The sequence below is a fragment of the Streptosporangium sp. NPDC050855 genome, from assembly GCF_044456585.1.
Taxonomy (GTDB): Bacteria; Actinomycetota; Actinomycetes; order Streptosporangiales; family Streptosporangiaceae; genus Streptosporangium; species Streptosporangium longisporum.
Genome location: NZ_JBITFY010000023.1, coordinates 55,090 through 110,471, shown reverse-complemented (window position 1 = coordinate 110,471; position 55,382 = coordinate 55,090). Strand labels below are relative to the sequence as shown.

Sequence of the window (55,382 nt, the reverse complement as noted above, 5' to 3'; positions counted from 1 at the left end):
GCCCGACGTGGTCGGCCACGACCGGCACGCCGCCCCCGGCGCGCACCTCGTCCGGATCGGCGCCTCCAGCAGGCTCGGCACGGCGCTGGGCGACCGCATCGAGGTGACCGCCCCGCACCACCAGGCGATCAGGCGGCTGGGCACCGGGCTGCTCGCCGTGGCCTGGGCCGACGACCAGATCGTGGAGGGCGTCGAGCTCCAGGGTCACCGCTTCTGCGTGGGCGTGCAGTGGCCGTCCGGGCGCACCGGGGACGACCGGCTCGTCGAGGCGCTGCTGTGGGCCGCCCGTCCCTGACCGCGCGCGGATCAGGCGGGTAGGGTGCCTCCATGCCCTTGCACCCGCAGGCCGAGGCCTACCTGAACGCCTTCCGGACCGACCTCGGGGTCCCCCTGTCGACGCTCACCCCCGAGACGATCGCGCAGCTGCGGACGATGGACGCCCTCGCCGAGCAGCGCGGCCCGATCGTCCCCCTCCCGCGGGTCAGGGACGACGTGGCCGCGGGCGTCCCGGTCCGGATCTACCGGCCCGAGGAGGGGGACCGCCCCCTTCCCGCGCTCGTCTACCTGCACGGCGGAGGCTGGGTCTTCGGGAGCGTCGACCGCAACGACGCCCTGGGCCGCGACCTCGCGGCGCGCACCGGCGCGGTGGTGGTCTCGGCCGACTACCGGCTCGCTCCCGACCACCCCTTCCCGGCCGCGGCCGACGACGCCTGGAGCGTCGTACAGGACGTGTTCGAGCGCCCGGACGCCTACGGGGCCGACCCCGCCCGCGTCGCGGTCTGCGGCGACAGCGCCGGGGGCAACCTCGCGGCCGTGGCCGCCTGGCGGGCCAGGGACGCCGGGCTCCGGCTGGTCCACCAGGTGCTCGTCTACCCGATCGCCGACGTGGCGATGGACACCCCGAGCTACCGTGACTACGCCACCGGCTTCGGCCTCGGCGCCGACGAGATGGCCTGGTTCATCGCCCAGTACGGTGGGGACCCGGCCGATCCCCGGCTCGCGCCGGTCCGGCTGCCCGACAAGGGCGGGCTGGCCCCGGCGACGGTGATCACGGCCGAGTGCGACCCGCTCCGCGACGAGGGGGAGACCTACGCCGCCCGGCTCGCCGAGGCCGGGGTGCCGGTCGAGACCAGGAGGTACGAGGGCGCCGTCCACGGCTTCTTCGGCCTGCCCGGCTTCTTCGACCAGGCCGCCGAGGCGCGCGAGTACGCAGCGGCCCGGCTGAAGGAGGCGTTCCGGTGAGGGAGTACGAGAAGCTCAGCTGCGACTGGGCGGCCCCCGGCGTGCTCAGGGTCGTGATCAGCGAGCCGCGCAGGCTCAACGCGGTGGACATGACCGGTCACCGCGAGCTGGCCGAGATCTGGCGCGAGGCCGACCGCGACGACGAGGTGCGCGCGGTGCTCGTCCGCGGCGAGGGCGAGGCGTTCTCCGCGGGCGGTGACCTGTCCATGATCGAGGAGATGACGCGCGACCACGCCGTCCGCATGCGCGTCTTCACCGAGGCCCGCGACATCGTCTACAACGTGATCAACTGCTCCAAGCCCGTCGTCTCGGCCATCCAGGGCCCTGCGGTGGGGGCCGGGCTGGCCGTCGCCCTGCTGGCGGACATCTCGGTCGCGGGCCGCACCGCGCGCATCATCGACGGCCACACCCGGCTGGGGGTCGCGGCCGGGGACCACGCCGCCATCGTCTGGCCGCTGCTGTGCGGCCTGGCCAAGGCCAAGTACCACCTATTGCTCTGCGAGCCGGTGACCGGGGAGCAGGCCGAGGCGATGGGCCTGGTCAGCCTCTGCGTCGACGACGACCTGGTGCACGAGCGGGCCCTGGAGATCGCGGTCCGGCTGGCCGAGGGCTCCGCCGAGGCGATCCGGCTGACCAAGTACTCCCTCAACAACTGGCTCCGCCTGGCCGGTCCCTCCTTCGACGCCTCGCTGGCCATGGAGTTCCTCGGCTTCACCGGGCCGGACGTGGCCGAGGGCGTGCGCGCCCTGCGCGAGAAGCGCCCGCCGTCCTTCGGCTGAGCCGGGAGCACGCGCCCCGGGTCACGTGCCCGGGGTCGCGCGGAGCCGGGTCATGTGCGGGGCCGGGTCGTTGTGCCCGGGTCGTTGTGCGGGACCGGGCCACGCGGGACCCGGTCAGGTGCGGGACCGGGGCACGCGGGACCCGGTCAGGTGCTGGAGCGGGTCAGGTGCCGGGACGGAACCGCCCGTGCAGGGCGGTCAGCCCGGGTTCGAAGACGCCCTTGACGATGACGCGGTTCATCTTCGCCACGTCGTCGGCGGCGAAGGTGGCCGACCACTCCACGAACGCCCGGCCGCTGTCGGTGACCGGCGACACCCGGTAGACCGCGCGGTAGTCGCTGACCGGCAGCGGCCCCTCCAGGATCTCGTACGTCGCCGAACGGGAGTCGTCGTCGAGGGTGAGCAGGCGCTCCCTGAAGACCCCGCCGAGCCCTTCCAGCCTGCGCACCGTGCCGGGCCGGGAGCCGTCGCCCTCCTCGACCTCGCAGCGGTCGATCCCCGGCAGCCACTCGGCCACGTTGCCGAAATCCCTCAGGTAACCCCACACCTCGTCGGCGGAGGCGTCGACCACCGTGCTGGCGTACGCGGACATGGGCCACTCCTTCGTGCTCGCCCGGATACCGACCGTGGTCATGCCCGCCCGCTCCGCCCGGCAACCGGTCAGAAGCTCCGGGGAAGCCCGAGCACCTGGGTGGCCAGGTGGTTGAGCAGCAGTTCCTCGGTCACCGGGGCGACCCTGCCGATGCGGGCGTCGGCCAGCAGCCGGGCCACCGGGTACTCCAGCGAGTAGGCCATGCCCCCGTGCGTCTGGAAGGCGTGGTCGGCCGCCTCCCACGCGGCCTGGGAGGCGGTCAGCTTGGCGATGTTGGCCTCGGTGCCGCAGGGCAGCTCGCGGTCGAACAGCCAGGCGGCCTTGTAGAGCATCAGCCTGGCCAGCTCGATCTTCGCCTTGACCTGGGCGAGCGGGAAGGCGATGGCCTGGTTGGCGCCGATCGGGCGGCCGAAGACCTCGCGCTCCTTCGCGTACCGCACGGCGACCCGCAGCGCCACCTCGGCGCCGCCGAGCGCGGACGCGGCCAGCAGGACGCGCTCGGGGTTGAGGATGTCCCACAGCACCCGCGCGCCCTGGTCGACCTCGCCCACCACGTTGCGCTCGGGCACCCGCAGCTCGTCGATGAAGACCATGTTGGACGGGGTGGTGTTGGCCCCCATCTTGGGGATCGGCCGGAAGGAAAGCCGCCCGGCGGCGACAGCCTCGGGGACGTTCACCAGCAGGACGGTCAGGCCGTTGCTGCGCGGCCTGGCCTCTGCGGCCGGGACGGTCCGGGTGACCAGCAGCATCCAGGTGGCGCGCTGCACGCCGGTGATCCAGATCTTCTGGCCGGTGACGACGAACTCGGCGCCGTCGCGGCGGGCGAAGGTGGAGATGCCCAGGGCGTTGGACCCGGCGTCCGGCTCGGTGAGCGCGAAGCAGGTCTCCAGCTCGCCGGTGGCCAGGGAGGGCAGCAGCTCGTCGCGCTGCCACGCGCTGCCGTGCCTGGTCAGGGTGAGCGCGCCGAACCCGGGGGTGAGCACGTAGGTGAAGGCCGACCCTCCGGCCGAGCCGGAGGCGGAGAGGGTCTCGGTGGCCACGGCCAGCTCCAGCAGGCCCTGGCCGCCGCCGCCGTACTCCTCGGGGACGGCCAGGCCGAGCCAGCCGCCCGTGGCCAGGTCCCGCCACACCTCCTCCGGCCAGCGCTTCTCGTTCTCGCAGCGCTGCCAGTAGTCGAGGTCGTAGCGGGCGCAGATGTCGCCCACGCCGCGCTGGACCGCGAGGGCGCTCTCCGGAAGGGTGAAGTCCACGGTGATCAACTCCGTTCTCGTCGGGGCGCAATGATAGAACCAGGTTCGGTTCCCTTCCGGGGGCGCGCCTCCCGTTCCGCCCGGTCTCCCGGGTCACGCGCCCTTCCGGCCGCCCCCTTCACGGCCCGGCCGGCCGCGAGGCCGCGAGCCTTCCCGTTCCCGGGTCCCCTCACCGTCACGCGCCGTCGCGGCCCCGCGGCGTCCCCGGTCCGCGCCGTCGCGGCCCCGTGATCCCGCGGGGCCGCGGTTCACCGGGTCAGGCCGGTGAGCCCGCGGCCGAGGCCGCCAGCCGGGGCCGGCGCGCGTGGTAGACGAAGGCCGGGGGCACGTTGCGCCAGACCGTCCGGCCCGGCACGACCTCCTCGAACGTCTCCGTCAGCCGCCTGCGGAAACGCCGCGCCGGGGGCAGGCGCTTGGCGAAGCTGTAGGCGAAGGTGGTGAAGGCCGTGTGCGGCGTCATGACCGCGGTGACCGCGTCCAGCAGCAGGGTCTGCGTCTCCTCGGAGAACGCGGCCCACGGCAGCCCGCTCACCACCACGTCGGCGCCGGGCAGGCCGCGCTCCCGCAGCAGCTGCGGCAGCCGTGCCGCGTCGTCGACCACGACCTCCACCCCCGGGTTCCTGGAGGCCAGGAAGTCGGCCATCCGCGGGTTGATCTCGATGGCCAGGTGGTGGCCCCGCCCTCCCAGCCGGCGCTGGATCTCCGCGGTGAACGCCCCCGTACCGGGGCCGAGCTCGACGATCACGGGATCGCCCCGATGCGGGACCGGTGAGGTCACCGTCTCGGCGAGCCGCCGCGAGCTCGGTGCGACCGCCCCGACCGTGCCCGGTGAGCGGATCCACTGCCTCAGGAAGAGCGCGGTGTCATTGGTCATGGTGTGAAGGCTAAGGGGTCGGGCGGGAGATCTGGCGCGTCATTGACGGTTGTTTCGGTCGTACCCGGAGGATCGCCCCCTTTCCGGAGGATCGGCTCCTTCCGCTTCCCACCTCCCGTTCCGCTCCCCGCCCCCGGCCCGGCGCCCGCCTCCGTCGTCGGCGGGGCCCTGCGTCCCCGTCCGTTCCGGGGACGAAGCGGGGGTGGCCGTAGGGCCGTGCGGGCCCCGCACGGGTAGGGTCGGCATCAGGCGCGGGGGAGGGAGACAGCCGGTGAATCCGGAGGCATCGGGAGCCGAAGATCGTATCTGGACGGTTCCCAACGCGTTGAGCCTGGCCAGGCTCCTGGGCGTGCCCGTCTTCCTCTGGCTGGTGCTCGGCCCGAAGGCCGACGGCTGGGCCGTCGCGCTGCTGATGCTGGCGGGCTTCTCCGACTGGCTGGACGGGAAGATCGCCCGCGCCTGGAACCAGACCAGCAGGCTCGGGCGGCTGCTCGACCCGCTGGCCGACCGGCTCTACATCCTGGCCACCCTGTTCGGCCTCGCCATGCGCGAGATCATTCCCTGGTGGCTGGCCCTGGCCATCCCGCTGCGTGACGTGATGCTGCTCGGCATCCCGCTCATCCTGCGCCGTCTCGGGTACGGCCCGGCGTTGCCCGTGCACTTCCTCGGCAAGGCCGCGACCGCCAACCTCCTCTACGCCTTTCCCCTGCTCTTCCTCGCCTACCACGACCTCTGGTACGCCACGTTCGCCGGGATCGTCGGCTGGTCCCTGGCCATCTGGGGCACCGGCCTGTACTGGTGGTCGGGCGTGCTGTATTGGGTACAGGTGCGTCAGCTGGCACGCGAGGCCAAACGCCTTAAGAGGTGATCTGTGAAGGCCGTCGTCATGGCGGGCGGGGAGGGGACACGGCTCCGGCCGATGACCGCGAACCAGCCGAAACCCCTATTGCCCGTGATCAATCGGCCGATCATGGAGCACGTGCTGCGCCTGCTGAAGCGGCACGGCTTCACCGAGACCGTGGTCACCGTGCAGTTCCTGGCCGCCCTGGTCCGCAACTACTTCGGTGACGGCGACGAGCTCGGCATGAGCCTGTACTACGCCACCGAGGACACGCCGCTGGGCACCGCGGGCAGCGTCAAGAACGCCGCCGACCGGCTCCGCGACGACCGCTTCCTGGTCATCTCCGGTGACGCGCTCACCGACATCGACCTGACCGACATGATCCGTTTCCACCGCGAGAACGGCGCGATGGTCACGATCGGGCTCAAGCGCGTCCCCAACCCGCTGGAGTTCGGCATCGTCATCGTCGACGACCAGGGCCGGGTGGAGCGCTTCCTGGAGAAGCCCACCTGGGGCCAGGTCTTCTCCGACACCGCCAACACCGGCATCTACGTGATGGAGCCCGAGGTCCTCGACGAGATCGCGGCCGGGGAGCCGGTGGACTGGTCGGGTGACGTGTTCCCCCGGCTGCTGGAGCGCGGGGCCCCGCTCTACGGCTACGTGGCCGAGGGCTACTGGGAGGACGTCGGCACCCACGAGAGCTACCTCAAGGCCCAGGCCGACGTCCTGTCGGGACGGGTCAGGGTCGACATCGACGCCTTCGAGGTCTCGCCCGGCGTCTGGGTCGCCGAGGGCGCCTCGGTGGACGCCGACGCCGTCCTGAAGGGCCCGCTCTACATCGGTGACTACGCCAAGGTCGAGGCCGGGGCCGAACTGCGCGAGTACACCGTGCTGGGCAGCAACGCGGTGGTGCGGGAGGGGGCGTTCCTGCACCGCGCGGTCGTCCACGACAACGTCTACGTCGGGCCCAGCGCCCACCTGCGCGGCTGTGTGATCGGCAAGAACACCGACCTGATGACCGCGGCCCGGGTCGAGGAGGGCGCCGTCGTCGGCGACGAGTGCATCATCGAGGCCGAGGCGTACATCTCCTCCGGGGTCAAGATCTACCCGTTCAAGACCATCGAGGCCGGGGCGGTGATCAACAACAGCGTCATCTGGGAGCCCCGCGCCCAGCGCAACCTGTTCGGCCCGCGCGGGGTCTCCGGGCTGGTCAACGTGGAGATCACCCCCGAGCTGTGCGTACGGCTGGCCAGCGCCTACGCCACCACGCTGAAGAAGGGCGCCTCGGTCATCACCTCCCGCGACTCCTCCCGCGCCGCGCGGGCGCTGAAGCGGGCGGTGATCAGCGCCCTGAACGCCAGCGCGATCAACGTGCTCGACCTGGAGGCGGCCCCGCTGCCGGTGGCCCGCTTCCACACCGCCAGGGAGAAGGCGGTGGGCGGCATCGCGCTGCGCACCACCCCGGGCGACCCGCAGAGCGTCGACATCGTCTTCATGGACGAGAACGGCGCGGACCTGTCCCCGCCGGCCCAGCGCAAGCTGGACCGGGTCTTCTCCCGCCAGGAGTTCCGCCGCGCCTTCCCCGGCGAGATCGCCGAGCTGAGCTTCCCGGCCAGGTCGGTGGAGGACTACACGCACGAGCTGCTGCGCCTGGTGGACATCAGCGGGGTCCGCGACGCCGACATGAAGGTCGTGGTCGACTGCGCGGGCGGGACGTCCTCGCTGGTGCTGCCCAGCCTTCTCGGCCGGGTCGGGGTGGACGTGCTGACCGTCAACAACCGGCTGGACGACGCCTCGCCCACCGAGACCCTCGCCGAGCGCCGCCGCGACCTGCAGCGCCTGTCGGAGCTGGTCAGCTCCTCCAGGGCGGCCTTCGGGGTGCGCTTCGACCCGGTGGGGGAGCGGGTGGCGCTGGTGGACGAGATGGGCCAGCTGATCAGCGAGGAGCGGGCCCTGCTGGTGGTGCTCGACCTGGTCGCGGCCGAGCGGCGCGGCGGCCGGGTGGCGCTGCCGGTCACCACCACCCGGGTGGCCGAGCAGGTCTGCAGGTTCCACGGGGTCCAGGCCGAGTGGACCGCCACCGCGATCGACGCGCTCACCGCAGCCGCCAGGGGCCCTGAGATGATCTTCGCCGCGGACGGGCGCGGGGGCTTCATCGTCCCGGAGTTCGGGCCCACCGTGGACGGCCTGGCGGTCTTTCTGCGCCTGCTGGGGCTGGTGGCCAGGACCCGGCTCTCGCTCAGCCAGATCGACGCCAGGATCCCCGAGGCCAGGCTGCTGCGCCGTACCGTGCCGACCCCGTGGGCGGCCAAGGGCGCGGTGATGCGCTCGGTCATCGAGGCCGCCGAGCACCACCTGATCGACACCACCGACGGGGTACGGGTGGTCGCCGAGGACGGCGGCTGGGCCCTGGTGCTGCCCGACCCCACCGAGGCGGTCACCCACCTGTGGGCCGAGGGCTTCGACGTCGACTCCGCCCAGGTCATGATCGAACGCTGGGCGCGGGTGGTCGAGGAGGCCGCCGGAGGCTGACGGAGGCTGACGGAGGCTGACGGAGGCTGACGGCCCCGGAGGGTTCCCGGCGGGGCCTCCAAAGAACCGGACATCCAACAACAGACAGTGCTTTGATCCCGTTGTCGGGCGTTGTGGACCGAGCGAATGCGACAAACACAGCGCGGCACCATGGACCGGGGACGTACCCCGCTGTAACTTTGTCACCGACCGTACCCGCGGTTCAGCGTCAGCCTTGACCTTCGCGTCTCATCACTGTATGTTGCGGCATTCGCAGTCTGAGAAATCCCTTGAGAAGCGAAGAAGCGAGGCGCGCGCATCACTGAGCACCGTTGCCGCGTCTTCGCGGTAGGAGGCCGAGCCGATCGATGCCGAGCGTCTACTGCACGCAGTGCGGTCATGCCAATCCTGAGGATGCCCGTTTCTGTTCACGATGCGGGTCGCCGCTTACCAGGTCCGACACACCCGGGGACAGCACGTCGACGATCTCCCTCTCCGGGATCGAGGCCTACGAGGCGGAGACCGGGGAGACGCTTCTCGCCGAACGGCAGGCCGTGGAGCAGTTGCCTCCGGGCAGCGCGTTGCTGGTGGCGATGCGCGGCCCGAACGCCGGCAGCCGCTTCCTGCTCGACAGCGATCTCACCACCGTGGGCCGTCACCCCGAGAGCGACATCTTCCTCGACGACATCACGGTCTCGCGCCGCCACGTGGAGTTCTACCGGCGCGGCGGCGGGGTCTTCACCGTCCGCGACGTCGGAAGCCTGAACGGCACCTACGTGAACCGCGAGCGCATCGAGGAGGTCCCGCTCTACGGCGGGGACGAGGTGCAGATCGGCAAGTTCCGCCTGGTCTTCCTCACCCGCGGCGCCGCTGGAGGATGATGAGCTCGCAGGCCGCTCGTGCGCACATGAGCATCGGGGAGGTGCTCGCCCTCCTTCAGGGCGAGTTCCCCGATGTCAGCATCTCCAAGATTCGCTTCCTGGAGGGCGAGGGGCTGATCGAACCGGAGCGCAGTCCCTCCGGGTACCGGAAGTTCACCTACGCCGACGTCGAGCGGCTGCGCTACATCCTCAGCGAGCAGCGGGACCGCTACCTGCCGCTGCGCGTGATCAAGGACCGGCTGGAGGCCGCCGACCGCGAGGAGCGCCCCGTGGCCCGCCCGCGGGCCGTCCCGGACGAGGGGCCCGGTGAGATCCGTCTCACCCGCGACGAGCTGCTGAGCGCCGCCGAGCTCGACGAGGAGACCCTGGCCGAGCTGGAGGACTACGGGCTGCTGGCCGCCGTGGCCCGCTACTACGACGCCGAGGCGCTCGCCGTGGCCCGCAGCGTCGGGGCCCTGGCCGCCTTCGGCCTGCGCGCCCGCCACCTGAGGGCCGTCAGGGCCGCCGCGGAACGCGAGGCCGGGCTGGTGGAGCAGGCCGTGGCGCCGCTGCTGCGCCGCCGGGGGCCGGGCGCGATCGACCAGGCCGACGAGACCGCCAGGGAGATCTCCGGCCTGTTGCTGGAATTGCACGCCTCGCTCCTGCGTTCGGGCGTTCGTGGGGCCCTGGGCCGGTGAGAACCTGCCCAGGCACTCGTACCCCACGAGTGTTACGTTGAACAAACCGGTCGGAATCCAGCGAAGCGGAGCAGCCCGTGTTGCAGATGGAGGTCGTGGGCGTTCGAGTCGAGATGCCCTCCAACCAGCCGATCGTCTTGTTGAAGGAGGCGCAGGGAGAGCGTTACCTGCCCATCTGGATCGGCATGACCGAGGCCACGGCGATCGCCATGGCCCAGGCCGAGGAACCACCGCCTCGGCCGCTCACCCATGACCTGTTCCGGGACGTGCTCGACGGACTCGGCGTCCGGCTGAACACGGTCAACATCGTCGCCCTGCGCGACGGGATCTTCTTCGCCGATCTCGTCTTCTCCAACGGGGTGGAGGTGAGCGCGCGTCCCTCCGACTCGATCGCCTTGGCACTGCGCACCGGCGCACGTATCTTCGCGAGTGAGGAGGTGGTCCGGGAGGCAGGGGTGATCATTCCCGACGACCAGGAGGACGAGGTGGAGAAGTTCAGGGAGTTCCTTGACACGATCACGCCCGAGGACTTCGGCCGCGCGGGGTAGGAATTTCGGTGCATTTACGCTTCACGACGCGCCGGGTGGGGTCGTTGACTGGACTTGGCCCCAGTCCTACGGTGCAAGTGAAACCCACGGCCGTGCGTAAACCCCCAGATCAGGCCGTGGGATGAGAGAAAGCCGGAGGTCCGCGTGGCGGTCAGCAGCGGCGAGGGTAGAAACGCCGATCAGGATGACCCGGAACGGCGCCAGTCGGCACGTCAGCGCGCGGGTGAAGAGGGTCTGCTGTTCGACGGGGAACCGGTGAACACGCCCGCCGACCTCGGCTACCGGGGCCCGACGGCCTGTTCCGCGGCCGGGATCACCTACCGGCAACTCGACTACTGGGCGCGTACCGGCCTGGTCGAGCCCACCGTGCGGGCCGCGCACGGCTCGGGCTCCCAGCGGCTGTACGGCTTCCGCGACATCCTGGTCCTCAAGGTCGTCAAGCGCCTGCTCGACACCGGCGTCTCCCTCCAGCAGATCCGCATCGCCGTACAGCACCTGCGCGACCGGGGCGTCAACGACCTCGCCCAGATCACCCTGATGAGCGACGGGGTCAGCGTCTACGAGTGCACCTCGCCCGACGAGGTCATCGACCTGCTCCAGGGCGGTCAGGGAGTCTTCGGCATAGCGCTCGGACGGGTCTGGCAGGAGGTGGAGGGCTCCCTCGCGGATCTTCCCGGCGAACGCGCGGAGTCGGGCGGAGGCCCTTTAGGCGATCATCACGCCGATGAGCTCGCCCGGCGTCGCAGAGCACGGCGAACAGGGTAAACTCGGACTCGCCACTGACCCTGTGCGGGAGAGTCCCCGGCACGACCGGGGCGCCGAAGGAGCAACCTCCCCGGAATCTCTCAGGCACCCTGTACCGCACGGACGAGGCAACTCTGGAAAGCAGGCACACCGGCCAGGTGTGCCTCACCGACGGTGCAAGCCTCCCGTCACGGGCAGGTGAAGCTCTCAGGTCGCGGCACCGGCCGCGATGACAGAGGGGGAGACTCCGGTCGCACGCCCGCGCCCGGCGCCGGTCTCCACCCCGTCTGGGAGGCTTTCCATGACCGATCTGTCCCCGCTCGGCGAGCTCGCCGCCCCACCGTTCGCGACCCGCCACATCGGGCCCGACGACGCCGAGCAGACCCGCATGCTGGAGGCGGTCGGCTTCGCCTCCGTCGCCGACCTGGTCGCGGTGGCCGTGCCCGAGGCGATCCGCTCGGCCGAGCGGCTGAACCTGCCCCCGGCCGCCTCCGAGGCCGAGGCCCTGGCCGAGCTGCGCGTCCTGGCCGGGCGCAACACCGTGATGACCTCGATGATCGGCCTGGGCTACCACGACACGATCACGCCGGCCGTCATCCGCCGCAACCTGCTGGAGAACCCGGGCTGGTACACCGCGTACACGCCCTACCAGCCGGAGATCTCCCAGGGCCGGCTGGAGGCCCTGCTCAACTTCCAGACCGTGGTCTCGGACCTGACCGGCCTGGACGTCGCCGGCGCCTCCCTGCTGGACGAGGCCACCGCGGCCGCCGAGGCGATGACCCTGGCCCGGCGCGCGGGCCGCAGCCCGTCGAAGGTGTTCGTGGTGGACGCCGACGCCCTTCCGCAGACCAAGGCGGTGCTGCGCACCCGCGCCGAGCCGCTCGGCATCGAGCTGGTCGAGAGCGACCTGGCCGGCGAGCTGCCCGACTGCTTCGGCGTGCTCGTGCAGTACCCCGGCGCCAGCGGCCGGATCCGCGACTTCCGCGGCGTGTCCGAGGCCGCCCACGCCCGCGGCGCCCAGGTGGTCGCCGCCGCCGACCTGCTCGCCCTCACCCTGCTGGCCGCCCCCGGCGAGCTCGGCGCCGACATCGCGATCGGCTCCACCCAGCGCTTCGGCGTCCCGCTGGGCTTCGGCGGCCCCCACGCGGCCTACATGGCGGTCCGCGACGGCCTCCAGCGCCAGCTTCCCGGCCGCCTGGTCGGCGTCTCCCAGGACGCGGACGGCCGCCCGGCGTACCGCCTCGCGCTGCAGACCCGCGAGCAGCACATCCGCCGGGAGAAGGCCACCAGCAACATCTGCACCGCCCAGGTCCTGCTCGCGGTGATCGCCGGCATGTACGCCGTCTACCACGGCCCCGAGGGCCTGCGCAGGATCGGCCGCCGCACCCACCGCCACGCCGTGGTCCTCGCCGAGGGCCTGCGCCAGGGCGGCGTCGAGGTCGTGCACGACACCTTCTTCGACACCGTGCTCGCCCGAGTGCCCGGCCGGGCCGCCGCGATCGTCGCCACCGCCCGCGACAACGGGGTGAACCTGCGCCTGGTCGACGACGACCACGTGGGGATCACCTGCGACGAGCGGACCGAGCTGCTGCACCTGGAGCAGGTCCTGGCCGCCTTCGAGGTCGCCGGCGTCGTCCCGGCCGACCTGGACGCCGCCGCCCACGACGCGCTGCCCGACGCGCTGGCGCGGACCGGCGACTACCTGACCCACCCGGTCTTCCACGCCCACCGCTCCGAGACGGCCATGCTGCGCTACCTGCGCAGGCTCCAGGACAAGGACGTCGCGCTCGACCGGTCGATGATCCCGCTGGGCTCCTGCACCATGAAGCTCAACGCGACCACCGAGATGGAGCCGATCACCTGGCCCGAGTTCGCGGGCCTGCACCCCTACGCCCCCGAGGACCAGGCCCGGGGCTACCTGGAGCTGATCGCGGAGCTGGAGCGCTGGCTGGCCGAGGTCACCGGCTACGACGCCGTGTCGCTCCAGCCGAACGCCGGCTCCCAGGGCGAGTTCGCCGGCCTGCTGGCCATCCGCGCCTACCACGCCTCGCGCGGCGAGTCCGAGCGCGACGTCTGCCTGATCCCCTCCTCCGCGCACGGCACCAACGCCGCCAGCGCCGTCATGGCGGGCATGCGGGTGGCCGTGGTGGCCTGCGACGACGAGGGGAACGTGGACCTCGGCGACCTGGTCGCGAAGATCGACAAGCACCGTGACCGGCTCGCCGCGATCATGGTGACCTACCCGTCCACGCACGGCGTGTACGAGGAGACGATCGTCCGGGTCTGCGAGCTGGTGCACGAGGCCGGCGGCCAGGTCTACGTCGACGGCGCCAACCTCAACGCGCTGGTCGGCCTGGCCAGGCCGGGCGAGTTCGGCGCGGACGTCTCCCACCTGAACCTGCACAAGACCTTCTGCATCCCGCACGGCGGCGGCGGCCCCGGGGTCGGGCCGGTCGCGGTCCGCGCCCACCTGGCCGACCACCTGCCCGGCCACCCGCTGCGCGAGGGCACCACCGTCGGCCCGGTCTCGGCCGCCCCGTACGGCTCGGCCGGCATCCTGCCGATCTCCTGGGCCTACATCCGGATGATGGGCGCCGACGGCCTCAAGGCGGCCACCGAGCAGGCCATCCTGTCGGCCAACTACCTGGCCCGCAGGCTCGGCCCCCACTACCCGGTCCTCTACACCGGCCGCGGCGGCCTGGTGGCCCACGAGTGCATCGTGGACCTGCGCCAGATCACTAAGGAGACCGGCGTGACCGTCGACGACGTGGCCAAGCGCCTGGTCGACTACGGTTTCCACGCGCCGACCATGTCCTTCCCGGTGGCCGGGACGCTGATGATCGAGCCGACCGAGAGCGAGGACCTGGCCGAGCTCGACCGGTTCTGCGAGGCGATGATCGCCATCCGCGGCGAGATCGCCAAGGTCGCCTCGGGCGACTACGACAGGACCGACAACCCGCTGCGCAACGCCCCGCACACGGCCGACAGCCTGACCGCCGACGAGTGGGAGCACGGCTACACCCGCACCGAGGCGGCCTACCCGCTGCCGTCGCTGCGCGAGGGCAAGTACTGGTCGCCGGTCCGGCGCATCGACCAGGCCTACGGCGACCGCAACCTGGTCTGCTCCTGCCCGCCGTTGGAGTCCTACGAGGACTGATCCGCCCGCGCGGTCCCGGGACGGTCCCCGGAGGATGCGGCGGCCTCTCGGGCGCTCCGCCGCAAGGCGCCCGGTGAGCGGTCCGGGCCCCGCGCGGAGTCGGTCCGGATCGCGCGAACCCCGTGCAGGCCGCAGATCCACGCGGAATGTGCCGGGACGGACGGCGCCCCGAGTCGTTAGGCTCGGGGCGTCTCCGTATCCGGGAAGGACCCTGCATGCCTGAGGTGGACACCCGTCCCTTGGACACCGCGCGAAGACTGGCCGAGTCCGGCGACCTCGACGCCGCCGCCACGATCTTCGCGGAGCTGGCCGCCGACCCCGACGAGCCCGACCGCGCCCAGGCGGCGGTGGGCCTCGCGGTCGTGCTCGAGGAGCGCGGGGACGTGCCCGGCTCCCGCGCGGCCGCGCGCACCGCGCTGGCGACCGGGCACCCGGAGTTCGCCGCCCAGGCCGCCTGCCTGCTCGCCGGGAGCTTCGAACGGGAGGGCCTGACCGCCCAGGCCCGCGCCGCCTGGCAGGCCGCCCTGGGCGTCGGCCACCCCGACTACGTCCCCCCGGCGCACATGGGCCTTGCCAGGCTCGCCACCGACGCCGAGGAGGCGGAGCGCTCGCTGCGCCAGGCCCTGGCCACCGCCGACCCGGAGATCGCCTCCCACGCGGCCCAGGAGCTGGCCGAGGGGTTCCTGGAGGAGGGCGAGCCGGGCGAGGCCGCACGGGTGCTCATGGAGGCCCTCTCGGTGCCCGAGGTGATCGAGGCGGCACGGCTGAGGGTGATGCTCGGCATCGCCCACCTGGAGCTGGCGTGCGCCGAGTTCTCGGCCGCGGTCGAGGAGGGCGGCGACGACGGCGACGGTGGCGACGGTGGCGACACGGAGACCGGCGCGCTGGCCATCGAGCTGCTGGCCCGCACGCTCCCGTTGCGGGGACGGGACGAGGACGCCGAGCGGGTCTGGCGCTACGGCCTCGACAGCGCCGACGCCGATCTGGCCGGGAAGGTCAGGCTCCGGCTCGACCGGGACCTGTGAGGCGGGCCGGCGCCGATCGGCAGCGGCCGGCGCCGGTCGGCGGGGCGGGCCGGGGTGTCAGTCGCGTCCCCGCCAGCCGTTCACGGCGTGGGCGAAGTTGATCGCGACGATGCCGGCCCAGGCCAGCAGCAGCCCGGCGGTGCCCGCCTCGGCCGCCGCGACGACGGTCAGCGGGACGCCGATGCCCATCGACCCCAGCGCGATCGCGACCGACGGGTTCCTGCCCGGACGCCGCGCCTTCGACGCCTCGGCGGCGTACACCTCCGCGTGCACCCGCTGGGCGATGGTCGCGTCGAGGCGCGACACGAACGACTCGATCAGCGCAGCCTCGTACTCCGGGCCGAGATCCCGGCGAGCCTCGACGGTGGCGCGCATGTCCTGGCGGATATCGTGATGATTCTGCACGCTCCGATTGTCGCCCCCGCCCGCCCGCCTGACATCAGTCGTTAGGACGAGATCCGTGCCCGTCTCCCGGCCCCCATCCCCCGACGGTGTCCCTCCCGGGTCCCACGACGACGTCCCCGGGGCCACGTCCTCCCGGACGGTCTCCATGGAGATCACGACCCCGCACGGGCCGGCCCGGGTGGAGATCGACGAGGTGGCCGACCCGCGTTTCCTGCTCGTGCTGACCCACGGCTCGGCCGGGGGAGTGGACGCCCCCGACCTGCTGGCCGTACGGGACGCCGCGACGGCGATCGGCGCGACGGTCGCCCGGGTCCTGCAGCCGTTCCGGATGCGGGGGGCTCGCGCGCCCGGCTCGGCCGCCAGGCAGGACGAGGCGTGGCGGGCACTGGTGGCGGAGCTGCGCGGGCGCTACCCGGGGCTGGCGCTGGCGCAGGGCGGCCGGAGCAACGGGGCCAGGGTCGCCTGCCGTACGGCGGGGGCGGTCGGGGCCCGCGCGGTGGTGGCGCTGGCGTTCCCCCTGCACCCGCCGAAGAAGCCGGAGCGCTCCCGCGCCGCGGAACTGCGCGAGGCCGGGGTCGACGTGCTGGTGGTGAACGGGGACCGCGACCCGTTCGGCGTGCCCGAGGCGGCGGACGCCGCCCGCCTGGTGGTACTGCCGGGCGAGGGGCACGACCTCACGAAGGATCCCGCGGGCGTGGGAGAGCTGGTCGCCGGGTGGCTCGACGCGACGATGGGGTGACGGCGGGGTGACGGCGGGGTCCGGGGCGGGGTGACCCGTCCCTGTGACCGGATCCGGCCGTCACGTCCCCCGGGGAAGGGCCTGCCGGGGCGGGCGCGGTGCGAACCGGCTCCCTCCGGCGGCCCGGCGGGGTGACCCGATGGTCAGCCGACGCCCACCAGGGGCCGGTGCGGCTCGATGACGGCACCGTCGGGCAGGAGCTCGCCGGTGTCGTCGAACAGCACCACACCGTTGCAGAGCAGGCTCCAGCCCTGCTCGGGGTGGGCCGCCAGGGTGCGGGCGGCTTCGCGGTCCAGCGCGTCGGCGGACGGACAGGACGGCTCGTGCGGGCACATCGGCGTGCCTCCGGATCTCTCGTGTCGGCTCACCCGGGTCACATCGGGCATGGAGTGGGCATCGGACATCCGGCGGCACCGTCACCGATGGGACTCCGTTCCCACGTGTGACGGGGGACGAGCATCTGAATGTTGACATATGACCATACAGGCGCTCGTAACAGAACGAGGCCCGTACATCAAGCAGATCAAGTGTGCGATCGATCGCACCTTGGCGACATAGCCCGTTAGGACTGTTTGTGAACCGGAGGGGGCCAGTCCGTCAGGGCCGTATCACGTGATGTGACCTATAACACAGCATGCCTGATATAAGGACATTCGACCAAGGGTGACACGCCGAGCGGAGAGTAAACGATCGGTGACGGATTCCTGACACGCCGGGGAGCCCGCCGGTGGCCCGTCGTCCGGCCTCTCCCCGCGGGTCCGGGCCCGCACCGGTGCGGCCGGTGCTCCTCGTCCCGGGGCCGGATCGGCGTGGTTCGGTCCGGGCCCGCGCCGGACAGGGGGCGGCCGGGGCGGCCGGGGCGGCCGGGGCGGTCGGGAGAGGTGGCCGGGTCACGCTCATCCCCGGGCGCTCAGGCCGGCCAGCAGAGCCTCCAGCCCGTGCTCGAAGTCGGCGTCCGCGCCGGGGCTGCCGCCGCCCCGGGACGGGGGGCGCCACGGCTCGTCGTCATCGTCGGCGGGCTCGGCCCAGCCCGACTGCTGCACCTCCACCGCCACCGCCCCGAACACGTAGGCCCGCAGCGCGCGTACCGCCGCCGGGGCGTCGGCGAGACCGGCGTCGGCCAGCTGGTCGGTCTGCTCCCTGATCGCGATCGCGGCCCGGCCCCTGGGAGGCTTGGTCAGGGCCAGCGCCAGCACCCCGGGGTGCTCCCTGAGCGCGGCGCGGCTCGCCCGGCACCAGGCCCTCGCGCTCTCCTGCCAGCTCGCCGAGGGCTCGACGTGGACGGTGGTGACGTGCTCGGCCAGGGCGTCCATCAGGGCGTCCTTGCCGCGCGGCAGGTGGTGGTAGATGGCCATGGCCTCCACCTGGAGCGCGTCGCCCAGCCGCCGCATCGTCAGCCGCCGCAGCCCCTGTCCGTCGGCGATGTGCAGGGCGGCGTCGATGATGCGCTCCCGGGAGAGCGGTACGGGTGGTCGCTTGGCAGGCATGTGATCATCCTGCCACCTTCACCTTACTGCGTAAAGGACCGCGCGCCGGAGAGTCCCGCCTTCCGTCCGCGCCGGTCGGGAGGGCGGGCCGGGACGACGGGCCGAGACGACGGGCCGGGACGGTGGACCGGGACGGTGGACCGGCGCGGGACGGCGTAGGCTACGAACGGTGATCTGCCGGAGAAGGGCCCGGCGGCCGGTGAGAGAGGGTGGACGATGGCGTTTTTCCGACCGCGCGTGAGCCGGGAGGCGGAGGTTCGTCACCACGCCGACCAGGAGGTCGGGAAGGGCTTCCCCGAGCTTCTGGAGAGGGCGCGCGCCGCCGAGGCCGAACTGCGCAGGGTGCAGGCCGCCGCGGCCCCGGTCGAGGTGGTGCGGGCGGCCGGTCTGGCCTTCGACAGGGCGCTGACCGAGGCCCTGCGCGCGGCCGAGGCCAACCAGCGCGCGACGTTCGGGGTCAGGTCCTACGACGACCGGATCCGCCGCCGCAGGGCCAGGGCCACCCCCGAGGGGGCCGGGTGGACCGACGAGGTCAACCGGCTGCGCACCATGCGCGAGCAGAACCGGCTGACCGGCATTCCCCGGGTCCCGCGCCCGGTCCAGGCCTCGGCCCGCTGACCCCTTCCCCTTTCCCCGCCGTCCGGACGGCGGGACCGGGTCGTCCGATCCCTCGCCGCCCGTCACGCGCTCCGCGCCGGCGGGCGGCTTCTTCGTGCCCGGACCGCTCGGCGTCTCCTCCGGGCTTCGGGTGTCTCCCGCACCGGGCACGGGGGGGTGTGATCCGGCTCATGGCGCGGACCCTTGACATCGACGTCGATCCGGTCGATTTTAGGTAAGCCTTTCCTAACGACGGTACGACGAACCCGTGACCGCTCACCCCGGCGTCACGCCGGAAGAAGCGGGCCGCGGGCCTCACCGTGCCGCCGTGCCCTTTCGCCATGGCGTGCCCGGGGTTCCTCTCCCGGGTACGCGTCCCCCGCTCCCCGGCCCGGCCGTCCGGGAGCCCGTCGCCGGAGGTACCCGATGACCAACCCCTTCGAGGACGAGGACGCGTCCTACCTGGTGCTGGTGAACGCCGAGGGGCAGCACTCGCTGTGGCCCGCGTTCGCCGACGTCCCCGCGGGCTGGGAGGTCGCCCACGCCGAGGACTCCCGCGCCGGATGCCTGTCCTACGTCGAGAGCTCCTGGGCCGACATGCGCCCCCGGAGCCTCGTCGCCCGGATGGAGGGCTAGAGCCTCTTCCGGGACCAGGACCCAAACCGCCGAGGGGTCCCGACGATCTCGAGGGCCGGGGTCCCCGGGGGCACGGGAATCGCCGCAAGGAGGCCCCGTGCACGACGAAGGGCGCCGTCGCGGACCGTGAGGTCTCGCGGCGGCGCCCTTCGCGACGGGTCAGGCGACCCGCTGGCCGGTCAGCTCGCCCAGTCGAGCAGCGGGCGGGTGTTGCTGGGGTGACGGAGCTTGGACAGCGACTCCTTCTCCAGCTGGCGGATGCGTTCGCGCGTCAGGCCGAGGTGCTTGCCGATCTCGTCGAGGGTGTGGGGCTTGCCGTCGACGAGGCCGAAGCGCAGGGCCATGATCTTGGCCTCCCTGGGGGAGAGGTTGCCGAGCACCCCGCGGAGCTGCTCGCCAAGGAGCTGGCGGTCGACGACCTCCGACGCCTCGGGCGAGTCGACGTCCTCGATCAGGTCGCCGATGGTGGTCTCGCCGTCGTCGCCGATGGTGGCGTTGAGGCTGATCGGCTGGCGGCTGGTGCGCAGCAGCTCCTCGATCTGGTCGGGGGTCTTGTCCAGCTCGACGCCCAGCTCCTCCGGCGTGGGCTCGCGGCCCAGCCGCTGGTGCATGTCGCGCTCGACGCGCGAGAGCTTGGAGAGCATCTCCAGCACGTGCACCGGCAGCCTGATGGTGCGGGCCGAGTCGGCGAAACCGCGCTGGATGGCCTGGCGGATCCACCACATGGCATAGGTGGAGAACTTGTACCCCTTGGTGTAGTCGAACTTCTCCACCGCGCGGATCAGGCCCAGGTTGCCCTCCTGGACCACGTCGAGCAGGGCCATGCCCCGGTCGGTGTACTTCTTGGCGACCGAGACGACCAGGCGGAGGTTGGCCTCCAGCATGTGGTTCTTGGCCCGGCGGCCGTCCTCGGCGATCCACTCCAGGTCGTCGCGGGCGGAGGCGTACAGGCCGGGCTCGGCCTCCAGCTTGGCCTCGGCGTACAGGCCGGCCTCGATCCGCTTGGCCAGCTCGACCTCCTGGGCGGCGGTGAGCAGGGTGCGGCGGCCGATCGACTTCAGGTAGGTGTGCACCGAGTCGCCCATGACCGAGGACTGGTCGTCCAGGTCCAGCGCCGGCTCCGCCTCGAGCTCCTCGACGGCCTGCACGGCTTCCACGGCCTCCAGCTCGGCGGCCTCGGGCACGTTCAGCTCGTCCAGGTCGGCAGGGACGCCGTCGACGGCCTCCACGGCCTCGACTGCCTTGTCCGTACCCGCGGCGGCCTTGCCGGCCGCCTTGGTCGCGGTCCTGCTCTTGGCGGGAGACGCGGCCGGCTCGGTCGTGGCCTTCCTGGCGGGGGCGGCCTTGGCCTTGCGCTCGGCGGTCTTGCGAGGGGTCTTGGCCTTACGGCCGGAGGTCGAGGAGAGCGCGGGCTCGTTCTCGGCGGCCAGGCTGACGCCCGCCTCGGTGAGGCCGCGCAGGATCGACCTGCCCTCGGCGGGGCTGATACCGGCCTCGGCGAAGGCGTGGCGCAGCTCCGCGAGTGAGAGATGGCCCTGGACTCGCCCTCGGTCGAGGAACTGTTCGAGGGTCGACGGGGCCTCAGATGAGGTCGCCACGGCGGTTGGGGGCATGAGGACACCTCCTCCATCACGGAGTCGTCTGAATGAAACGGTCTGCTCGGTCGTGGGGTGGGGCGGTCTGGGGGCCGCTCAGCGCACCAGTATCAATAACCCCAGCGAGAAACTTTCTGTTCCCGGCTCGACCGGGAAAATGCGGGGAGCGGACCACCTTTTTCCATGACCGGCCGGGGGTCCGCCCGTGACCGGCCGCCGCGCAGGCCCGCGTCCGGCGAGGTCTCCGGCGTGCGGGCCCGGGGCGGGGACGTGCGGGGGAGAACGGACGCGGAAGCCTATTCGGCGACCTCGAGCGGGCCCTCGACGATCGGCATCGGGAAGGGCTCGGCCTCCTCCATCCGGTCCTCGGTCCAGTAGCCGACGATCTTCTCGGGGTCGGGGTTGATCTCCCTGGAGACCACGTGGTCCTCCGCGGGCGGGACCGGCGCGGTGGGCGAGGGCTCCTGGGAGGGGCGGGGGTCGCCGGACGGGAGGGGGCCGTGCGGGGCGACCGGCGTCGGTTCGCTCGAGGGCGTGCTCGCCGGTTCGGCCGTCCGGCCGATCCCGCCCGACGCGGCGGCCGCCGTGACGGAGATGCCGCCGGCGAGGACCAGGCCCACGACTCCGGCCGAGACCCATGTCCTGTGCGTGACGTTCATCGGCTGGTCCTTCCTGCTTCGGCTGTCCCTTGGACGTGTGACCCTACCCCCACGGTTCCCGATCATGACCATGACGGAGGGCCTCCAGATCGGGCTTGCCGTTGGCCAGAAGCGGTATACCGGGCACGACGACCAGCTCGGCGGGGGCGGCGTAGGCGGGCAGCCGCTCCTTGACGAAGGCGCGGATCTCGGCCAGGGAGGGAGGGTCCGCAGCGACCACGACGGCCGTCACCCGCTGCCCCCACTCGGGGTCGGGGCGGCCGACCACCACGGCCTCGGCGACCGCGGGGTGGGCGGCCACCGCCTCGGCCACCACCGCGGCGACCACCTTCTCGCCCCCGGTGTTGATCACGTCGTCGGCCCGTCCCAGCACGCGCAGCCGCCCGCCCTCCACGACCCCCAGGTCCGAGGTGAGGAACAGGTCGCCGTCGCGGGCGGCCTCGGTCAGGTCGGGACGGAGGCGGTAGCCGGAGAACAGCACGGGCCCGCCCAGCCGGATCCGGCCGTCGCCGCCGACGCGCAGATCCACCCCGTCCAGGGGCTCGCCGTCGTAGACGCACCCGCCGCAGGTCTCGCTCATGCCGTACGTGGTGACCACCCGGGCCCCTGCCGCGCGGGCCTCGGCGAGCAGGTCCGGCGGTGCGGCGGCCCCGCCGAGCAGGACGGTCGCGAACCTCGACAGGTCCGGCGGGCCGGACGGGCCCGCGCCGAGCAGCCGGCGCAGCTGGGTGGGCACCAGCGAGACGTGGTCGGCCCCGGAGTCGAGCACCGCCTCGGCGGAGAAGCCCTCGTGCACGATCGGCTCGCTCCCGGCCAGCAGCGACCTGACCAGGACCTGGAGGCCGGACACGTGGGAGGGCGGCAGGCAGCACAGCCACCGCTCGCCGGGCCGGGCGCCCAGGCGGCGCAGCGAGGCCGACGCGGAGGCGCGCAGGGCCGCGGCGGAGAGCTGCACGCCCTTGGGGGCGCCGGTCGAGCCGCTGGTGGCGATGACCACCGCCACCCCGGCGGGGACGCCGATCCCGTCCGCCCGGCGTACCCCGTCGAGGTGGGTGGGGCGCAGCGCCTCCAGTGCCGCCCGCAGCGCGGGGGCCGGAAGGGTGGGCGGCAGGGGCAGGACGGCGGGGCCGTCGCCGTCCAGGGCCGCGCGGACGGCCCGCAGCAGCTCCGGTCCGGGCGCCGAGACCACGGCGTGCAGCTCCCGTGGCACGGAAAGCCACTCCTCGTGCACAGGAACGGTCATCACGGTCGTAAGGTTAGTGCCGGAAGCCGGACGACGGCCGGGGACGGTCCCGGCGCAGCGGAGAGGGTGAAGCGATCGTGGGCACGGAGCGGGTCGGGCCGGGCGCGGACGAGCGGGCGGGGACGCCCCTCGGGGAGAGCGTCACGGTCGACTGGAAGAGGTCCGGCGAGTACGAGGACATCGTCTACGAGACCGCCGAGGGCATCGCCAAGATCACGATCAACCGTCCGGAGCGGCACAACGCGTTCCGCCCGACGACGCTCTTCGAGCTCAAGGACGCCTTCAACGTCGCCCAGGAGGACGCCGAGGTCGGTGTGATCATCTTCACCGGCGCGGGCGAGCGGGCCTTCTGCTCCGGCGGCGACCAGAAGATCCGCGGCGATGACGGCTACGTCGACAAGTCCACCCCGCACGTCGGCCGCCTCAACGTGCTCGACCTGCAGGTGCAGATCCGCCGCTGTCCCAAGCCGATCATCGCGATGATCGCCGGCTACGCCATCGGCGGCGGCCACGTGCTGCACGTCTGCTGCGACCTGTCCATCGCCGCCGACAACGCGGTCTTCGGCCAGACCGGCCCCAAGGTCGGCTCCTTCGACGGCGGCTACGGCTCCTGGCTGCTGGCCGAGACGGTCGGCCTCAAGCGGGCCCGCGAGATCTGGTACCTGTGCCGCCAGTACGACGCGAAGACCGCCCTGGACTGGGGCCTGGTCAACGCCGTCGTGCCGCTGGCCGAGCTGGAGGCCGAGACGGTCAGATGGGCCCGCGAGCTGCTGGAGAAGTCGCCGCTGGCGCTGCGCATGCTCAAGGGCGCGCTGAACGCGGTGACCGACGGTGCCGCCGGGATGCAGCAGTTCGCCGGGGACGCCACCCTGCTCTACTACATGAGCGAGGAGGCGCAGGAGGGCCGCGACGCGTTCAAGGAGAAGCGCGCCCCCGACTTCGGCAGGTTCCCGCGCCGTCCGTAGCGGTCACGGGCATCCGGGAGGGCGCGCTCCTGCGGCGCGCCGTCCCGGGTGGACGAGACCGGCCCGGCGCGCCCTTCGGATGCGACTCGCCCCGGACGGGGGTTAAGGAGGCGGTGCGGTGAATCCCGCGACCGCGCTCGCGGCCGTGCTGGTCGACGAGCTGGCCCGCTGCGGTCTCACCGACGTGGTGCTCGCCCCCGGATCGCGCTCGACGCCGCTGGCCCTGGCCGTGCACGCCGACAGCCGCATCCGGCTGCACGTGCGGGTGGACGAGCGCTCGGCGTCCTTCCTGGCGGTCGGCCTGGCCCGCCGCGGTGGCCGCCCGGTCGCCCTGATCTGCACCTCCGGCACGGCCGCCGCCAACTTCCACCCGGCCGTCGTCGAGGCGCACGAGTCGGGGGTGCCGCTGCTGGTGCTCACCGCCGACCGCCCGCCCGAGCTTCGCGACACCGGTGCCAGCCAGACCGTCGACCAGGTCAAGATGTACGGCACGGCCGTGCGCTGGTTCAGCGAGATCGGCGTGCCCGAGGAACGCCCCGGCCAGGTCGCCTACTGGCGGTCGCTGGCCTGCCGGGCCTACCAGCGCGCGCTGGGCCCCTACGACCCCGGCCCGGTCCACCTCAACGTGGCCTTCCGCGAGCCGCTGATCCCCGACGGCGACGAGTCCTGGTGCGAGTCCCTGGAGGGCGACGCCCAGGGCCCGTGGGTCCGCGCCCGGGTGGCCTCGCCGCCGGTGGCGCTGCACCTGCCGCCGACCCGGCGGGGCGTGCTGGTCGTCGGCGACGGCGCGACCGGGACGCGCCGGTACGTGGCGGCCGCGGGCATGGCCGGGTGGCCGGTCCTGTCGGAGCCCAGCGGCGGCGCCCGCTACGGCGACCACGCCGTGTCGGCCTACCACTTCCTGCTCGGCACGCCGGAGTTCGCCGACGCCCACCGCCCGGACGTGGTGGTGACCCTGGGCCGCCCGAGCCTGTCGCGGCCCCTGCTGAACTGGCTCAAGCACGCCGGCGAGCACATCGTGGTCGCCGCCGACCTGACCCGCTGGCCCGACCCGACCCGCTCGGCCACCCAGGTCGCCCAGGTGGTGGAGATCCCGGTCGCCGCGGGCGACGACGCCTGGCTGCACTCCTGGCGGCGCGCCGAGTCGGCCGCCAGGGGCGCGATCGACGAGGTGATGGACGCCTCCGGGCTGAGCGAGCCGCGCCTGGCCCGGGACCTGGCCGAGACGCTGCCCAACGGGTCGCTGCTGTTCTCCGGCTCGTCCATGCCGATCCGCGACCTGGACCAGGCGATGCGGCCCCGCAGGGGGCTGCGGATCATGGCGAACCGGGGGGCGGCGGGGATCGACGGTGTGGTGTCGTCCGCGATGGGCGCCGCGCTGGCCCACACCGGGCCCTCCTACGCCCTGATGGGCGACCTGACCTTCCTGCACGACCAGAACGGCCTGCTGCTGGGCCCCCGCGAGCCGCGCCCCGACCTGTGCCTGGTGGTGGTGAACAACGACGGCGGCGGGATCTTCTCGCTGCTGCCCCAGGTCGCGCTGCGCGAACCCTTCGAGCGGCTCTTCGGCACCGCGCACGGGGTGGACCTGGGCCACGTGGCCGCGGCCACCGGCACGCCGTACACGTTCGTGGACGAGCCCGGGCGGCTGGAGCGGGCGTTGCGCGGGGAGGGGCCGCGGCTGGTCGAGGTGCGGACCGACCGGGAGTCCAACGCGATGCTGCACGTCGCGATGCGCGACGCGGCCCAGGCGGCCGTCCGCGCCACCCTGTCCTGAACGTCCTGACTGTCCTGAACGTCCTGAACGTCCCCGCCGGGTCCGGTACGGGACGGCGAGGACGCGGGGGACGCGGGGACGCGGGGGGCGGGGTCACCGCTCAGGTGACGTCGCGGCGGAGCGTCAGGGCGCGGGCGGCGAGCACGAGCACCGCGACGTAGCCGGCGAACAGCAGCCCGCCCGCCCAGACGGGCAGGAGCTCGGCGCCCTGCAGGGGCATGCCGCTCAGCGCGCGGGCCGCCCCGGTCGGCAGCCACCTGCCCAGGGCGGGAAGGAGGCTGATGAGCACGTAGTCGGCGTACATGAACCACATCAGCGCCACCGCCACCGCCGCGACCTGGTTGCGGATCAGCGCGCCCAGCGCCACCCCGAACGTCCCGTACAGGGTGACGGCCAGCATCGAGCCGAGCAGGATCGCGGGCGCCCGGGAAGACCACACCTGCTGGTCGGCCGCCCCGAGCATGAGCAGGCCCGCTCCCAGCGTGACCAGCGCGGACAGGGCGCCGATCAGCAGCCCGACGATCCCGTACACGACCAGCTTGGCGCCCACCACCCGGCCGCGCCGGGGGCTGACCAGGAACTGCCAGGTGATCGTACGGTGGCGGTTCTCCCCGGCCATGCCGAGGACGCCGAGCAGCAGGGCGAAGACGTAGGCCTGCTGGGCCATGCTGTACACGGACTCGGCCCGACGGCCGGCCGGCGCGCCCTCCGCCCCGGGCAGGGCCACCATCAGCGCCGCCCAGGCCACGCACATCACGGGCGCGAGGGCGGCCAGGATCCAGGTGACGCGGCTCGCGCGCACCTTGAGCAGCTCGGCGCGGATCAGGCGGTTCATCGCGTCACCTCCAGGTAGAGCTCCTCCAGGTCGGTCCGGGAGGTGAGCGGGCCCTGCCAGGCGAGCCGGCCGTTCCCGATGATGATCGCCTGATCGGCGATCTGCCCGATCTCGGCGAGGACGTGGGTGGAGACCAGGACCGTGCGGCCCCGGTGGACGCAGGCCTGCAGGAAGCCCCGCAGCCAGCGCATGCCGGCCGGGTCCAGGCCGTTCGCGGGCTCGTCGAGGATGAGGATCTCCGGATCGCCGAGCATGGCGGAGGCCAGGGCGAGCCGCTGGCGCATGCCCAGCGAGAACCCCTTGGTCCTGCGGTCGGCCGCGTCGGTGAGGTCGACCTGCTCCAGCACGTGCGCCACGCGCCCGGCCTCCAGGCCCGCGGCGATCCGGAGCGCCTCCAGGTGGGTGCGGGCGCTGAGCCCGGGATGGAAGGCCGTCGCCTCCAGGACGGCCCCGACCGTCGAGACGGGGCGCTCCAGGTCGCGGTAGGCCATGCCGCCGATCACGGCGGTGCCGTCGGTGGGGGTGACCAGGCCGAGGATCATGCGGAGAGTGGTGGTCTTGCCCGCTCCGTTGGGGCCGAGGAAGGCCGTGAGCGTTCCCCGCTCCACCGTGAACGACAGGTCGTCCACGGCGCGGACCGCGCCGAACGACTTGCCGAGCTGGGTGACACTGATCGCTGACATACCTCGACGATGGCCCTCAGGAGGGTGGGAGCACACGGTCCCGGGGGTGGACCGCGCGATGTCCACCCGGGGGAGGCGGCCGGGGGGCCCGGGGTGGAGACGATCTCCACCCCGGGGCCGATGGCCGCCCGGGGGAGGCCGCGGGTAGCTTGTCGTTCGTGACCCTTCTCCGTCGCCCCGCGGTGCGCCGGTTCCTTGTCGTCCTGCTGGGGGCGTACCTGCTGTACGGCCCGGTCATGGTCGCGGTCCAGGTCGGCCTGCCGTGGGCACCGCCGGTCCTCGTGCTCGGCGCGGTCGCCACCGGCTGTTTCCTGTGGGCGCTCCGGGACGACGACCCGCGGCGCGCCGCCCTGCTGCTGGCGGTCCCGCTCGCCGCGGGCCTCGCCCTGAACGCGATCGAGCACTACACCGGCCTGGGACTGCTCTACCCCCTGCTGTTCGCCGCACCGGTCAGGGCCCGCACGGGACCCGCGGTGCTGCTGGTGGTCGTCGCGGTCGCCGGTACGGCCGCCCTGGGCCTGCTGTCGGGCCTGCAGGGCTGGGAGGTGATGGGCAACGTCTTCGGGATGGCCTACGCGGCCGTCATCATGTTCCTCGTACGGCACATGAGGGTGATCCGCAGGCAGGGCGCGGCGCTGGCCGAGGCGCGGGCGGGGGAGGCGGTGCTGGCCGACCGGGCACGGCTGGCCAGGGAGGTCCACGACATCCTGGCGCACTCGCAGTCGGCGCAGATCGTCCACCTGGAAGGGGCTCGGCTGCTGCTGGAGCGGGGCGAGGACCCCGCCGCGGCCCTCGACCGCGTCAACCGGGCCGTGCGGCTGGCCCGGGCCGGGCTGGAGGAGACCCGCCGGGCGCTCGACGCGCTGCGCGGGCAGGAACTGCCGCTGGCCGAGCGGCTGGAACGGCTGGCCGTGGAGTTCCGGTCGGCGACCGGGGCGCCCTGCGCGGTCTCGGTCACCGGCGACCTCGGCTCGCTGACGGCCGGGGCCCGGCTGGCGGTGGCCAGGACCGCCCAGGAGGCGCTGACGAACGTGCGCAGGCACGCGCCGGGCGCCGCGGTCTCGGTGGCGCTGCGCCGTACCGGCGACTGGTGCGAGCTGCGGGTGTGCGACACGGGAGGTGCGCCGGACCGGCCGGTGCCCTCGGAGGGAGGGTACGGGCTGGTGGGGATGCGTGAGCGGGCCGAGCTGATCGGCGGGTCGCTGGCCGCCCGGCCGGGCGCGGAGGGCTTCGAGGTCCTCCTGCGGGTTCCGGCGTGAGCCGCCCGTGGCGCGGTGCCGCCGTGGGGGCGGGCACCGCGCCGCGGACGGTCCACGCCGGCGGGCCCGGCCTCCTCGGAGCCCCTGGAGCCCCTGGAGCCCCTGGAGTTCACGGAATGCACGGGGCCTTCGACGGGTCCGGTGTTCTTGTCGCCCTCGGGGCGCCCGGTGTCCCGCAAGGGCCGGAAACCTTCGGAGAGCGCCGTGCCTCCCGGCCGTTCACCGGTCCGTGCGGGGGCCCGGGGGCGTTCGACGTGGCGGGGGTGCCGGGGTGAGCGTGCGGGTGCTGGTGGCCGACGACCAGACGGTGGTGCGCGAGGGGCTGGTGCTGCTGCTCGGGCTGCTGCCGGGCATCGAGGTCGCCGGGGCGGCCGCGGACGGGCGCGAGGCGGTCCTGCTGGCCGGGTCCCTCAGGCCCGACGTGGTCCTGATGGACCTGCGCATGCCCCGCATGGACGGGGTGGAGGCGACCCGCAGGATCAGGGCGGAGCATCCCGAGATCCACGTGGTGGTCCTGACCACCTACTCCGACGACGAGTCGGTCTTCGCCGCCCTGGCCGCCGGGGCGCGCGGGTACCTGACCAAGGACGCCGACGCCGAGGCGCTGGCTTCGGCGATCACCACCGTGATGCGGGGGGACGCCCAGTTCGACCCGGCCATCCAGCGCCGGCTGGCCGAGGCGGTGGCCGGGAACCGCCGGGCACCGGACCTGCCCGACGGGCTCACCCGCCGCGAGGCGGAGGTGCTGCGGCTGATAGCGGAGGGCCGCTCGAACGCGGAGATCGCCGGGACGCTGTTCATCTCCGAGGCGACCGTCAAGACGCACATCAACAACCTCTTCGCCAAGGCGGGCCTGCGCGACCGGGCCCAGGCGGTGACGTACGCCTTCCGGCACGGCCTGGTACCCGACTGAGCCTCGGGCGCCCGGAGCGTGAGGGCCCCGGAGGCGGCGTCCGGTCACCGGACCCGGGCGGAAGAGCGGAAGAGCGGAAGAGCGGAAGAGCGGAAGAGCGGAAGAACCGTCAGGTCCGGGGATGTGGGGGACGCCGCCGTGGGGCAAGGGTGATTCGGGTACGGACCTGCGTCGCAGGTACCCGTCGAAGGGAAGTGCCATGCGACCTGACGTCAACCTGACCACCCACGAGACCGTGGCCGGTTTCGGCACCTACGCCGAGGCCCAGCGTGCCGTGGACCAGCTGTCGGACCAGAAGTTCCCGGTCGAGCACACGATGATCGTCGGGGTCGGTCTCCGGCTCGTCGAGCAGGTGCTCGGGCGGCTGACCTACCTGCGCGCGGCCGTGATGGGCGCGGGGACCGGCGCCTGGTTCGGCCTGCTGATCGGCCTGTTCTTTGCGATCTTCGCTCCCGGGCCCTTCCCCTTCGTCCTGGCCCTGTGGGGGCTGGTGTGGGGCGCCGTGGCCGGGGCGATCTTCGGGTTGATCAGCCACGCGTTCACCGGCGGCAAGCGGGACTTCCTCTCCTCCAGCGCGATCATCGCCGACCGCTACGAGGTGCTGGTCGCCGCCCCCCAGGCGGCCGAGGCCCGCAGGCTGCTCAACGTGGGCACCTCCGAGCAGATGCCCCGGCAGCAGATCTGATCGGCCGGGCCCGCTCATCGGGTGGCCTGGTTCGCTCATCCGATGGGGTCGGTTCGATCGATCGGGTCACTCGTCAGATCGGCCAGGTCCGCTCCTCGGATCATCCGGACCCGCTCCTCGGACCGGTCGGGCCTGTTCAGTGCAGGCTCCGGCCGTTCTCCTGCACGGCGAGCCTGGCCAGCTCGACCCGTGAGCGGATGCCCAGCTTGCGGAAGACCTGCCGCAGGTGGAAGGCGACCGTGTGCTCGCTGATGAACATCTGCTCGGCGGCGTGCCGGTTCGTCAGCCCCTGCGCGACCAGGGCGCAGACGGCCCGCTCGGTGCCGGTCAGGCTGGCCCATCCCGACACGGGACGGTCGGTCCTGGTCCAGTGGCGGCGCCGCTCGCCCAGCAGGCGCAACCTGCCCCGCACCCGTGCGGCGTCGCGGGTGGCCTCCACGGCCCCGTAACAGGCCAGGGCGGTCCGCAGGCTCTCCACGACCGGCTCCCGGTGGCAGCCTCCCGCGTCGAGCAGCACACCGAGATCCTCGGCGGCCGAACCCCTGGCCCACGGATCGGCGTACCCGGCGACGGCACGGCCCAGGGCCTCGGGGTCGCCCTCGCGCAGGCCCCGCGCGTGACCGGCCGCCACCGACGGTCCCGGCAGTCCGGGGTTGCGCCAGGCCAGCCCCTCGGCCGCCTCGACCACGGCGTCGGCCCTGTCCGGCTCGCCCGCCGCCACCGCCACCCGTACCAGCCACGCCGCCGTGGCGGGCTCGCAGGTCAGTGCCGCGGGGTGCCGGGGCAGCGCCGCGTAGACACCGCCGAGCGCCGCCATCGCGTCCACCGGCCCGGTACGGGCCTCGCCGATCCGCCCGGCCGCCAGCTCCGCACGAAGCCGCTCGTACGACGGCAGGCCCCACGACCATCGGGCCGGTCTCCTCGCCATGTACCCGACGGCTCCCGGCAGGTCGCCCGCGCGCAGTGCCCCGACGCCGAGCACCGACAGGGCCGAGCAGGCCAGGCCGGGCGCGTCCGGGCCCCGCGCGGCGGCCAGTGCGGTCCCGGCGTGCTCGACCACGCGGTCGAACGTGCCCGCGGCCAGGGCGAGACGCGCGCGGAGCACCCCGATCCCGGCGGCCGGGTCGGGCTCGCTCCCGGCCTCGGACCCGGCCTCGGCGGCGGCGTCCTCCGTCACCGCCTCGGCCTCGTCGAGCAGCCACAGGTCGATCAGCATGGAGGCCAGGACGGCCCGCGGCCACCGGTGCCGTCCGCGGCCGGGCCGGTCCACGGCCTCGCGGGCCAGTTCCAGCCCGCGCGAGAGCAGGCCCTCGTCCCAGGCGAGCAGGGCCGGGCCGGGAGCGATGCCGCCGGCGTCGCGGGGCGGGCGGGCCGGTCGCGTCCGGCAGGCGTGCCCGGCCCGTTCCCGAAGTGCCCGTCGCACCGGCTCCGGCATGCCTTCGGCGACCGACCGCCACAGCACCTCCTGACCGAACGCGAGCCCGCCGGGGGTGGTGACGAGCACGCCGGAGGCCAGGGCCTCCTCCAGGGCGGGGAGCACCGCCCCGGGTGTCTCGCCGAACAGCCCGGCGACGCGCTCCGGCGAGAACGAGCGTCCGAGCACCGCCGCCGCCTCCAGCAGGTGGCGGGTCCCGCCGCCCAGCTCGTCCAGCCGCCGCCGGACGGCGACGTGCAGACGCCGGGGAAGCGCGATCCCGGTCGGCGCGGTCTCCACCGGGACGTCGACCGGTGCGGTCCCGGTGATCGCGGACCGGACGGGTGCGGTCCCGGCCGGTACGGGCTCCGCCAGGGTGCCGCCCGAGGGGGTGGCCGAGGCCGGCGGGGGCCCGGCCGGCCGGGCGAGGCCGCCCTCCACCCGTACGGCGCCCTCCTCGCGCAGCCCGGTGAGGAGCTCCGACAGCAGCAGCGGGTCACCGCCGGCCTGGGCGGCCAGGGCCGCCAGGCCCGGTGCGGGCGGTGCGCCCAGCAGGTCGGCGCAGACCCCGGCCACCGCCTCCCGGTCGAGGGGGCCGAGGGTGATCCGTACGGCCCCGTCCGTCTCCAGCAGGTCGAACAGCCGTCCGGGGGCGTCACGCGGCGGCGCGCCACGGCAGGCCAGCAGCCAGGCCACCGGCCGGTCGGCCAGCCTCGCGGGCAGCGTGCGCAGCACCATGAGCGTGGCCGGGTCGGCCCACTGGAGGTCGTCCAGGACCACCAGCAGCGGCCCCGAGCGGAGCCTGTCCTCCAGCGAGGCCCGTACCCGGCCGTCCGGCCACAGCAGCCGGCCGGATCCGTCGCAGAGGGCGTTCCCGGCCTCGATCGCCGGTAGCGCGGACAGCAACGGGCCCAGGGGGGTCAGCCGTCCCAGCTCGTCGGCCCGCCCGGTGACGACCGCCATGCCCAGCGCGGACGCGGCACCGGTGGCCTCGTCGAGCAGCAGCGTCCTGCCCGACCCCGGCCTGCCCTGGACGAGCAGCACGTTCCCCGTGCGGGAGGCGACGCCGCCCAGCAGGGTGAGCACCGCCGCCCACTCAGCTCCCCGGCCGCGCATCGTCTCGCCCCGCGCCCGCTCCCGGCCCCCGGGTCACGGTCGTGGGCCGGGCCCTCTCAACGGTGGTCACCCGTAGGGCATCCCCGCGGGACGAATCACCACGCGCCGGTGATCCCGGTTGTCCCGGTGGTTTGGCCGAGATTTGACCATGAAACGACATCGGGTCCGGGCCGTGGGAAGTCGGGTCGCAGGAGCCGGGCCGCAGGGGGGCCGGGCTGAGGGGAAGCCGGCCGTGGGGAGTCGGGCCGCAGGGGGCCGGGGGCGGGCAAGCCGGCCGCGGGAAGCCGGGCCGCCGGGGGAGCCGGGCCGTTCTCAGCGCTCGATGAGCGTGACCTCGAGGAAGTAGTGCGAGGCGCGGTAGACGTGGGAGCCGTGCTCGACGGCCCTGCCCTGGTCGTCGTAGGTGGTGCGGACCATGGTGAGCAGCGGCGCGCCACGCCGCTCGTCGAGCAGCCGCGCCTCGGCCGCGGTGGCGGCCCGGGCCCCCATCCGCTGGTTCGCCACGCGCATCCGTACCCCGGCGGAGCGGAGCAGCTCGTACAGCCCCCGCTGCCGGAGGCTCTCGGCGCTCAGCGAGGCGAGCGGCATGGGCAGCCAGTTGTGCAGCAGGGCCAGCGGCTCCCCGGCGGCGTAGCGGATCCGCTCCAGGTGCGTCACCTCGGTCCCGGGCGCCACGCCGAGGACCCCGGCGATCTCCTCGTCCACCGGGACGGACCGCAGCAGCAGCACCTTGGTCGCGGGCTCCTGGCCGGCCCTGCGCAGGTCGTCGTAGAGGCTGGTCAGCTCGACCGACCGCTTGACCTGGCCGTGCACGACCTGGGTGCCCACGCCTCGTTTGCGGACCAGCTGGCCCTTGTCGACGAGGTAGCGGATCGCCTGGCGGACGGTCGGCCGTGACACTCCCAGCCGGTCGGCGAGCAGGATCTCGTTGTCGAGACGGGACCCGGGCGGCAGGTCGCCCCGGCGGATGGCCTCGGAGATCTGCTCGGCCACCTGGTAGTAGAGGGGAACCGGGCTGGACCGGTCAAGCTCGATGGCGAGCCGCGCCGTCATTCGCCCTCCTGGTTGCCGCACCTCGCCGTCAGGGTAGCGGACATCAGAATGTCCTGACAAAAACCGGTCGCGACCCGTCTGGTCGTGTCTCCGCTGTCTCCGGTGTCTTCGGTGTCTCCGGTGTCTCCGCGGGCTCCCTCCTCCTGCAAGATGGGACGGGCATCCCACCCGCGCCCGCACCGCTCGTACCGCCCGCACCCGACCCCGGCCCCGCCCCACCCGCACCGCTCACCCGCACCCCACCCCGTCCACCCCGTCCACCCCGTCCACCCCGTCCACCCCGTCCACCCCGTCCACCCCGTCCACCCCGTCCACCCCGTCCACCCCGGACGCCCCGTCCGCCCCGGACGACCCCCGATCCGCCCCCGTACGACCGGCGCCGGTTCGCGCCACTGGAGGAAGCCCATGGACCCGAATGTTTCGGCCGATCTCGCCGCCGTCGCGGTGGAGGCCGCCCGCACCGCCGGAGACCGGCTGCGCGAGGTGTTCCGATCGCGTCCCGCCGTCGAGACCAAGAGCGATTTCCACGACCCGGTGACCGAGCACGACCACGCCTCGGAGCACATCATCAGGGAGATCATCGAAAGGCGCGTGCCGGGCAGCACGGTCATCGGCGAGGAGGGCGGCAGCGAGGGCTCGGGCGAGATCCGCTGGTACGTCGACCCGATCGACGGGACCGCGAACTTCGCCGTGGGACTGCCGTTCTTCTGCGTGTCGATCGCCGCCGCCGTCGGCGACGAGGTGGTCGCCGGGGTGATCTACGACCCGGCGCGCGACGACGAGTTCCGCGCCGACCTCACCGGGGCCTGGTGCAACGGGGTGCCGCTGCGCAGCGCCGGTGCCGTACGCGACCGCGAGGCGGTGCTGCTGACCAGCTACCCCTTCCCCGCCGAGGTGACCGACGGCGGGGAAGAGACGCTGCGGCGCTTCGGGCGGATGCTGACGTCCTTCGCCTCCACCCGCCGCCCCGGCAGCACCGCGCTCAAGCTGGCGCATGTCGCGGCGGGGTGGGCGGACGTCGCCTACGGCAGTAGGGTCAGTCCGTGGGACATGGCGGCGGGCTCGCTGCTGATCCGTCAGGCGGGAGGCGTCTTCATCCCGCTGAAGGGGTCGGTCTTCGAACCCGGTGGCTACCTCGCCCACGTCGGAGGGTTCGACCTGGCGGGATCGGTCATGAGCGAGCTGGTCCTCGACGGGCGCCCGGCCTGAGCAGGGACGGGCGGGTGGGCGGCGGGCCGCCGCACGACCTGTCCCGGAGTTCCGACCGCATTACCAATTGATCCTGTAGGAAATAAGGGTAAGGTGGTCGTGTCGCCGTACGAAGGAGCCGACATGAGCCTGGAGCCGGAGGCCGAGAGCCCGCTGGCCACCGCCGTCGAGGCCGCGCGCTGGATCCGGTCGGCGGCCGTGGACGACGAGCGGGGGCGGCACTGGCGGGCCAACCCCGATCCGCACGGCCGGGCCGCCATGCCCGACCACCCGCTCTCGCTGTACTCGGGGGCCGCCGGGATCGTGTTGTTCTTCCTGGAGCTCGCCGCCGCCACCGGTGACGACGGCTACCTCGGCGACGTCCGGGCCGGTGCCCGCTACCTCATGGCCACCTGGCGCGAGCAGGCCGACCTCTCCCTCCACCACGGCCTGGCCGGGGTGATGTTCGTCCTGTCCGAGGCCGGGTGGGCCACCGGCGAGCGGGAGTTCGAGGTCGAGGCCGCCGCGGTCGCCGACCACATCGTGCGCGGCGCCCGTACCGTCGACGGCGGCCTGGGCTGGACCGGTGACCCCGCCCAGCGGGGCGACGGCGGGACCATCCTCGGGCTGCTGCACGCCGCGGGCATCCTGGGGGTGCCCGCCTACCAGGAGGCCGCGGTCGAGGCCGGGGACCGCATCGCCGCGCTGGTGGTCCCCGGGCACCGGTTCGGCGAGGAGGCCTGCGCCGACCTGCCGATGGACGCGGTCACCCCGGGCTTCCTGTCCGGCACGGCCGGCACCGCCTTCGTGCTCGCCCGCCTGTACGGGGTCACCGGCGAGAGCCGCTTCCTGGACGCCGCACGCAGGGGGGCCGACTTCGTCCGGGCGGTCAGCACCGTGACCGAGCGGTGCGCCCTGGTGCCGCACCACATCCCGCAGGGACGCGACCTGCACTACCTGGGCTTCTGCTCCGGCTCGGCCGGGGTCGCCCGGATGTTCTACGAGCTGCACCGCGTCTCGGACGACGCCGGGGACCTCGACTGGGCCGAGCGGCTGGCCAGGGGGATCGTCCGCAGCGGCGCCCCGCCCGTGCAGAGCGGCGGCTACTGGAACTCGGCCTGCCAGTGCTGCGGCACCGCCGGGCTGGTGGAGCTGTTCGTCGGCCTCTGGGCGGCGACCGGCGAGCAGCGGCACCTGGACTACGCCAGGACCCTGGGCCGGGACCTGGTCACCCGGGCCACCCGCCACGACGGCCGGGGCTCGCGCTGGTACCAGGCCTACCGCCGATTACGGCCCGGAGAGGTGACCGCCGACACCGGGTACATGGTCGGCGCGGCGGGCATCGGATCGGCACTCCTGCACCTGGACGCCACCGCGCGCCCGCGGGAGGCGCGGCGCCTGATCCTGCCGCCGGACAACCCGTTCCCGGCCATCCCGCTGCCGAGCTCGACGCTCCGCCGGACCTGAGGACCGGTCGCCGGGATGATCGGAGGACGGCCCTCGGGCCGGGACGTCGCGCCTTACAGACTTCGGACGATATGCCCTTTGCCTGTCAAGGGGTGACAAAGCTCGTGATGATGATTGGTGATTCCCCGTGAGTGCTGCCCAGAGCCTGCCTAGTCTCGGTCCCGTGACAATCCAGGATTTCCTTCCCGACCCCGACCGCTCCGTCGTCGCGATCGAGCCCGCCCAGCCGGCCGCGGGCCACTGGGCCGGTGCCCCGAGCGCGGTGTGGAGCGACGGGATGATCTACCTCGCCTACCGGCTCCGCCGCCCCGTCGGCGAGGGACGCGGCTACGCGGTCGCCATCGCCCGTTCCGCCGACGGTGAGCACTTCGAGACCCTGCTCACCATCGGCAGGGAGGAGATGGACACCGAGTCGCTGGAGCGGCCGACCATGGTCCGCACCCCCGAGGGCCGGTGGCGGCTCTACCTCAGCTGCGCGACCTACGGCACCAAGCACTGGCGGGTCGAGGTGCTGGAGGCCGACGAGCCGTCGGGCTTCCGTGCCTCGCAGCGGCAGGTCGTGCTGCCGGGCGACCCCAAGACCGGCGTCAAGGACCCGGTGATCGTGCTCAGGGACGGCGTGTGGCACCTGTGGGCCTCCTGCCACCCGCTGGACGCGGCCGAGGAGGCCGACCAGATGGTGTCCGACTACGCCACCAGCGCCGACGGCATCGAGTGGACCTGGCAGGGCACCGCGCTCAGCGGCCGGCCCGGCACCTGGGACGCCCGGGGCGCGCGGGTGGCGGCGGTCCGCTTCGTGGGCGACCAGGTGGTGGCCTTCTACGACGGCAGGGCCACGGCCGCGGAGAACTACGAGGAGAAGACCGGCGTCGCGATCGGTACCGACCCCGCCGAGCTGACCCCGGTCGGCACCGAGCCCGTGGCGGTCTCGCCGCACGCCGGGGGTGGCCTGCGCTACCTCGACATCGTGGACCTGCCCGGCGGGGGGCGCCGGCTGTACTACGAGTACACCCGTGCGGACGGGGCCCACGACCTCCGCACCGAGCTGCGCTGACGACGGCCCCGGGTGCGCCGTCGCACCCGGGGTCCCTCCCGGCCGTCGCACAGGTGCCGTCCCCGCTCGCTTCCGCCGGTTCCCGTGCTCAGGGCCGGGGCCACCGTGCTCAGGGCCGAGGGGCGGGGGCTCCCGTGCTCAGGGCTGGGGGCGGCCGTTGCGGGCCTGGCGCTGGCCGTTGGGACGGGTGCCCACCAGGCCTCCCGAGCGCTCGCGCGGGCGCAGCCAGTCGCTGAAGTCCTCCCCGGTCACCCGCTGCAGCAGCGCCACGTCCTCGGTGAAGTAGGGGATCAGCTTCTCGCGCTGGTCCCAGGTCAGCGGCTGGCGGGGGCGGGCCTGATCCTGCAGCCTGCGCTCCAGCGGGTCGGTCAGGGCCACGTTCACCCGGTCCGGCAGGAATCGTCCCATCGCCGCACCCACCCGCAGTGCCCGGGACAACATCCGGTGCCCCCGGGTCGGCTCGGGGTGGGCGGTCACGTTCTCCCGGGGCACCTCGGTCACCACGCCGCTCTCCACCCCGAGGAAGCGGAAGATCCGGTCCAGGGTGTCGACCGGGCGGTCGACCAGGTCGCGGTAGCGGTAGACGAGCACCTGCTCGCGCGGGAAGAGCGTGTAGAGGTGTTCGAGCTGCTCGCCGTATCTGCCGAGCCGGAGGTAGTGCCAGAACGGCGCCCAGCCGGCCCTGACCCGCCGCTCCTCCTCGGCGCAGGCCCTCAGCACGTCGCCGACGGGCTCCAGCCCGGCCGACCACAGGTGCGTCCAGTTGGAGTGCGCGCGCTCCACCGGGTCGCGCAGCACCACGATGAGCCTGGCGTCGGGGATGGTCTCCCTGATCCGCCGCTGCGCCGCCCGGTCGTAGAGGTAGAAGGGGGTGGACTCGCCGGTGAGCGTTCCCGGCGGCGCCTCGCTGAACAGCGCCTCGTAGTCCTCGCGCCGCCAGACGTGCTCGCGGTAGGTCTGGGCGTCCCCGGGCCCGCCCTTGGTCGGCGGCGGGCCGTCGCTGAGGAAGAACTTGGGCTCCTTCACCGGGGACATGAACAGTCGCGGGTGCCGGGCGAGAGCCGAGTGCAGCGCGGTGGTCCCGGCCTTGGGGGCACCGATGGTCAGGAAGTTCGGCAGCGGCATCGTTATTACCCTTAATCCCTACTGTAATTATTGGTAAATATAGTCCCTTCTCGGACGAAGGCAAGTGTCCGACCGCGAGGTCGTGACGTTCCCGGACGGAATTCCCGGAAACCCGGGCTTCAGTCGTCGGTTCCCTCCCGGGAGGGCGGGGACCGGTGACGCGATTCCGCCCGGTGGCCCCGGGAGCCTTCCGGATGCTTCTCGATCGTGCATGGGTTCCGCACTTCTGTGACCAGGAAGAGTACCGAGACCGTGTTAACGGGGGGTTGCCGGAGCGTTCCCGTTCGCCGTTCCGCTGCCGCGATGCCGTGTACGCGTGCCGCCCGGCCGTGTCGTGTGCGCCGAGCCGTGATGCCGAGCCGTGACGCCGTGTCGTGTGCCGCTGTGCCACGGCGTCGAGTCGTGACGCCGAGTCGTGCCGTGTGCCGCTCTGCCCTGACGCCGTGCCGTGGTGTCGCCCGGATCCCGGTCCGGTCCCGTCCCGCCTGGAGAGGATGTACCCCGCCTCCCCGTCGCACGAACGTCCCGGGCCCTCCGGCGCGAGGCCGGGGGGGGGGGGGGGGGGGGGGGGGGCGGGGGGGGGGGGGGGGGGGGGGCGGCGGCCCCCCCCCCCCCCCCCCCCCGCCGGACGCTCGCGAACGCGCCCCGGCCCCGGTGGACACGGCACATTCCTCCCCTCGCGTCACGTCGTGATGTCACGACAAATCATTGACACGTAGGTAATGCATTGGTTACAAACCAGGGACGGGGAGATCCGGCGAGGCGACGCGCGGAGGTACCGAATGAAGTGGACGACAGTCCCGATCCTGGCGGCGGTTCTGGGCCTCTCCGTCCTGACCGGCTGCTCGGCCGGGCAGGCCGGCGGGGAGCCCTCGGTGGAGCAGCCTTCCGGTGCTCCCGCCCCCGCGGCCGGTGACGGCACCTTCGCCGTGGTCACCCACGCGGGCACGGGCGACGCCTTCTGGGACGTGGTCAAGAACGGCGCCGAGGCGGCGGGCAGGCGCTACGGCGTCACCGTGACCTACCAGGGCGACGGCGACCCCGGGCGCCAGTCCCAGCTCATCGACCAGGCCGTCAGCCAGAAGGTGAACGGGCTCGTGGTCTCCATGGCCAACCCCGACGCCCTCAAGGAGTCGATCGGCAAGGCCGTGACCGCGGGCATCCCGGTGATCACCATCAACTCCGGCGGGGACGTCTCCCGGGAGTTCGGCGCGATCACGCACGTCGGCCAGTCCGAGGACGTCGCCGGCCGGGGAGCGGGGGAGAGGCTCAAGGCACAGGGGGTCGCCAAGCTGCTCTGCGTGATCCACGAGGCCGGGAACGTCGGCCTGGACCAGCGCTGCAACGGCGCGACGCAGGGGCTGGGCGGCACGGTCGAGCGGCTCCAGGTGGACGTGGGCAACCTCGCCGACGCCACCTCCAAGATCAAGGCGAGACTCCAGTCGGACCCCTCGCTCGACGGTGTGCTGACCCTGAACCCGGCCGTGGCCGTCGCCGCCCGCGACGCCATCGCCGACGGGGGGTCCAAGGCCGTGCTGGGCACCTTCGACCTCTCGGCCGACGTGGTGGCCGCGATCAAGGACGGCGAGATCGCGTTCGCGGTCGACCAGCAGCAGTACCTGCAGGGCTGGCTGCCGATCACGTTCCTGACCCTCCACCGGGACAACCTCAACACCGTCGGGGGCGGCCTGCCGGTGAACACCGGTCCCGGTTTCGTCACCAAGGAGAACGCCGAGAAGGTGGCGCAGCTGGCCGAGAAGGGCACCCGGTGACGGTGCCCTCCGGCATCGGTGACACCGCCGGCACGGACGACACCGCCGACACCGCCGACACCGCCGACACGGACGACACGGCCGGCACGGCCCACGGGACCGGCGCCAACGGCGTCACCGGCAAGGCCGGCGCGGCCGACGAGCGGCTGGCCCGGAGCGGGCCGGCCCGCCGGTTGCTGATCAGGCCGGAGCTCGGCGCGGTGGTGGGCGCCCTGGTGGTCTTCGCGTTCTTCGCCGCCCAGTCGCCGGTCTTCCGCTCGGTCGAGGGCGTGGCCAACTGGCTGGACCCGGCCTCCACCCTGGGCATCATGGCGGTCGCCATCGCGCTGCTGATGATCGGGGGCGAGTTCGACCTGTCGGCGGGCGTGCTGACCGGCACCGTCGGCCTGGTCACGGTCATCCTCTCCACCCGCTACGGCCTGCCGCTGTGGGCGGCGATGGGCGCCGCCCTGGCCGTGGCGCTGCTCGTCGGCCTCCTCAACGGCCTGGTGGTCGTCCGCACCGGGCTGCCGAGCTTCATCGTCACCCTGGCCACCTTCCTGATGCTCCAGGGCGTCAACCTGGGCGCCACCAAGGCGCTCACCGGCACCGTGCAGGTCGGCGGGCTGCGCAGGGTCGAGGGGTACGAGGAGGCCAGGGCCGTGCTGGGCGGGACGATCACGGTGGCCGGGGCCGAGTTCCGGGTGGCCGTCCTGTGGTGGCTGGCCGTCACCGCCGTGGCCACCTGGGTGCTGGCCAGGACCAGGGCCGGAAACTGGATCTTCGCGGTGGGCGGCGACGAGCGGGCCGCCCGCGCGGTCGGGGTCCCCGCGGAACGGACCAAGATCGCCCTGTTCATGACCACCGCCGGGGCGGCCTGGCTGGTCGGCTCGATCATGGCGCTCCGCTTCACCTCGGTGCAGGCCGGTTCCGGAGTGGGCCAGGAGTTCGTCTACATCATCGCGGCGGTCATCGGCGGCTGCCTGCTGACCGGTGGCCACGGCTCCGCGATCGGTGCCGCCGTGGGTGCGGTGATCTTCGGTATGGCGGACAAGGGCATCGTCTTCGCCGGGTGGGACGCGGACTGGTTCACCTTCTTCCTCGGGGCCATGCTGCTGCTGGCCACGCTCGCCAACCGGTTCGTACGCCGCTACGCCGAGGAGGTGAGGCATTGACCGGGACGGACGACACCCCGCTGCTGGAGGTGCGCGGCGTGGGCAAGACGTTCGGCGGGGTGATCGCGCTGCGCGACGTCTCCCTGCGGGTGCGCGCGGGACAGGTCGGTTGCGTCCTCGGCGACAACGGCGCGGGCAAGTCCACGCTGATCAAGATCCTTTCGGGCGTGCACGCCCCCGACACCGGCGCGTACCTGGTGGACGGCGCCCCCGCGGGCTTCGGCAGCCCCCGTGACGCGCTGGAGCGGGGCATCGCCACCGTCTACCAGGATCTGGCGATGATCCCGCTGATGTCGGTCTGGCGGAACTTCTTCCTCGGGTCGGAGCCCGTGCTGGGCCGGGGGCCGCTGCGCCGCTTCGACGTGGCCCTGGCCCGGCGGACGGTCCGCGAGGAGCTGCGCTCGATGGGCATCGACATCCGCGACGTCGACCAGCCGGTGGGGACCCTGTCCGGCGGTGAGCGCCAGTCCGTGGCCATCGCCCGCGCGGTCCACTTCGGGGCCCGCGTGCTCATCCTGGACGAGCCGACCTCGGCCCTGGGGGTCAAGCAGGCCGGGGTCGTGCTGCGCTACATCGCCCAGGCCCGCGACCGGGGCGTGGGCGTGGTCTTCATCACCCACAACCCGCACCACGCCTACCCGATCGGGGACCGCTTCCTGGTGCTCAACCGGGGCGTGAGCCTGGGGGAGTACGCCAAGGACGAGATCACCCGCGAGGAGCTGACCTCCCTGATGGCGGGCGGCGCCGAGCTGGAGCGGCTCGCCCACGAGCTGAGCCGGGCCGAGGACCCGCCGGGCTGAATCCAGCGCGCGGGCGCCGGTGGGTCCACGGCACCGCTCACCGGGTCGGCTCAGGGGTCCAGCCGGGCGAGCTGGTCGGTGTGGGCCTTGGCGGTGGCCGCGGCGAACGCCTTGGTGGCCGGGTCGGCCCCGGACCGTCCCTCGCCCTTGGCCACCAGCACGGACTGGGTCAGGTACTCCCGCGCGTTCCCGGTGAAGAGCCGGTCGAAGGCCGGGCCGTCCGCGCGGTCCAGGGCGGCGAAGTCGGCCGGGGTCGTCATGCCCGGCATGTCGTGTCCCTCGTGCTCGCGGCTCTGCGGCACCCCGGCCCGCCGCAGCAGGTCGCGCAGCCCCTTGAGCGTCGCCCGGCGGGCGGGCACGGTCTCGGCGGCGAACCGTGTGATCGCGGGGTTCGAGGTCTTGCCGGGGGCCAGCTCCAGCAGGCGTACCGACTGCTCGGTCATCGGGATCATCAGCTGCAGCCAGGCCAGGTCGGTGGCGTTGAAGGACCCGGCCGGGGTGGTGGCCCCGCCGGAGGGCGTGCCCGAGGGCGCCGTGGAGGGGAGGGGGGAGCTCACGGCCGCGGCCGGTCCGGCCCGGTGGTGACCCGCGGCCGGATGGGACTCGGGCCCGGCCGCCACGCAGCGCGAGATCAGCAGGACGGTGAGCACCGCGAGTACCGGAACACCGACGACGGACGCTCTCATGTCGCTCCCTTCACCCGGGCCGTGCCGGAGGGGGGACCCGGGGTGGGGCGGAGCCCGGGACCGGGCCCCGCCCGCCGTTCGGATGAGGGTGGGGGTGAGACAGACGTACGGTGCCGCATGCCCCGCCGTCAACCGGTCATGTCAAACGACCGCCACCGGAAGGCCGACGGTGACCGGCCGCCATGGGCCGGTCACCGTGGGGCGATCGCCGTGAGCCGGTGACCGGGAGGCGGTCACCGCGGGCCGGTCACCACCGGCCGGTCGTCCCGGTGTCAGGGGGTGCCGTCGGCGCCGCACTTGACGATCGGGCGGATGCAGTCGCGCACCCGGCGCTCCATCTCGGCCTCGGGCCAGGCGTTGAAGAAGTCACCGTGCATGGTGAAGCCCGGACCGGACGCGAGCCGGAACTTCGCGGGGTCGCCGCTGACCGGGTAGCGCAGCACCTGGCGCAGCTTGGGCACGATCACCGGGTGCGAGGCCGGGCAGGCGCCGTTCACCGGGTAGGACATGTGGCTCTTGTGGTCGGCCGAGTCCAGGTCCCTGCCGTTCCAGCAGTGCGGGAAGTCCAGGTAGGACTCCAGCATCGTGCCCGAGGGGCACTCGACGAAGTCCTTCGAGGAGCCCACGTGCCCGGCGTGCAGGCACGACCAGCGCGCGTTGCTGGAGGCGTCGGGCTTGGTGGCCTTGGCGTTGCCGGCCACGATCCGCAGTCCCAGCGGCAGCGGCCGGGTCTTGGCCATCAGCTCGTCCCGCACGCCCTCGCCCAGGTAGTAGAACGTGGTGCCGGTCGGCTCGACCGGCTTGTCGCCGCTGTAGAGGGTCGGCACCCAGTACGACGACAGGTCGGTCCTCGGGCTGCAGGTGGTGCCGCCCTTGAGCAGGCTCGTGATGTCGGAGTCGGCGTCGGTGGTGGTGTTGCCGAAGAAGCTGTGCATGTGCGACCCGCCGGGCAGGCCCGGCACCACGATCGGGTCGTCGGGCAGCCGGTGGGTGTACGGGCACTCGGCCACGAACTCCGCCACCCGCACCGCGCCCGGCGGCACCGGGCCCTTGGGCAGGTCGCCCCCGGGGCCGGAGGGCGTCTGCGAGGGGACGGGCCTGGTCGGGGTGGCGCTCGGGGTGGTACCGGGAGAGGTGCGGGTCGGGGTGGCGCTCGGGGTGGCGCCGGGGGAGGTGCGGGTCGGGGAGGCGCTGGGCCGGGGGGTCGCGGTGCTCCCGCCGGTGCCGTGGACCTCGAACTCCCACAGCGACACCCCGTACTCCGAGGAGCGCGCGGTGGCGTTCAGCCGGACGTAGCGGCCGGTGGCCGAGACGTTCAGCGTCTGCGTCCCGCCCTTGCCCGCGGTCGTGGTGTGGATCGTCTTCCACTGGCCGCCGCCGGAGGAGGTCTGGATCGTGAAGGCGGTGGCGTGGGCGCGTTCCCAGTCCAGCACGATCTTCGTGATCGACGCGGAGGCGCCCAGGTCGACCTGGAACCACTGGGGGTCGCCGAAGGCGCTCGACCAGCGGGTGTCGTCCCTGCCGTCGATCGCGGCCGAGGGGGACAGGTCGCCCCTCTCGGACGATGAGGCGGTGGCCTTGCCCGACCGTGACAGCGGTGTCTCGGCCGCCTCGGCCGGCAGGACGCCGTTCACCAGGCAGGCGCCCAGAAGGGTCGCGAGGGCACCGGTGAGCGCGAGGCGGCGCGGTCGCCGGTGCGGTGCCGTGGTGCGCGGAGCGGTCTCACTCATGTGGATGGAGGTCCTTAGGGGGATCGGGTGGTGATGGAGGTGGCGTCCCGTGCCGGGCCGTCCGTCGTTCCGAGGTCCGGCACGGGCCGCCCCGTGCGGGAGCGGCCGGTCGCGCCGGGTGGGGGGTGTCATCGCCGCGAGCCTTCCTGTCGTGGCGTCCGGCGGTGAGGCCGGGCGCGTTCCGCTCCTGTACCGGAGACCGCGGGCCCGGCCGGCGATAACGGAAAACGGCGACGTACCAAAAAAGACGGCCCGGATTTTCGTTGTCGGCCCGGCCGCCCTCCGGTCTCCATGAAGGGGGCTCGTGGTCTCCCGTTATGAGAGTTATGGAGAGAATCGTCCGTGTCCGTCGTGCGCCACGGCGCGCGGCGGACACGGACGCGGACGGAAGCGAGGGGTGTGGATGCCGGAGACCGGCAGGGACGGACCCGACACGGCGATGGTGGCCGCGGCGCGCGCCGGGGACCAGCGGGCCCTGGACGCCCTGGTCGCCGGCTCGCTCCCGCTCGTGTACAACATCGTCGGGCGGGCGCTGAACGGTCACGGCGACGTCGACGACGTGGTCCAGGAGACGCTGCTGCGGGTGGTGCGCTCCCTGCCCGGCCTGCGGGACGCGGGGGCGTACCGGTCCTGGCTGGTGGCCATCGCGGTCCGCCAGGTACGCGACCACGAGCAGGACCGCAGGAGCGCGCAGCACCGCCGGGCCGACCTGGAGTCCGCCGAGGAGCTGCCCGACCCGGCCTCGGACTTCGCCGCCGTGACCATCCTGAGGCTCGGCCTGACCGACCAGCGCCGCGAGGTGGCCGAGGCCACCCGCTGGCTGGACGGCGACGACCAGACGCTGCTCGCGCTGTGGTGGCTGGAGGAGACCGGCGAGCTCGGCCGCGCCGAGCTGGCCGGGGCCCTCGGCCTGTCCGGGCGGCACGCGGCCGTGCGCGTCCAGCGGATGAAGGAGCAGGTGCAGACCGCCCGGACCATCGTGCGGGCCCTCGGGGCGGCGCGCGCCGAGTCCGGCTGCACCGGGCTGCGCGACCTGGCGGCGAACTGGAACGGCACGCCCAGCCCGCTGTGGCGCAAGCGCTTCGCCCGGCACATCCGCGACTGCGACCTGTGCCAGGGGCGGACCGCGGGCCTGCTGCCCATCGACCGCCTGCTCGCCGGGCTGCCGCTGCTGCCGCTGCCGGCCGGCTTCGCCCTGCACCACCTGCAGGCCGTCCCGCCCGCGGCCGAGGCCGCGGCGCACTCCACCTTCTGGGACGCCTCGCACGGCTCCCACGCCGCGGAGTCCGGCGGGCGCGGCCTGGCGTCGCAGCTCCCCTCGGGCCCGGTGGCCGTCCTCGGCGGGGTGGCGGCCGTCGTCGTCGGGGCGCTGCTGGTGGTCGGCCGCCTGGTCGCCCCCGACCCCGCGCCCCCGCGCCCCGGACCGCCGCAGGCGGAACCGGCCCGTACCGCCATCTCGACCGCGGCGGCCGCGTCGGCGTCCCCGGTGTCCCCCGTGTCCCCGGTGTCCCCGGCACCGCCGGCACGGACGCCGTCGGCGCGCGCCACACCCCGGCCGACCCCGTCCCCCGGGCGGAGCAGGACCCCCCGGCCTTCCCCGCCGCCCGCCGTGGTGACCTCCGCCAGGAAGGGCGTCGGCGTGTGGAAGATGCCCGGCCTCGGCACGGCGCTCGCCGCCTCCGGTGCCGGCTGGTACTACAACTGGTCCACCCGGCCCGAGGGTGTCACCGGTCCGGGAAGGAGCGGGTTCGTCCCGATGATCTGGGGGGCCGGCAGCGTCACCCCCGCCGAGCTGGCCCGCGCCAGGAAGGCGGGCCCGTACCTGCTGGCCTTCAACGAGCCCGACCTGCCCACGCAGGCGAACATGACCGTGGAGCAGGCGCTGTCGCTCTGGCCCCGGCTGATGTCCGCGGGGCGGGTGCTCGGCAGCCCGTCGGTCGCGTTCGGCGCCGACACCCCCGGCGGGTGGCTGGACCGCTTCATGTCCGGTGCCGAGGAGCGGGGCTACCGGGTCGACTTCATCGCGCTGCACTGGTACGGCGCCGACTTCCGCACCGAGGCCGCGGTCGGGCAGCTCAGGTCGTACGTCCAGGCCGTGCACGAGCGCTACCGCAAGCCGATCTGGCTCACCGAGTACGCCCTGATCGACTTCTCGAACGGGACCCGCTACGCCACCGACGCCCAGCAGGCCGCGTTCCTCACCGCCTCCACCAGGATGCTGGCGACCCTGCCGTACGTGCGGCGCTACGCCTGGTTCGGGCTGCCCTCCTCGGAGACCGAACCCGGCAGCGGGCTGTTCCGCGCCGACGGGACCGTGACCCGGGCGGGCCGAGCCTTCCAGGCGGCCCGCTGACCATATCCCGCCACCTGGTGGCGATGAAGGACGGCCGCGTCGTCGCCGAGGGCGTGCCCGGTGCCGTCGTCGACGCGGCGCTCGTCCGGGAGGTCTTCGACCTGCCGAGCATCGTCGTGCCCGACCCGGTGACCGGCACCCCCATCGTGGTGCCCACCCTCTGACCCGCTTTCCTCGCGGCAGGTAAGGCGATCACCCGTCCCGGGAGAAGCCTTACTTTCCCGTACTTTCAGGACTTTCGAAAGCGTGTGTCCAGCTCAGAGAGATATTGATTTGTGGAGTTTCGAAATATTTTTGCTCTCTATTGACATGTTTCGGTGATTTTTTCACACTGAGCGCCATACGGGCGGGCATGTGCCGCCCCCCTTCTATGCACCGGAAGGAGAATCCCGGCCATGATCGATTCAGCCAGGTCGAGGATCCGTACACGGGCCGTCGCGCTGATGGCGGCGGTGCTTCTGTCGATCACAGGTGTGCTGGCGCTCACCGTCACGGAAGCCTCGGCGGCGGTCGAGAACGAGGGCGCCGACTGTGCCGTGCCGACCCTGCCCGACGCGGGCAGCCTGCCCACGAACTCCCGCCTGCCCGATCCCTTCCGCAAGCTGGACGGCACGCGCATGACCACCACGGGTGAGTGGCGCTGCCGCCGTGAGGAGATCAAGCGCCTGGCCGAGAAGTTCGTCTACGGTGAGAAGCCCGGCAAGCCGGCGAGTGTCACGGGCACCGTCTCCAGCAGCAACATCACGGTCAACGTCTCCCACAACGGCCGCTCCTCCAGCTTCTCGGCGGGTGTGCAGTTGCCGACCGGGGGCGGATCGGGCCCCTTCCCCGCCGTGATCGTGTACGGCGGCCTCGGTGCCGACACCGCCGCCATCCGGGCCGCCGGCGCCGCGGTCATCAGCTACGACCCCTACGTCGTGGGCCGGGAGGGCACGCCACGCAACAACAAGCAGGGCGCCTTCTACAGCGTCTACGGCTCCTCCTCGGCGACCGGGCTGCTGGCCGCCTGGGGCTGGGGCGTCAGCCGCATCATCGATGTGATCGAGCAGTCGGGCGGCAACGTCCTGAAAGCGGACGCGACCGGCGTGACGGGCTGCTCCCGTTTCGGCAAGGGCGCGTTCGTGGCCGGTGTCCTCGACCAGCGCATCGCCCTGACGATGCCGATCGAGTCCGGCACCGCAGGAGTGCCGATCTTCCGCGGCGTCCCCGGTGAGAACGCCCAGAGCCTGTCCAGCGCGTACGGTGAACAGCCCTGGTTCGGCGACGCGTTCGGCTCCTTCACCGGCAGTCCCACCCGCCTGCCGGTCGACACCCACCAGATGGTCGCGATGATCGCCCCCCGCGGCCTGTTCATCATGGACAACCCGCACATCGCCAACCTGGGCCCGCGCTCGGCGAGCGTGGCGGCCCTGGGCGGCGCCGAGGTCTACAAGGCCCTGGGCGCCGGTTCCAACATCACCTACTGGTCCGACGTCCAGGACGGTTCACACTGCGCGAACCGGTCCGAATGGCGCACACCGCTGCAGCAGAACATCCAGAAGTTCCTGCTGAAGACCGGGAACACCCCGGGAGTGATGCGCATCTCGTCCCGTGCCCAGGGCAACCTGGCCGAGTGGCGCGACTGGACCACCCCCGTCCTGACCGACGCCACTCCCTCCCCGACCCCCACGGGAAGTCCTTCGCCGTCGGCCAGCCCGTCGCCGGCCCCGTCGGCCACCACGCTGGGCGCGGCGGCCGCGCGTAGCGGCCGGTACTTCGGTGTCGCGATCAACTCCGGAAAGCTCGGCGACTCCCAGTACACGACGATCGCCGACCGGGAGTTCGACTCGGTCACCGCCGAGAACGAGATGAAGATCAACGCCACCGAGCCGAACCGGGGGCAGTTCAGCTTCGGCGCCGGTGACCAGGTCTACAACTGGGCCACCGGCAACGGCAAGGAGGTGCGCGGCCACACGCTGGCCTGGCACTCCCAGCAGCCCGCGTGGATGGAACAGATGTCGGGCTCGGCCCTGCGCCAGGCGATGATCAGCCACATCAACGGGGTGATGGCCCACTACCGCGGCAAGCTCGTGCACTGGGACGTCGTCAACGAGGCCTTCGCCGACGACGGCAGTGGTGGCAGGCGCTCCTCCAACCTGCAGGGCACCGGCAACGACTGGATCGAGGTGGCCTTCCGCACCGCCCGGGCCGCCGACCCCGGCGTGAAGCTGTGCTACAACGACTACAACATCGAGAACTGGTCGGCGGCCAAGACCCAGGGCGTCTTCCGCATGGTGCAGGACTTCAAGGCCCGGGGCGTGCCGATCGACTGTGTCGGCTTCCAGGCCCACTTCAACAGCGGCAACCCGCTGCCGTCCAACTTCCAGACCACGTTGCAGAACTTCGCCGACCTGGGCGTGGACGTGGCGATCACCGAGCTGGACATCGCCGGCGCCTCGGCCTCCGACTACGCCGCCGCCACCCGCGCCTGCCTGCGGGTGACCCGCTGCGTGGGCATCACCGTGTGGGGGGTACGCGACAGCGACTCCTGGCGCCCCAATGACAACCCGCTCCTGTTCGATCGCAACGGCAACAAGAAGGCCGCCTACACGGCGGTGCTCAACGAGCTCAACGCCGCCGGACCCGGCCCCGGTCCCGGCCCGACCCCGACGCCCACACCGGGTGGCGGCTGCACCGCGCAGCTGTCCGCCGGCCAGACCTGGTCGGACCGCTACAACCTGAGCGTCGCCGTCACCGGCGCCGACGACTGGGTGGTGACCATGACGATGCGGTCTCCGGCGAAGATCATCGCTACCTGGAACGTCAGTCCGACCTGGGACTCCTCCGGCAACGTGATGACCGCTCGGCCCAACGGCGCCGGCAACGACTGGGGGGTGACGATCCAGCACAACGGCAACCGGACCTGGCCCACCGTCTCGTGCCGGCCCGCCTGAGAGCCGGGCGGTGAATCCGGCCGGCGGCACGGTCGCCGGTCCCGCGACCGGGACGCCCGCTCCCGCGCCCCGGCCGGGTTCGCCGATAGCCTTGCCGGATGCCCGAACCGTACCTGACGCCCCGGGAGACCGTGGAACACGAGATCGAGATCAAGCGGTCCCGTTTCCTGTGCGCGGTCGGCCCGGCCCGGTCCGAGGAGGCGGCCAGGGAGTTCGTCGCCGGTCGCAGGCGGCTGTACGGCGACGCCACCCACAACTGCTCGGCGTACGTGATCGGCGGTGACCGGGGTGTCCAGCGGGCCGACGACGACGGCGAGCCCGGCGGCACCGCGGGGACCCCGATGCTGGAGACCCTGCTGCGCCGGGGTGTGGCCGACGCGGTGGCGGTGGTGACCCGTTACTTCGGCGGGGTGAAGCTCGGCGCGGGCGGCCTGGTCCGCGCCTACGGCTCCTCGGTCGGCAAGACCCTGGACGTGACGCCGCTGGTCGAGATGGTGCCCGCCCGGGTGATGACCGTGACCGTGGACCACGTCCGGGCCGGACGGCTGGAGAACGATCTGCACGCCTCCCCGTACGAGATCAGGGAGGTCGTCTACGGGGCCGAGGTGGGTTTCCGCGTCGCGGTGCGTGAGCGGGACCTCGCGGCCTTCCCCGGCTGGGTCGCCACCCTGACGGCCGGCCGGGCCGGGGTCGAGCCGGGCGAGGCGGTTCACCTCGCGTCTCCCTGAGCAGGGCCGAAAAGGGACGACCGGGACGGCGTCAATGTGGGATAGGTCACACTTGGTCGGGGACGGTGGTGCGGGCCGGGGGGTGGATCGGCCCGTTCCCGGCGGCCGGAAGGAGTGGCACGGCCCGGCGCGACCCCCCGCGCGACCCTTCGAAAATTGCTTTGACGTGCGGAAACGCAGGGGGGCTTCCGGTCGTGGCGGGCCCGGCGGCGGGGGGTGCGATTTTCCTCAGCCGGTGGGCTGTGGTGCGCACCAGGCAGGATCGGGAGCGCTCCTCATCCACGCCGTACCCCGGCTCTCCGTAGCCTTGTCCCCATGAGTTCACCGAATCCCGACGGGATCGCCGGCTGGGCGATCAGCCTCATGGAAACCCTGGGCGCACCGGGGGCAGGTCTGGCCATCGCGCTCGAGAACCTGTTCCCGCCCCTGCCGAGCGAGGTGATCCTGCCGCTGGCCGGATTCACCGCCAGCCGGGGGGACATGAGGCTGTTCGACGTCGTGGTCTGGACGACCCTGGGGTCGGTGATCGGCGCGCTGGCGCTGTACGCGGTCGGGGCGCTGCTGGGACGCAACCGCGTGGTGGCCATCGCCTCCAAGCTGCCGCTGATCAACGTCGCGGACATCGAGAGGACCGAGGCGTGGTTCGCCCGGCACGGCAAGAAGACCGTCTTCTTCGGGCGGATGATCCCGATCTTCCGCAGCCTCATCTCGATCCCGGCGGGGGTCGAGCGGATGCCGATCACGATCTTCACGCTCCTGACCACGGCGGGCAGCCTCATCTGGAACACGGCCTTCGTGATGGCCGGCTACCTGCTCGGTGAGCAGTGGGAGCTGGTCGAGCAGTACATGGGCATCGTCTCGAAGGCGGTGCTGGGCATCGTGATCCTGGCCATCGTGATCTTCGTGGTGGTCAGGGTCTCCGACCGCCGCAAGGGCAGGCACCACGCCTGACCGGTGAGGGGTGGCCGGGGCCGCCCGTGACGCCCGGCCGGCCCCCGGGCCCTTGGGCCTTGAGCCCCGGCCGGTGCGCCGGGGACCGGCCCGCCGGCCGGGATCACGTTCCGGGCCACGCGGCCACGAGGCCACGCGGACACGCGGACACGCGGCCACGAGGCCACGCGGCCACGAGGACCGGTGCGAGCCACGGCATCGGGCTGGGCCGTTCCGGCCGGGCGGGACGAGGCGCTCGTCCCGGACTCAGGGGCCCGGTGACGGATCCAGGCGCCCGGCCGCGCGCCGGAGCAGCCCTCGGACCATCGGCGGGTGCACGAGACGCACGGGACCGAGGTAGAGCCACCCGAGCGTGTTGTGGACCTGGACGAACGTGATCACGTCCACCGCGCCGTCGTGGCACCGGACGGCCGCTCGGAAGTCGAGGTGCCGGTCGTCGGCACCCACCAGCACCTCCTTCTCGTTGCGGGCCAGTACGGGGAAGCTCTCCTGTGAGGTCGTCCGGAGCCCGAGAAGCCTGACCGCACGATCGCGTACCGACAGCGCGGCGGTGACCCACGCCGGTGGATCGTGGAAGAGTCCGCGCGCCCATTCGGCGGGATCCGTGCACGCGTGCGCGGACACCGGCTGGCGTTGGCAGTCGGTCCAGTCGCCCCGGATCCCGGAGGCGGTGAGCAACGTCGTCGGTGACGCCACGGTGGGATGGGCGCGGGCTCGTCTCGTGATCGGCATCTCAAGTTCTCCCGTTCGGGTCGATCGGCCAAGGTGGCGGCGTGGTCACGTGGTCCGCGCCGTCAGCGGTGCGCGGGTGGTGACGGGGACACGACGGGGGCGACACCGAGGATCCCGCGCACCGCTCTCTCCATGAGCTCGATGTCGTGGGGGGCCTGGCCTGCCACCTGGATCGCGACCGCCTCGATCAGCCCGACGAAGGCGACCGCCGTCAGGCGCGCCGGCGGCCCCGGGGGGATCGAGCCGTTGTCGCGGCCCGCGGCGATGAGCCCGGCGCACTCGGTCTCCAGCCGGCCGATGGTCTCACCGACCGCACGCCCGACCGGGTGATCCTGCCCGGCGAACTCGACCCTGAGGGTGAGCATCACCCTGGCCACGTCGCGACGGCAGTAGAGAGTGTGACCCCTGGCCATCGTCAGGAGCGAGGCCAGGGGATCGGCCTCGGAGAGGGCGGGCAGGCGCACCTCGACGTCCCACGTCTCGGTCACCCACTCCACCACCGCGAGGGCGAGCTCCTCCTTGCCGGCGAACAGGTGGTAGAGCGCCCCCCGGGTGTATCCCGCGTCCCTCGCCACCTGCTCCAGGACCAGATCGGCGTAGCCGTACGTGGACAGTCCCCGCGCGGCGCTCGCCAGGATGGCCCCCCGCGTCCTGGCGCGCCTATCGGCCTGCGTACGACGCGCGACCGTCCCGCTCATGCCGCTTCCCCCGCCCTCGTCTCCGGTTCCATCGTCAATATACATACATACGTACATGTATGAAAGTGTGACGGACGGCTCCCGTCGCCTGTCCCGCTCGCAGGGATCACCCCTCGCCGGTCTGCGCGCCGGTCTTCTCGACGGCCCTGAGCAGCATCTCGGCCATCGACCGGCCGGCCACCCGCAGCGGCTCCGGGTCGCGGGCGGCCCGGGAGAGCACGAACGCCCCCTCCAGAATCATGATCATCGAATAGGCGAGTGACCGCGCCGTGTTCCGGTCGGGCACCCAGCGGGCGAACCACTGCTCACCGGCATCGACCCAACCGGCGAAGACCTCCGCCGTCGTGACCCGGAGGACCTCGTTGGTGCCGGCGACCTCCAGCGCCACGGCCGCGATCGGGCACGCGTCGGCGTAGCCGGTCGCTGCGAGGTCGTCCGCGGCCGTCCGGAAGGCGTGCTCGACGGACTCGACCGGGTCCGGGACGCTGTCCAGCAGTTCCAGCACCATCCGGCCGTACGCGGTTCCGGACGTGCGGATCGCCTCCTCGGCCAGCTGCTGCTTGCCGCCGGGGAAGAAGTGGTAGATGGAGCCGAAGGGCGCGTCCGCCTCCGTGGCGATCCGCTTCAGGCCGGTGCCCGAGTAGCCGTTGCGGCGGAACAGCACCGTGGCCGCGTCCTGGATCCTGGTCCGCGTGTCCGTCCGTCCCATTGCGCTTCACCCTTTCCGCGCCCAGAGGGCTTGGCGTGATCCGTCGGTGTTCACTAGGTTACATTAGAACGATCTATCAAATGGAGGTGTGATGCCGACGATCGAGCTGTCGTGCGGTCCGATCGACTATCAGGACACCGGCGGCCAGGGGCCGGTGCTGGTGTTCGGCCACGGCCCGCCGATGAACGAGACCCAGTGGCGCAAGGTGGTGCCGCTGCTGGAGGGGTACCGCTGCGTCCTGCCCACGCTGCCCCTCGGTGGTCATCGCCGGCCGATGAACCCGGACGCCGACCTGTCGCAGCGCGGTGTCGCGCTGCTGCTGGGCGAGTTCATCGAACGGCTCGCCGTGGACGAGGTGACCCTCGTCCTCAACGACTGGGGCGGTGGCCAGTTCCTGGTGTCGGAGGGGCGGGCCCACCGGATCGCGCGCCTCGTGCTGGTGGCCTGCGAGGCGTTCGACAACTTTCCCCCGGGACCCGTCAAGCCGCTGGCCGCGATGTGCAGGGTTCCCGGTGGCGTCTGGCTCCTGACGCGGCTCATGCGTTTTCCGTGGTTCCGGAACAACCGCGATGGATTCGGCGGGATGAGCCTGCGCGGGATCCCGGACGAGATCATGGACGACTGGTTCGCTCCCGCGACCCGGAGCAGGGCCATTCGCAGGGACTTCGCCAAGTTCGCCACCTCGGCGCCCGGGCGTGAGACCTTGCTGGCCTGGAGTGAGCGACTGAGCGACTTCGACCGCCCCGTGCTGGTCGTCTGGGCGAGCGAAGACCGGTTGATGCCGCGCGAGCACGGCCCCCGGCTGGCGGAGCTGTACCCGAGGGGCCGGCTGATCGAGATCGCCGACTCGTCCACGCTCGTCCCCGAGGACCGGCCCGAACGACTCGCCGAGGTGCTCACCGGCTTCCTGGTCGAGACCGGGGCGGAACCGTCCCGGCGCGCGCGCTGAGCGAACGGCGACGACCGCCTTCACCGCGAACGGCGGCGACCGCCTTCACCGCGAACGGCGGCGACCGCCTTCACCGCGAACGGCGGCGACCGCCTTCGCCGCGATCGGCGGCGACCGCGACGACGAGCCCGGCTTCGGGAGGCCGGGCCGCACAGGCTCGACCACGGAGGCACCCGGCCGCCCGTGATCACGGCACACGATCTGGGGACTTCATGACCCGCGCACAGCTGGACAAGCGACCGCATGAGGTCGCCGCGATGTTCGACCGCACGGCCCGGCGGTACGACTTCGTGAACGACGTCATCTCGCTCGGCCGGATGCGGCTGTGGCGCAGGGCCGTCGCCGAGGCCGTCGACGCGGGTCCCGGCGAGACCGTGCTCGACCTCGGAGCGGGTACCGGCACCTCCACCGATGCGTTCACCGGGCGGGGCGCACGCGCGATCGCCTCCGACTTCTCCATCGGCATGCTGAACACGGGCGTCAGGCGCAGGGGGCGAAACGCGCTCACCGGCCCCGGCCTGCCGTTCATCGCGGGTGACGCCCTGAACCTGCCGTTCGCCGACGACGCCTTCGACGCCGTCACGATCTCCGCGGCGCTGCGCAACGTGCACGACACCGGGCAGGCCCTGCGTGAGATGCTGCGCGTCGCCAAGCCGGGCGGCAGGCTGGTGATCCTCGAATCCTCCCACGTGACGGTCGCGTCGTTCGACCTGCTCCACCGCGAGTACCTGATGAGGATGCTGCCCGCGGTGGGCAGGATCTTCGGCTCCAACGACGACTCCTACGAGTACCTCGCCGAGTCCGTCAGGGACTGGCACGACCAGCCGGCCCTGGCCGGGATCATCCAGGGGGCCGGCTGGGAGCGGGTGGCGTGGCGCAACCTCGACCTGGGCATCGTCGCCCTGCACAGGGGCTACAAGCCCCGGCGCTGAATCACCGGCGTCACGCTCGACCCGGTGCCGGCGGGCCCGGCCGGGCGGCACCGCTGGGGTCGCCGCGGGGGTCACCGTGGTGCCGGTCGGCCAGGGCGGCGATGCCGGTCGCGGTCGCGGTGACGAGATCGATGATCATCGCGTCGTCGACGGGCAGGTTGATGATGTACAGGCCGGCCGCGAGGGAGCCGAGCAGCAGCAGGTGGGCGATCGTGGGGTCGACGGGGCCGGCCAGTTCG

52 protein-coding genes and 1 riboswitch (2 of these 53 only partly in view) are annotated in these 55,382 nt (G+C 73.0%); of the genes, 32 read left to right on the top strand and 20 right to left on the bottom strand.

Annotated features, from left to right (window positions below; translation table 11 throughout):
* The 3 genes in view from ACIBCT_RS34475 to ACIBCT_RS34465 are tightly spaced (at most 32 nt apart) and all read left to right on the top strand, a layout consistent with a single transcriptional unit that may run on beyond the window.
* Positions 1-295 carry the final stretch of a gamma-glutamyl-gamma-aminobutyrate hydrolase family protein gene (locus tag ACIBCT_RS34475; protein WP_399195917.1) on the top strand. Its footprint begins 392 nt before the window's first position, so 295 of the gene's 687 nt are visible here — the last part of the coding sequence; its start codon lies off the left edge, out of view; it ends in the stop codon at positions 293-295.
* 32 nt (positions 296-327) lie between these two features.
* Complete coding sequence (locus ACIBCT_RS34470; protein ID WP_399195915.1) at positions 328-1,242, top strand: alpha/beta hydrolase; 915 nt, start codon at positions 328-330, stop codon at positions 1,240-1,242.
* A complete protein-coding gene (locus ACIBCT_RS34465; RefSeq protein WP_399195913.1) occupies positions 1,239-2,021 on the top strand; it encodes an enoyl-CoA hydratase/isomerase family protein in 783 nt (260 codons plus the stop codon). The genes ACIBCT_RS34470 and ACIBCT_RS34465 overlap by 4 nt, the downstream gene beginning before the upstream one ends.
* 163 nt (positions 2,022-2,184) lie before the next feature.
* Here ACIBCT_RS34465 and ACIBCT_RS34460 read toward each other — a convergent pair whose 3' ends face one another.
* The 3 genes from ACIBCT_RS34460 to ACIBCT_RS34450 all read right to left on the bottom strand — a co-directional run bounded on the left by ACIBCT_RS34460 (position 2,185) and on the right by ACIBCT_RS34450 (position 4,737).
* The gene (locus tag ACIBCT_RS34460; protein ID WP_399195911.1) at positions 2,185-2,613 is read right to left on the bottom strand and encodes an SRPBCC family protein; all 429 of its coding nucleotides are present in this window, start codon (positions 2,611-2,613) and stop codon (positions 2,185-2,187) included.
* 68 nt (positions 2,614-2,681) lie between these two features.
* Entirely contained in the window at positions 2,682-3,863 is a 1,182-nt protein-coding gene (locus ACIBCT_RS34455) for an acyl-CoA dehydrogenase family protein (RefSeq protein WP_399195909.1), read from the bottom strand.
* A gap of 256 nt (positions 3,864-4,119) precedes the next feature.
* A complete protein-coding gene (locus tag ACIBCT_RS34450; protein ID WP_399195907.1) occupies positions 4,120-4,737 on the bottom strand; it encodes a class I SAM-dependent methyltransferase in 618 nt (205 codons plus the stop codon).
* 271 nt (positions 4,738-5,008) lie between these two features.
* Between ACIBCT_RS34450 and ACIBCT_RS34445 the strand changes: the two genes are divergently transcribed.
* From ACIBCT_RS34445 to ACIBCT_RS34410, 8 genes are all read left to right on the top strand, one after another.
* Entirely contained in the window at positions 5,009-5,605 is a 597-nt protein-coding gene (locus ACIBCT_RS34445; protein ID WP_344908563.1) for a CDP-alcohol phosphatidyltransferase family protein, read from the top strand.
* Positions 5,606-5,608: 3 nt separating this feature from the next.
* Positions 5,609-8,110: a sugar phosphate nucleotidyltransferase gene (locus ACIBCT_RS34440; RefSeq protein WP_399195904.1), complete on the top strand. Its 2,502-nt coding sequence runs from the start codon at positions 5,609-5,611 to the stop codon at positions 8,108-8,110.
* 347 nt (positions 8,111-8,457) lie between these two features.
* The gene (locus ACIBCT_RS34435) at positions 8,458-8,970 is read left to right on the top strand and encodes an FHA domain-containing protein (protein WP_344908558.1); all 513 of its coding nucleotides are present in this window, start codon (positions 8,458-8,460) and stop codon (positions 8,968-8,970) included.
* Between the two features lie 26 nt (positions 8,971-8,996).
* A complete protein-coding gene (locus tag ACIBCT_RS34430; protein WP_344908555.1) occupies positions 8,997-9,647 on the top strand; it encodes a MerR family transcriptional regulator in 651 nt (216 codons plus the stop codon).
* 77 nt (positions 9,648-9,724) lie between these two features.
* Positions 9,725-10,195, top strand: a complete 471-nt coding sequence (locus tag ACIBCT_RS34425) for a bifunctional nuclease family protein (protein WP_362808356.1) — start codon at positions 9,725-9,727, stop codon at positions 10,193-10,195.
* A gap of 144 nt (positions 10,196-10,339) precedes the next feature.
* On the top strand, positions 10,340-10,960 hold the full coding sequence (locus tag ACIBCT_RS34420; RefSeq protein ID WP_399195900.1) for a MerR family transcriptional regulator: 621 nt from the start codon (positions 10,340-10,342) through the stop codon (positions 10,958-10,960).
* A gap of 15 nt (positions 10,961-10,975) precedes the next feature.
* Positions 10,976-11,067, top strand: a riboswitch (glycine riboswitch).
* Between the two features lie 173 nt (positions 11,068-11,240).
* A complete protein-coding gene (gene gcvP / locus ACIBCT_RS34415; RefSeq protein ID WP_399195897.1) occupies positions 11,241-14,096 on the top strand; it encodes an aminomethyl-transferring glycine dehydrogenase in 2,856 nt (951 codons plus the stop codon).
* A gap of 215 nt (positions 14,097-14,311) precedes the next feature.
* Positions 14,312-15,121, top strand: a complete 810-nt coding sequence (locus ACIBCT_RS34410) for a tetratricopeptide repeat protein (RefSeq protein WP_399195895.1) — start codon at positions 14,312-14,314, stop codon at positions 15,119-15,121.
* A 57-nt stretch (positions 15,122-15,178) separates the two neighbouring features.
* Here ACIBCT_RS34410 and ACIBCT_RS34405 read toward each other — a convergent pair whose 3' ends face one another.
* Positions 15,179-15,526 carry a hypothetical protein gene (locus ACIBCT_RS34405; RefSeq protein WP_399195893.1) on the bottom strand — a complete coding sequence of 116 codons (348 nt, stop codon included), beginning with the start codon at positions 15,524-15,526 and terminating at the stop codon, positions 15,179-15,181.
* Between the two features lie 145 nt (positions 15,527-15,671).
* Here ACIBCT_RS34405 and ACIBCT_RS34400 point away from each other — a divergent pair, with 145 nt between their 5' ends.
* Positions 15,672-16,265, top strand: coding sequence for an alpha/beta family hydrolase (locus ACIBCT_RS34400; RefSeq protein ID WP_399195891.1), 594 nt, complete (start codon positions 15,672-15,674; stop codon positions 16,263-16,265).
* A gap of 143 nt (positions 16,266-16,408) precedes the next feature.
* On the opposite strand, the gene ACIBCT_RS34395 is transcribed toward ACIBCT_RS34400, so the two are convergent.
* Positions 16,409-16,600 (bottom strand): DUF5999 family protein, encoded by a 192-nt coding sequence (locus ACIBCT_RS34395; RefSeq protein WP_344908614.1) that lies wholly within the window; start codon positions 16,598-16,600, stop codon positions 16,409-16,411.
* A 561-nt stretch (positions 16,601-17,161) separates the two neighbouring features.
* Positions 17,162-17,752: a TetR/AcrR family transcriptional regulator C-terminal domain-containing protein gene (locus ACIBCT_RS34390; protein ID WP_399195889.1), complete on the bottom strand. Its 591-nt coding sequence runs from the start codon at positions 17,750-17,752 to the stop codon at positions 17,162-17,164.
* Positions 17,753-17,968: 216 nt separating this feature from the next.
* Here ACIBCT_RS34390 and ACIBCT_RS34385 point away from each other — a divergent pair, with 216 nt between their 5' ends.
* Together ACIBCT_RS34385 and ACIBCT_RS34380 are read left to right on the top strand one after the other, a co-directional pair.
* On the top strand, positions 17,969-18,370 hold the full coding sequence (locus ACIBCT_RS34385) for a hypothetical protein (RefSeq protein ID WP_399195886.1): 402 nt from the start codon (positions 17,969-17,971) through the stop codon (positions 18,368-18,370).
* Between the two features lie 405 nt (positions 18,371-18,775).
* On the top strand, positions 18,776-18,985 hold the full coding sequence (locus ACIBCT_RS34380) for an MbtH family protein (protein WP_399195884.1): 210 nt from the start codon (positions 18,776-18,778) through the stop codon (positions 18,983-18,985).
* A gap of 179 nt (positions 18,986-19,164) precedes the next feature.
* Here the strand turns inward: ACIBCT_RS34380 and ACIBCT_RS34375 are convergent, their stop codons facing one another.
* From ACIBCT_RS34375 to ACIBCT_RS34365, 3 genes are all read right to left on the bottom strand, one after another.
* On the bottom strand, positions 19,165-20,598 hold the full coding sequence (locus ACIBCT_RS34375; protein ID WP_399195882.1) for an RNA polymerase sigma factor: 1,434 nt from the start codon (positions 20,596-20,598) through the stop codon (positions 19,165-19,167).
* 278 nt (positions 20,599-20,876) lie between these two features.
* Positions 20,877-21,239 carry a hypothetical protein gene (locus ACIBCT_RS34370; protein ID WP_399195879.1) on the bottom strand — a complete coding sequence of 121 codons (363 nt, stop codon included), beginning with the start codon at positions 21,237-21,239 and terminating at the stop codon, positions 20,877-20,879.
* Between the two features lie 43 nt (positions 21,240-21,282).
* On the bottom strand, positions 21,283-22,482 hold the full coding sequence (locus ACIBCT_RS34365; protein ID WP_399195947.1) for an AMP-binding protein: 1,200 nt from the start codon (positions 22,480-22,482) through the stop codon (positions 21,283-21,285).
* A 77-nt stretch (positions 22,483-22,559) separates the two neighbouring features.
* Here ACIBCT_RS34365 and menB point away from each other — a divergent pair, with 77 nt between their 5' ends.
* Positions 22,560-23,447 carry a 1,4-dihydroxy-2-naphthoyl-CoA synthase gene (gene menB / locus ACIBCT_RS34360; protein WP_399195877.1) on the top strand — a complete coding sequence of 296 codons (888 nt, stop codon included), beginning with the start codon at positions 22,560-22,562 and terminating at the stop codon, positions 23,445-23,447.
* A gap of 118 nt (positions 23,448-23,565) precedes the next feature.
* Positions 23,566-25,224: a 2-succinyl-5-enolpyruvyl-6-hydroxy-3-cyclohexene-1-carboxylic-acid synthase gene (menD, locus tag ACIBCT_RS34355; RefSeq protein WP_399195875.1), complete on the top strand. Its 1,659-nt coding sequence runs from the start codon at positions 23,566-23,568 to the stop codon at positions 25,222-25,224.
* A gap of 100 nt (positions 25,225-25,324) precedes the next feature.
* On the opposite strand, the gene ACIBCT_RS34350 is transcribed toward menD, so the two are convergent.
* Together ACIBCT_RS34350 and ACIBCT_RS34345 are read right to left on the bottom strand one after the other, a co-directional pair.
* On the bottom strand, positions 25,325-26,059 hold the full coding sequence (locus ACIBCT_RS34350; protein ID WP_399195873.1) for an ABC transporter permease: 735 nt from the start codon (positions 26,057-26,059) through the stop codon (positions 25,325-25,327).
* On the bottom strand, positions 26,056-26,742 hold the full coding sequence (locus tag ACIBCT_RS34345; RefSeq protein WP_399195871.1) for an ABC transporter ATP-binding protein: 687 nt from the start codon (positions 26,740-26,742) through the stop codon (positions 26,056-26,058). Before ACIBCT_RS34345 ends, ACIBCT_RS34350 begins: the two co-directional genes overlap by 4 nt.
* Before the next feature lie 158 nt (positions 26,743-26,900).
* Here ACIBCT_RS34345 and ACIBCT_RS34340 point away from each other — a divergent pair, with 158 nt between their 5' ends.
* The 3 genes from ACIBCT_RS34340 (at position 26,901) to ACIBCT_RS34330 (ending at position 29,599) form a co-directional block, all read left to right on the top strand.
* Positions 26,901-28,001 (top strand): sensor histidine kinase, encoded by a 1,101-nt coding sequence (locus ACIBCT_RS34340; RefSeq protein WP_399195869.1) that lies wholly within the window; start codon positions 26,901-26,903, stop codon positions 27,999-28,001.
* 271 nt (positions 28,002-28,272) lie between these two features.
* Positions 28,273-28,914 carry a response regulator gene (locus ACIBCT_RS34335; RefSeq protein WP_399195867.1) on the top strand — a complete coding sequence of 214 codons (642 nt, stop codon included), beginning with the start codon at positions 28,273-28,275 and terminating at the stop codon, positions 28,912-28,914.
* Positions 28,915-29,113: 199 nt separating this feature from the next.
* Positions 29,114-29,599 (top strand): general stress protein, encoded by a 486-nt coding sequence (locus ACIBCT_RS34330; RefSeq protein ID WP_399195865.1) that lies wholly within the window; start codon positions 29,114-29,116, stop codon positions 29,597-29,599.
* A 136-nt stretch (positions 29,600-29,735) separates the two neighbouring features.
* On the opposite strand, the gene ACIBCT_RS34325 is transcribed toward ACIBCT_RS34330, so the two are convergent.
* The gene (locus tag ACIBCT_RS34325) at positions 29,736-32,129 is read right to left on the bottom strand and encodes an AAA family ATPase (protein WP_399195863.1); all 2,394 of its coding nucleotides are present in this window, start codon (positions 32,127-32,129) and stop codon (positions 29,736-29,738) included.
* Positions 32,130-32,441: 312 nt separating this feature from the next.
* Positions 32,442-33,182: a GntR family transcriptional regulator gene (locus ACIBCT_RS34320; protein ID WP_399195861.1), complete on the bottom strand. Its 741-nt coding sequence runs from the start codon at positions 33,180-33,182 to the stop codon at positions 32,442-32,444.
* A 405-nt stretch (positions 33,183-33,587) separates the two neighbouring features.
* Here ACIBCT_RS34320 and ACIBCT_RS34315 point away from each other — a divergent pair, with 405 nt between their 5' ends.
* From ACIBCT_RS34315 to ACIBCT_RS34305, 3 genes are all read left to right on the top strand, one after another.
* Positions 33,588-34,391: an inositol monophosphatase family protein gene (locus ACIBCT_RS34315; protein ID WP_399195859.1), complete on the top strand. Its 804-nt coding sequence runs from the start codon at positions 33,588-33,590 to the stop codon at positions 34,389-34,391.
* Positions 34,392-34,514: 123 nt separating this feature from the next.
* The gene (locus ACIBCT_RS34310) at positions 34,515-35,837 is read left to right on the top strand and encodes a lanthionine synthetase LanC family protein (RefSeq protein WP_399195857.1); all 1,323 of its coding nucleotides are present in this window, start codon (positions 34,515-34,517) and stop codon (positions 35,835-35,837) included.
* Positions 35,838-36,000: 163 nt separating this feature from the next.
* Positions 36,001-36,891 carry a hypothetical protein gene (locus ACIBCT_RS34305; RefSeq protein WP_399195855.1) on the top strand — a complete coding sequence of 297 codons (891 nt, stop codon included), beginning with the start codon at positions 36,001-36,003 and terminating at the stop codon, positions 36,889-36,891.
* Between the two features lie 138 nt (positions 36,892-37,029).
* On the opposite strand, the gene ACIBCT_RS34300 is transcribed toward ACIBCT_RS34305, so the two are convergent.
* Positions 37,030-38,016, bottom strand: a complete 987-nt coding sequence (locus ACIBCT_RS34300) for a sulfotransferase family protein (protein ID WP_399195853.1) — start codon at positions 38,014-38,016, stop codon at positions 37,030-37,032.
* A gap of 782 nt (positions 38,017-38,798) precedes the next feature.
* Here ACIBCT_RS34300 and ACIBCT_RS34295 point away from each other — a divergent pair.
* From ACIBCT_RS34295 to ACIBCT_RS34285, 3 genes are all read left to right on the top strand, one after another.
* Complete coding sequence (locus tag ACIBCT_RS34295) at positions 38,799-39,788, top strand: sugar ABC transporter substrate-binding protein (RefSeq protein ID WP_399195851.1); 990 nt, start codon at positions 38,799-38,801, stop codon at positions 39,786-39,788.
* 146 nt (positions 39,789-39,934) lie between these two features.
* Positions 39,935-40,942 (top strand): ABC transporter permease, encoded by a 1,008-nt coding sequence (locus ACIBCT_RS34290; protein WP_399195945.1) that lies wholly within the window; start codon positions 39,935-39,937, stop codon positions 40,940-40,942.
* Positions 40,939-41,742 (top strand): ATP-binding cassette domain-containing protein, encoded by an 804-nt coding sequence (locus ACIBCT_RS34285; protein ID WP_399195849.1) that lies wholly within the window; start codon positions 40,939-40,941, stop codon positions 41,740-41,742. The genes ACIBCT_RS34290 and ACIBCT_RS34285 overlap by 4 nt, the downstream gene beginning before the upstream one ends.
* 50 nt (positions 41,743-41,792) lie before the next feature.
* Here ACIBCT_RS34285 and ACIBCT_RS34280 read toward each other — a convergent pair whose 3' ends face one another.
* Both ACIBCT_RS34280 and ACIBCT_RS34275 read right to left on the bottom strand, forming a co-directional pair.
* Positions 41,793-42,428 carry a DUF305 domain-containing protein gene (locus ACIBCT_RS34280; RefSeq protein ID WP_399195847.1) on the bottom strand — a complete coding sequence of 212 codons (636 nt, stop codon included), beginning with the start codon at positions 42,426-42,428 and terminating at the stop codon, positions 41,793-41,795.
* A gap of 272 nt (positions 42,429-42,700) precedes the next feature.
* Positions 42,701-44,158, bottom strand: a complete 1,458-nt coding sequence (locus ACIBCT_RS34275; protein ID WP_399195845.1) for a DUF1996 domain-containing protein — start codon at positions 44,156-44,158, stop codon at positions 42,701-42,703.
* 403 nt (positions 44,159-44,561) lie between these two features.
* Here ACIBCT_RS34275 and ACIBCT_RS34270 point away from each other — a divergent pair, with 403 nt between their 5' ends.
* From ACIBCT_RS34270 to ACIBCT_RS34250, 5 genes are all read left to right on the top strand, one after another.
* Entirely contained in the window at positions 44,562-46,511 is a 1,950-nt protein-coding gene (locus ACIBCT_RS34270) for a sigma-70 family RNA polymerase sigma factor (protein WP_399195843.1), read from the top strand.
* Positions 46,512-46,528: 17 nt separating this feature from the next.
* On the top strand, positions 46,529-46,675 hold the full coding sequence (locus tag ACIBCT_RS34265; protein WP_399195842.1) for a hypothetical protein: 147 nt from the start codon (positions 46,529-46,531) through the stop codon (positions 46,673-46,675).
* A 231-nt stretch (positions 46,676-46,906) separates the two neighbouring features.
* A complete protein-coding gene (locus ACIBCT_RS34260) occupies positions 46,907-49,444 on the top strand; it encodes an endo-1,4-beta-xylanase (protein WP_399195840.1) in 2,538 nt (845 codons plus the stop codon).
* A 98-nt stretch (positions 49,445-49,542) separates the two neighbouring features.
* On the top strand, positions 49,543-50,172 hold the full coding sequence (locus ACIBCT_RS34255; protein WP_399195838.1) for a YigZ family protein: 630 nt from the start codon (positions 49,543-49,545) through the stop codon (positions 50,170-50,172).
* A gap of 315 nt (positions 50,173-50,487) precedes the next feature.
* Entirely contained in the window at positions 50,488-51,123 is a 636-nt protein-coding gene (locus tag ACIBCT_RS34250; protein WP_399195836.1) for a DedA family protein, read from the top strand.
* 246 nt (positions 51,124-51,369) lie between these two features.
* On the opposite strand, the gene ACIBCT_RS34245 is transcribed toward ACIBCT_RS34250, so the two are convergent.
* The 3 genes from ACIBCT_RS34245 to ACIBCT_RS34235 form a co-directional block, all read right to left on the bottom strand.
* Positions 51,370-51,855, bottom strand: a complete 486-nt coding sequence (locus ACIBCT_RS34245; protein ID WP_399195833.1) for a DUF2867 domain-containing protein — start codon at positions 51,853-51,855, stop codon at positions 51,370-51,372.
* A gap of 62 nt (positions 51,856-51,917) precedes the next feature.
* Positions 51,918-52,553, bottom strand: a complete 636-nt coding sequence (locus ACIBCT_RS34240; protein ID WP_399195831.1) for a TetR/AcrR family transcriptional regulator — start codon at positions 52,551-52,553, stop codon at positions 51,918-51,920.
* Positions 52,554-52,659: 106 nt separating this feature from the next.
* Positions 52,660-53,262, bottom strand: coding sequence for a TetR/AcrR family transcriptional regulator (locus ACIBCT_RS34235; protein ID WP_399195829.1), 603 nt, complete (start codon positions 53,260-53,262; stop codon positions 52,660-52,662).
* A gap of 91 nt (positions 53,263-53,353) precedes the next feature.
* Between ACIBCT_RS34235 and ACIBCT_RS34230 the strand changes: the two genes are divergently transcribed.
* The gene (locus ACIBCT_RS34230; RefSeq protein ID WP_399195827.1) at positions 53,354-54,211 is read left to right on the top strand and encodes an alpha/beta fold hydrolase; all 858 of its coding nucleotides are present in this window, start codon (positions 53,354-53,356) and stop codon (positions 54,209-54,211) included.
* Between the two features lie 212 nt (positions 54,212-54,423).
* Entirely contained in the window at positions 54,424-55,143 is a 720-nt protein-coding gene (locus ACIBCT_RS34225) for a demethylmenaquinone methyltransferase (RefSeq protein ID WP_399195825.1), read from the top strand.
* 10 nt (positions 55,144-55,153) lie between these two features.
* On the opposite strand, the gene ACIBCT_RS34220 is transcribed toward ACIBCT_RS34225, so the two are convergent.
* On the bottom strand, positions 55,154-55,382 hold the end of the coding sequence (locus ACIBCT_RS34220; RefSeq protein WP_399195823.1) for a TetR/AcrR family transcriptional regulator. It continues 392 nt past the right edge of the window; only the last 229 of its 621 coding nucleotides appear in the window; its start codon lies off the right edge, out of view — the gene reads right to left on this strand; it ends in the stop codon at positions 55,154-55,156.

Excerpts from the sequence above, each read along its gene's own strand:
- ACIBCT_RS34470 (WP_399195915.1), top strand. The coding sequence starts at position 328 with ATGCCCTTGCACCCGCAGGCCGAGGCCTACCTGAACGCCTTCCGGACC.
- ACIBCT_RS34460 (WP_399195911.1), bottom strand. The coding sequence starts at position 2,613 with ATGTCCGCGTACGCCAGCACGGTGGTCGACGCCTCCGCCGACGAGGTG.
- ACIBCT_RS34450 (WP_399195907.1), bottom strand. The coding sequence starts at position 4,737 with ATGACCAATGACACCGCGCTCTTCCTGAGGCAGTGGATCCGCTCACCG.
- ACIBCT_RS34435 (WP_344908558.1), top strand. The coding sequence starts at position 8,458 with ATGCCGAGCGTCTACTGCACGCAGTGCGGTCATGCCAATCCTGAGGAT.
- ACIBCT_RS34430 (WP_344908555.1), top strand. The coding sequence starts at position 8,997 with ATGAGCATCGGGGAGGTGCTCGCCCTCCTTCAGGGCGAGTTCCCCGAT.
- gcvP (WP_399195897.1), top strand. The coding sequence starts at position 11,241 with ATGACCGATCTGTCCCCGCTCGGCGAGCTCGCCGCCCCACCGTTCGCG.
- ACIBCT_RS34410 (WP_399195895.1), top strand. The coding sequence starts at position 14,312 with ATGCCTGAGGTGGACACCCGTCCCTTGGACACCGCGCGAAGACTGGCC.
- ACIBCT_RS34400 (WP_399195891.1), top strand. The coding sequence starts at position 15,672 with ATGGAGATCACGACCCCGCACGGGCCGGCCCGGGTGGAGATCGACGAG.
- ACIBCT_RS34395 (WP_344908614.1), bottom strand. The coding sequence starts at position 16,600 with ATGTGCCCGCACGAGCCGTCCTGTCCGTCCGCCGACGCGCTGGACCGC.
- ACIBCT_RS34390 (WP_399195889.1), bottom strand. The coding sequence starts at position 17,752 with ATGCCTGCCAAGCGACCACCCGTACCGCTCTCCCGGGAGCGCATCATC.
- ACIBCT_RS34385 (WP_399195886.1), top strand. The coding sequence starts at position 17,969 with ATGGCGTTTTTCCGACCGCGCGTGAGCCGGGAGGCGGAGGTTCGTCAC.
- ACIBCT_RS34380 (WP_399195884.1), top strand. The coding sequence starts at position 18,776 with ATGACCAACCCCTTCGAGGACGAGGACGCGTCCTACCTGGTGCTGGTG.
- ACIBCT_RS34375 (WP_399195882.1), bottom strand. The coding sequence starts at position 20,598 with ATGCCCCCAACCGCCGTGGCGACCTCATCTGAGGCCCCGTCGACCCTC.
- ACIBCT_RS34370 (WP_399195879.1), bottom strand. The coding sequence starts at position 21,239 with ATGAACGTCACGCACAGGACATGGGTCTCGGCCGGAGTCGTGGGCCTG.
- ACIBCT_RS34365 (WP_399195947.1), bottom strand. The coding sequence starts at position 22,482 with ATGACCGTTCCTGTGCACGAGGAGTGGCTTTCCGTGCCACGGGAGCTG.
- ACIBCT_RS34350 (WP_399195873.1), bottom strand. The coding sequence starts at position 26,059 with ATGAACCGCCTGATCCGCGCCGAGCTGCTCAAGGTGCGCGCGAGCCGC.
- ACIBCT_RS34345 (WP_399195871.1), bottom strand. The coding sequence starts at position 26,742 with ATGTCAGCGATCAGTGTCACCCAGCTCGGCAAGTCGTTCGGCGCGGTC.
- ACIBCT_RS34330 (WP_399195865.1), top strand. The coding sequence starts at position 29,114 with ATGCGACCTGACGTCAACCTGACCACCCACGAGACCGTGGCCGGTTTC.
- ACIBCT_RS34325 (WP_399195863.1), bottom strand. The coding sequence starts at position 32,129 with ATGCGCGGCCGGGGAGCTGAGTGGGCGGCGGTGCTCACCCTGCTGGGC.
- ACIBCT_RS34320 (WP_399195861.1), bottom strand. The coding sequence starts at position 33,182 with ATGACGGCGCGGCTCGCCATCGAGCTTGACCGGTCCAGCCCGGTTCCC.
- ACIBCT_RS34315 (WP_399195859.1), top strand. The coding sequence starts at position 33,588 with ATGGACCCGAATGTTTCGGCCGATCTCGCCGCCGTCGCGGTGGAGGCC.
- ACIBCT_RS34310 (WP_399195857.1), top strand. The coding sequence starts at position 34,515 with ATGAGCCTGGAGCCGGAGGCCGAGAGCCCGCTGGCCACCGCCGTCGAG.
- ACIBCT_RS34300 (WP_399195853.1), bottom strand. The coding sequence starts at position 38,016 with ATGCCGCTGCCGAACTTCCTGACCATCGGTGCCCCCAAGGCCGGGACC.
- ACIBCT_RS34295 (WP_399195851.1), top strand. The coding sequence starts at position 38,799 with ATGAAGTGGACGACAGTCCCGATCCTGGCGGCGGTTCTGGGCCTCTCC.
- ACIBCT_RS34280 (WP_399195847.1), bottom strand. The coding sequence starts at position 42,428 with ATGAGAGCGTCCGTCGTCGGTGTTCCGGTACTCGCGGTGCTCACCGTC.
- ACIBCT_RS34275 (WP_399195845.1), bottom strand. The coding sequence starts at position 44,158 with ATGAGTGAGACCGCTCCGCGCACCACGGCACCGCACCGGCGACCGCGC.
- ACIBCT_RS34270 (WP_399195843.1), top strand. The coding sequence starts at position 44,562 with ATGCCGGAGACCGGCAGGGACGGACCCGACACGGCGATGGTGGCCGCG.
- ACIBCT_RS34260 (WP_399195840.1), top strand. The coding sequence starts at position 46,907 with ATGATCGATTCAGCCAGGTCGAGGATCCGTACACGGGCCGTCGCGCTG.
- ACIBCT_RS34255 (WP_399195838.1), top strand. The coding sequence starts at position 49,543 with ATGCCCGAACCGTACCTGACGCCCCGGGAGACCGTGGAACACGAGATC.
- ACIBCT_RS34250 (WP_399195836.1), top strand. The coding sequence starts at position 50,488 with ATGAGTTCACCGAATCCCGACGGGATCGCCGGCTGGGCGATCAGCCTC.
- ACIBCT_RS34245 (WP_399195833.1), bottom strand. The coding sequence starts at position 51,855 with ATGCCGATCACGAGACGAGCCCGCGCCCATCCCACCGTGGCGTCACCG.
- ACIBCT_RS34240 (WP_399195831.1), bottom strand. The coding sequence starts at position 52,553 with ATGAGCGGGACGGTCGCGCGTCGTACGCAGGCCGATAGGCGCGCCAGG.
- ACIBCT_RS34235 (WP_399195829.1), bottom strand. The coding sequence starts at position 53,262 with ATGGGACGGACGGACACGCGGACCAGGATCCAGGACGCGGCCACGGTG.
- ACIBCT_RS34230 (WP_399195827.1), top strand. The coding sequence starts at position 53,354 with ATGCCGACGATCGAGCTGTCGTGCGGTCCGATCGACTATCAGGACACC.
- ACIBCT_RS34225 (WP_399195825.1), top strand. The coding sequence starts at position 54,424 with ATGACCCGCGCACAGCTGGACAAGCGACCGCATGAGGTCGCCGCGATG.